Annotated in this window: 42 protein-coding genes (1 of these 42 cut by a window edge); 20 read left to right on the forward strand and 22 right to left on the reverse strand. The window is 33.7% G+C overall.

The window, feature by feature from the left end; translation table 11 throughout:
• Positions 1-5 precede the first annotated feature (5 nt).
• The 3 genes from lipB to ACFELW_RS00915 form a co-directional block, all read right to left on the reverse strand.
• Positions 6-638: a lipoyl(octanoyl) transferase LipB gene (gene lipB / locus ACFELW_RS00905; protein WP_375330152.1), complete on the reverse strand. Its 633-nt coding sequence runs from the start codon at positions 636-638 to the stop codon at positions 6-8.
• A 151-nt stretch (positions 639-789) separates the two neighbouring features.
• Entirely contained in the window at positions 790-1704 is a 915-nt protein-coding gene (gene hemC / locus ACFELW_RS00910; RefSeq protein WP_375330153.1) for a hydroxymethylbilane synthase, read from the reverse strand.
• 13 nt (positions 1705-1717) lie between these two features.
• Entirely contained in the window at positions 1718-4204 is a 2487-nt protein-coding gene (locus ACFELW_RS00915) for a valine--tRNA ligase (protein ID WP_375330154.1), read from the reverse strand.
• 45 nt (positions 4205-4249) lie between these two features.
• Between ACFELW_RS00915 and ubiA the strand changes: the two genes are divergently transcribed.
• The gene (gene ubiA / locus ACFELW_RS00920) at positions 4250-5107 is read left to right on the forward strand and encodes a 4-hydroxybenzoate octaprenyltransferase (protein WP_375330478.1); all 858 of its coding nucleotides are present in this window, start codon (positions 4250-4252) and stop codon (positions 5105-5107) included.
• Positions 5108-5359: 252 nt separating this feature from the next.
• On the opposite strand, the gene ACFELW_RS00925 is transcribed toward ubiA, so the two are convergent.
• Both ACFELW_RS00925 and ykgO read right to left on the reverse strand, forming a co-directional pair.
• Positions 5360-5770: a DUF2660 domain-containing protein gene (locus tag ACFELW_RS00925; protein ID WP_375330155.1), complete on the reverse strand. Its 411-nt coding sequence runs from the start codon at positions 5768-5770 to the stop codon at positions 5360-5362.
• Positions 5771-5835: 65 nt separating this feature from the next.
• Positions 5836-5961, reverse strand: coding sequence for a type B 50S ribosomal protein L36 (ykgO, locus tag ACFELW_RS00930; RefSeq protein WP_094648811.1), 126 nt, complete (start codon positions 5959-5961; stop codon positions 5836-5838).
• 420 nt (positions 5962-6381) lie between these two features.
• Between ykgO and sdhC the strand changes: the two genes are divergently transcribed.
• The 4 genes from sdhC to ACFELW_RS00950 all read left to right on the forward strand — a co-directional run bounded on the left by sdhC (position 6382) and on the right by ACFELW_RS00950 (position 9849).
• Complete coding sequence (gene sdhC / locus ACFELW_RS00935; protein ID WP_375330479.1) at positions 6382-6768, forward strand: succinate dehydrogenase, cytochrome b556 subunit; 387 nt, start codon at positions 6382-6384, stop codon at positions 6766-6768.
• 23 nt (positions 6769-6791) lie between these two features.
• Positions 6792-7172 (forward strand): succinate dehydrogenase, hydrophobic membrane anchor protein, encoded by a 381-nt coding sequence (gene sdhD / locus ACFELW_RS00940; RefSeq protein ID WP_094649480.1) that lies wholly within the window; start codon positions 6792-6794, stop codon positions 7170-7172.
• A gap of 218 nt (positions 7173-7390) precedes the next feature.
• Positions 7391-9184 carry a succinate dehydrogenase flavoprotein subunit gene (gene sdhA, locus ACFELW_RS00945; RefSeq protein ID WP_375330156.1) on the forward strand — a complete coding sequence of 598 codons (1794 nt, stop codon included), beginning with the start codon at positions 7391-7393 and terminating at the stop codon, positions 9182-9184.
• Between the two features lie 11 nt (positions 9185-9195).
• Positions 9196-9849: a histidine phosphotransferase family protein gene (locus ACFELW_RS00950; protein ID WP_375330157.1), complete on the forward strand. Its 654-nt coding sequence runs from the start codon at positions 9196-9198 to the stop codon at positions 9847-9849.
• Here the strand turns inward: ACFELW_RS00950 and ACFELW_RS00955 are convergent.
• From ACFELW_RS00955 to grxC, 6 genes are all read right to left on the reverse strand, one after another.
• Positions 9846-10403, reverse strand: coding sequence for a phosphatidylglycerophosphatase A (locus ACFELW_RS00955; RefSeq protein ID WP_341749176.1), 558 nt, complete (start codon positions 10401-10403; stop codon positions 9846-9848). The two genes, ACFELW_RS00950 and ACFELW_RS00955, sit on opposite strands and share 4 nt — an antisense overlap.
• A gap of 11 nt (positions 10404-10414) precedes the next feature.
• Positions 10415-11641: an aspartate kinase gene (locus ACFELW_RS00960; protein WP_375330158.1), complete on the reverse strand. Its 1227-nt coding sequence runs from the start codon at positions 11639-11641 to the stop codon at positions 10415-10417.
• 42 nt (positions 11642-11683) lie between these two features.
• A complete protein-coding gene (gene rpmA, locus ACFELW_RS00965; RefSeq protein ID WP_341750792.1) occupies positions 11684-11929 on the reverse strand; it encodes a 50S ribosomal protein L27 in 246 nt (81 codons plus the stop codon).
• A gap of 24 nt (positions 11930-11953) precedes the next feature.
• Complete coding sequence (rplU, locus tag ACFELW_RS00970; RefSeq protein ID WP_341759644.1) at positions 11954-12271, reverse strand: 50S ribosomal protein L21; 318 nt, start codon at positions 12269-12271, stop codon at positions 11954-11956.
• 434 nt (positions 12272-12705) lie between these two features.
• Positions 12706-12969: a hypothetical protein gene (locus tag ACFELW_RS00980; RefSeq protein WP_341759645.1), complete on the reverse strand. Its 264-nt coding sequence runs from the start codon at positions 12967-12969 to the stop codon at positions 12706-12708.
• Positions 12970-13238: 269 nt separating this feature from the next.
• A complete protein-coding gene (grxC, locus tag ACFELW_RS00985; RefSeq protein ID WP_094649417.1) occupies positions 13239-13508 on the reverse strand; it encodes a glutaredoxin 3 in 270 nt (89 codons plus the stop codon).
• 75 nt (positions 13509-13583) lie between these two features.
• On the opposite strand from grxC, the gene uvrB reads away from it, so the two are divergent.
• The 9 genes from uvrB to ACFELW_RS01030 all read left to right on the forward strand — a co-directional run bounded on the left by uvrB (position 13584) and on the right by ACFELW_RS01030 (position 27559).
• Complete coding sequence (uvrB, locus tag ACFELW_RS00990) at positions 13584-15572, forward strand: excinuclease ABC subunit UvrB (protein WP_375330481.1); 1989 nt, start codon at positions 13584-13586, stop codon at positions 15570-15572.
• Between the two features lie 385 nt (positions 15573-15957).
• The gene (locus ACFELW_RS00995; RefSeq protein ID WP_094649416.1) at positions 15958-16272 is read left to right on the forward strand and encodes a HigA family addiction module antitoxin; all 315 of its coding nucleotides are present in this window, start codon (positions 15958-15960) and stop codon (positions 16270-16272) included.
• 80 nt (positions 16273-16352) lie between these two features.
• Positions 16353-19946, forward strand: a complete 3594-nt coding sequence (locus tag ACFELW_RS01000) for an acyl-[ACP]--phospholipid O-acyltransferase (protein WP_375330159.1) — start codon at positions 16353-16355, stop codon at positions 19944-19946.
• Positions 19947-19978: 32 nt separating this feature from the next.
• Complete coding sequence (locus tag ACFELW_RS01005; RefSeq protein WP_375330160.1) at positions 19979-20788, forward strand: DsbA family protein; 810 nt, start codon at positions 19979-19981, stop codon at positions 20786-20788.
• 895 nt (positions 20789-21683) lie between these two features.
• Complete coding sequence (rho, locus tag ACFELW_RS01010; RefSeq protein ID WP_375330161.1) at positions 21684-23036, forward strand: transcription termination factor Rho; 1353 nt, start codon at positions 21684-21686, stop codon at positions 23034-23036.
• Between the two features lie 20 nt (positions 23037-23056).
• Positions 23057-24001: a malate dehydrogenase gene (mdh, locus tag ACFELW_RS01015; RefSeq protein WP_375330162.1), complete on the forward strand. Its 945-nt coding sequence runs from the start codon at positions 23057-23059 to the stop codon at positions 23999-24001.
• A 1-nt stretch (position 24002) separates the two neighbouring features.
• Complete coding sequence (locus tag ACFELW_RS01020; RefSeq protein ID WP_341759649.1) at positions 24003-24755, forward strand: YaaA family protein; 753 nt, start codon at positions 24003-24005, stop codon at positions 24753-24755.
• A gap of 129 nt (positions 24756-24884) precedes the next feature.
• Complete coding sequence (locus tag ACFELW_RS01025) at positions 24885-25808, forward strand: hypothetical protein (RefSeq protein WP_375330163.1); 924 nt, start codon at positions 24885-24887, stop codon at positions 25806-25808.
• A 413-nt stretch (positions 25809-26221) separates the two neighbouring features.
• A complete protein-coding gene (locus ACFELW_RS01030) occupies positions 26222-27559 on the forward strand; it encodes an MFS transporter (protein WP_375330164.1) in 1338 nt (445 codons plus the stop codon).
• Between the two features lie 188 nt (positions 27560-27747).
• Here the strand turns inward: ACFELW_RS01030 and ppdK are convergent, their stop codons facing one another.
• The 3 genes from ppdK to rpsU all read right to left on the reverse strand — a co-directional run bounded on the left by ppdK (position 27748) and on the right by rpsU (position 32461).
• On the reverse strand, positions 27748-30417 hold the full coding sequence (gene ppdK, locus ACFELW_RS01035; RefSeq protein WP_375330165.1) for a pyruvate, phosphate dikinase: 2670 nt from the start codon (positions 30415-30417) through the stop codon (positions 27748-27750).
• Positions 30418-30762: 345 nt separating this feature from the next.
• A complete protein-coding gene (locus ACFELW_RS01040) occupies positions 30763-31935 on the reverse strand; it encodes a hypothetical protein (RefSeq protein WP_375330166.1) in 1173 nt (390 codons plus the stop codon).
• Between the two features lie 325 nt (positions 31936-32260).
• Entirely contained in the window at positions 32261-32461 is a 201-nt protein-coding gene (gene rpsU / locus ACFELW_RS01045; protein WP_094649364.1) for a 30S ribosomal protein S21, read from the reverse strand.
• A 107-nt stretch (positions 32462-32568) separates the two neighbouring features.
• On the opposite strand from rpsU, the gene ACFELW_RS01050 reads away from it, so the two are divergent.
• Both ACFELW_RS01050 and ileS read left to right on the forward strand, forming a co-directional pair.
• Positions 32569-33198, forward strand: a complete 630-nt coding sequence (locus tag ACFELW_RS01050) for a COQ9 family protein (RefSeq protein ID WP_375330167.1) — start codon at positions 32569-32571, stop codon at positions 33196-33198.
• A 25-nt stretch (positions 33199-33223) separates the two neighbouring features.
• Positions 33224-36433 (forward strand): isoleucine--tRNA ligase, encoded by a 3210-nt coding sequence (gene ileS / locus ACFELW_RS01055; RefSeq protein WP_375330168.1) that lies wholly within the window; start codon positions 33224-33226, stop codon positions 36431-36433.
• Between the two features lie 472 nt (positions 36434-36905).
• On the opposite strand, the gene ACFELW_RS01065 is transcribed toward ileS, so the two are convergent.
• The 4 genes from ACFELW_RS01065 to ACFELW_RS01080 all read right to left on the reverse strand — a co-directional run bounded on the left by ACFELW_RS01065 (position 36906) and on the right by ACFELW_RS01080 (position 41910).
• Positions 36906-37181, reverse strand: coding sequence for a hypothetical protein (locus ACFELW_RS01065; protein WP_375330169.1), 276 nt, complete (start codon positions 37179-37181; stop codon positions 36906-36908).
• Between the two features lie 193 nt (positions 37182-37374).
• Positions 37375-40419, reverse strand: a complete 3045-nt coding sequence (locus ACFELW_RS01070; RefSeq protein WP_375329695.1) for a Tn3 family transposase — start codon at positions 40417-40419, stop codon at positions 37375-37377.
• Positions 40419-41294, reverse strand: coding sequence for a tyrosine-type recombinase/integrase (locus ACFELW_RS01075; protein WP_375329696.1), 876 nt, complete (start codon positions 41292-41294; stop codon positions 40419-40421). Before ACFELW_RS01075 ends, ACFELW_RS01070 begins: the two co-directional genes overlap by 1 nt.
• Before the next feature lie 226 nt (positions 41295-41520).
• Entirely contained in the window at positions 41521-41910 is a 390-nt protein-coding gene (locus ACFELW_RS01080) for a restriction endonuclease subunit S (protein WP_375330170.1), read from the reverse strand.
• A gap of 225 nt (positions 41911-42135) precedes the next feature.
• On the opposite strand from ACFELW_RS01080, the gene ACFELW_RS01085 reads away from it, so the two are divergent.
• A complete protein-coding gene (locus tag ACFELW_RS01085) occupies positions 42136-42621 on the forward strand; it encodes a helix-turn-helix domain-containing protein (protein ID WP_375329868.1) in 486 nt (161 codons plus the stop codon).
• A 20-nt stretch (positions 42622-42641) separates the two neighbouring features.
• On the forward strand, positions 42642-43139 hold the full coding sequence (locus tag ACFELW_RS01090) for an IS630 family transposase (RefSeq protein ID WP_375329725.1): 498 nt from the start codon (positions 42642-42644) through the stop codon (positions 43137-43139).
• Here the strand turns inward: ACFELW_RS01090 and ACFELW_RS01095 are convergent.
• On the reverse strand, positions 43136-44950 hold the full coding sequence (locus ACFELW_RS01095; protein ID WP_375330171.1) for a class I SAM-dependent DNA methyltransferase: 1815 nt from the start codon (positions 44948-44950) through the stop codon (positions 43136-43138). The two genes, ACFELW_RS01090 and ACFELW_RS01095, sit on opposite strands and share 4 nt — an antisense overlap.
• A 196-nt stretch (positions 44951-45146) precedes the next feature.
• On the opposite strand from ACFELW_RS01095, the gene ACFELW_RS01100 reads away from it, so the two are divergent.
• Entirely contained in the window at positions 45147-47012 is a 1866-nt protein-coding gene (locus ACFELW_RS01100) for an AAA family ATPase (RefSeq protein ID WP_375330172.1), read from the forward strand.
• 505 nt (positions 47013-47517) lie between these two features.
• On the forward strand, positions 47518-48825 hold the full coding sequence (locus ACFELW_RS01105; RefSeq protein WP_375330173.1) for a hypothetical protein: 1308 nt from the start codon (positions 47518-47520) through the stop codon (positions 48823-48825).
• A 325-nt stretch (positions 48826-49150) separates the two neighbouring features.
• On the opposite strand, the gene ACFELW_RS01110 is transcribed toward ACFELW_RS01105, so the two are convergent.
• The 3 genes from ACFELW_RS01110 to ubiB form a co-directional block, all read right to left on the reverse strand.
• Positions 49151-55204, reverse strand: a complete 6054-nt coding sequence (locus tag ACFELW_RS01110; protein WP_375330174.1) for an autotransporter domain-containing protein — start codon at positions 55202-55204, stop codon at positions 49151-49153.
• A 307-nt stretch (positions 55205-55511) separates the two neighbouring features.
• Positions 55512-56303, reverse strand: a complete 792-nt coding sequence (gene xth / locus ACFELW_RS01115) for an exodeoxyribonuclease III (protein ID WP_341750883.1) — start codon at positions 56301-56303, stop codon at positions 55512-55514.
• Between the two features lie 150 nt (positions 56304-56453).
• On the reverse strand, positions 56454-57671 hold the 3' portion of the coding sequence (gene ubiB, locus ACFELW_RS01120; protein WP_375330175.1) for a 2-polyprenylphenol 6-hydroxylase. 165 nt of this gene lie beyond the right edge of the window; 1218 of the gene's 1383 nt are visible here — the last part of the coding sequence; its start codon lies off the right edge, out of view; the stop codon is at positions 56454-56456.

Raw genomic sequence — 57671 nt, forward strand, 5'->3', positions numbered from 1 at the left:
TATTTTCATTTTCTATCTAGAATCTCAAAAAATTTATCCTTAATAACTTCATCAAATTGCTCTAATGTTATATCAACACCAAGTTTCTTTAACGAGGTTACCGGTACATCCCTTAACCCACAAGCAATAATTCCGGAGAACATATCAAGATTTGTTGAAATATTTACAGCAATACCATGATATGCAATCCATTTCCTAATCCTAACGCCTATTGAGGCAATCTTTGCCGGTACATCGTTTTCTTTTACCCATATTCCTACCATACCATTAATAGTAAAAGCTTTGATTCCAAAATATAACAGGCTATTTATAATCCATTCTTCCAATAATTTAATATATAGCTTTAAATCTTTTTGTCTCCATTCTGATGCTAAATCAAGAATAGGATATATAACTCTTTGTCCGCTACCATGGTAGGTAAATTTTCCTCCCCTATTAGTATAAATTACTGGTATATCTCCAGGGTCTAGCAATTCATTTGCCTTAAAACTAGTACCTGCGGTATAGATATCCTTATACTCAACTAAATAAACAACCTCTTTCGAGGATTTATTAATTAAACTAGTAACCTTATCTTCCATTAATTTTACCGTATCTTCATATTCTGAAAGACCTGATAAGGTAACAAATTGTACCATAATTAGTAAGATATTTTATATTTAAGGAATATTATAATACACAAATAGGCTACCACTAAGAAGTAAAATAGAAAAAAATGAAATAATAATGCAGAAGTAAAATTGTGCAAGAGGTCTATTCAATTCTTAAAAGCAAAACAGTGTCTTAGACTCAAGATATCATATTCTTGGAAGCTTTTATGCCAGAATTTTTAGCATCTTTTGAATCGGAAGTTTCGCTATGAAAAACTATTTTACTGCCATCAAAATTGGCAAGCATAAACTCCGTATGAATAACCTTATCACGTATACTCAAATCATTTGAGTATACGTATGTTGAATAAGCAGCTATAGGGGTTTTACAATCTGCATCTAGATATTCTAAAAATGCTCTTCCCGCCTTCATTAGTTCCCATGTTTCAAGATGGTTAATTTTATTACATATCTCCTGCATTTTGTTATCATTTTTCCTTATCTCTACCGCTATAACTCCCTGCCCTACAGATGGCAACATCTCTTTTATATCTATTAAGTGGCAATATTTTTCATCAAATAGCCCCAATCTTTTCAAACCACTATAAGCGAGAATGGTCGCATCAACATCACCTTGCATTAATTTTTTTATTCTTGAATCAACATTTCCTCTAAAAGTAACAATTTGTAAATCAGGTCTTTTTCTTTGTATTAGGATTTTTCTACGTACTGAGGATGTACCAACTATACTGGCAAAAGGCAATTCTTCTATTGATTTATAGTTCAAGCAGACAAATACGTCTCGTGCATCTTCTCTCTCAAGTACAGCACATATCATCAATTCTGACGGTAATTTACAAGGTACATCTTTAAAGGAATGTACAGCTAAATCAATTTCTTCATTTATAAGAGCAGCTTCTATTTCTTTTAAGAATAAAGCCTTCCCACCTATATCATACAGATTTTTATCCTTAATCAAATCGCCAGAGGTAACTATTGGGACTATTTCATAATTTATCTGTGGATAATGAATTTTAATTTGGTCAATTACTAAACCTGTCTGAATCAAAGCCAGAGTACTTCTTCTTGTACCTATTTTTATTACCTTCTTCATCGATGATTTATTGTCAGTATATTATATTAACTACAACTTCATCATTCTTTAAAACTTGATTTGTTGATGAAAATTCCTCAACAAATTCTATTTTATGAGAAGATGTAACATTTTTAAGGTCTATCGTTAAGTCATTAGGAAGTTTTTCTCCTATAATTTCTAGTACCTTAATATTAGCTTTAACTGACAAATTCTTTTCTGCTTTAGCTTTTCTAACCAAATCTAGTATTTTAATAAGCCTATCAGGCTGAATTTGATCTACCGGGAAAGAAAAATTTTTGATTTGAGACCAATTACCTCGACTATGGATAGATTTTGTACTATATAATATTTGCCAAATTTCTTCTGTTATATGCGGTAAGAAAGGAGCTAATAATTTGAGTAAAATTTTTATCGAATAATATAAAGTGATTATAGCACTATACTGCCCTCTATTGTCTGAGCCATCCATGTTATAAGCTCGGGTCTTAGTGATTTCAAGATAATTATCACAAAATACTGACCAAAAAAACTTTTCTATTGACTCCATAGCATCGGTATATTCATAATTGTGCATATCTGATTCAACTTTATCTACTAACTCAACTAGTTTTACTATTAACCATTGGTCAAACTTGTGACAAATTTTGCTTTCTATATCAGGAATCTGGACATTTTTATCTAATGGATCTAATTTGTCAAAATGAATAGCCGCAAATTTGCAAGCATTCCATAATTTATTAACAAGTCTCTTCCCATTTTTCATTACCTCTTCAGAGTAAACAGTATCAGCTCCAAGCCTAGATTTAGAAGTCCAATAACGCATTACATCAGCCCCATATTGCTCAAGTAATTTTTGTGGTACAATAATATTCCCTTTAGATTTTGACATTTTGCTACGATCGAATGCCAGGCACCACCCACTAATCATAATGTTTTTCCAAGGTAGGGTATTTTCATGCAATTGGGTTTTAAGTACTGTGTAAAAAGCCCATGTTCTAATAATTTCATGAGCTTGTGGACGCAAATCAGCTGGAAATAATTTGTGGTGACGCTCAGCATCTACGTTAAACTTTTCAGATATACCGTGACTACTTAATTGCGGTGAGATTGCACTAGTAGCCCAAGTATCCATAACATCATAATCTGGCTCTACCTCTTCTCGCGAATAGCTAATTGGTAAATCTTTGGTTGGGTCTACTGGCAGTTGTGTTATATCTGGAAATATAGCTTTGCCTACTTCTCCAACTCGTTTAGAATACCAAACAGGGAATGGCACGCCAAAATAGCGTTGACGACTTATACACCAATCCCATGATAAACCATTTATCCAGTTCTCAAGCCTAATTTTCATATTTTTGGGGTGCCAATTAATTTCATTCGCTCGTTGCATTAAAACATCTTTATGTTTTATCGTGTGAACAAACCATTGCGGTATGGTAAGTATCTCTAGTGGAGCTCCTGAACGTTCAGCACATTTTACTGTTTGAGTGATTTCTACTTGTTTAACTAATAAATTTTTCTCTTTTAAGATTTCTATAATTTTACTTCTAGCATCTTTTATTTTTAAGCCATTTATCTGATTATAAGAAGAGGAATTTGATAATTCGTCTGATAAATCTATGATACCTTTTTTATCTATAATAATTTTTATAGGTAAATTATGAACTCTCCACCAAGTTATGTCGGTTACGTCACCAAAAGTACAACACATAACAAGCCCGGTTCCTTTATCTATTTGAACTAAATCATCTGCTAAAATAGGTACTTTAACATCAAATAGCGGTGTTATGGCAAATTGACCTTGCAAATGTTTGTATCTATCATCATTTGGGTTATAAAATACCGCAACGCAAGCTGGTAACAATTCTGGTCTAGTAGTAGCAATAATAATCCTCTCGCCCTTACTGGTCTGAAAAATTACATCATTCATCATTGAAGTTTTTTCTTGGTCTTCGATATCAGCTTGTGCTAAAGCCGTTTGATCAACTGGATCCCACAATATTGGTTGATTATTGCGGTAAACTTCTCCTTTATTTACTAAGTCTAAAAATGACATTTGTGATATTTTTTGTGATAATGGATTAATTGTCTGATACTCCAAAGTCCAATCAACCGATAAAGCCATTTGATTAAATAATGAACGAAATTTTTCTTCTTCAGAAATAACAACTTCTTTACATATTTCAACAAATTGCTCTCTTGCCATATTTGTTGCTTTTATCTGCTTTTGCTTTTCAACTAAACGTTCGGTAGGTAAACCATTATCATCAAAACCGATTGGATAAAAAATATTTTTACCTAGCATCCGTTTGAAACGAACCATGAAATCAGCCTGGGTATAACTATAAACATGTCCTATATGCAGTTGCCCTGAGACTGTTGGTGGTGGAGTATCTACTACAAAACTATTTTCCCTTGTTTCATTTTTATCCCAAAGATAAATTTTTTGTTCTTGCCAAAATTTTTGCCATTTTCTTTCGCTTTCACTAAAGCTATAATCTTTTGGAAATTCCGTCATAATAAGACTATTATAATTAAATTAAACCAAGATATATCATAATTAATAGTAATGCCAAATAAATTTTTCCTAAGTCTCAGTTTAATGAGGCTGCAAAATCCTACTGGATATCTGTTAGTATTCTTCTCAGCATGCTTTGGGGTACTTCTTACCAATATTACAATATATAATTTAGTAAAATTATTACTATTATTCTTTATCGGAAGTGTCGTTACCAGAGGAGCTGGTAGCGTTCTTAACGATATTTTTGACAAAGATTTTGATAAATATGTGTTACGAACAAAAAATAGACCTTTGGCTAATGGCTCATTGAAAGTAAGTGACGCGATGATTTTGTTAATTATATTATCAATTATTTCCTTAACCATTTTATTATCATTAAATAAAACAGCCATTTACTTAGGGTTTTTCTCCTGCATCATGATCATTTTATATCCACTAATGAAGAGAATTACTTTTTTCCCACAAATATTTCTAGGGCTAACATTTAATGGAGTCTTGATTGGTAATAGTGCAGTAATCGATAAAATATCACTAGAAGCTGTTATTATGTATATTGCCTGCTGTTTTTGGACTATTGGTTATGACATTATTTATGGCTTTATGGACATAGAGTACGATAAAAAGATTAATCTCAAATCAATGCCATTATTTTTAGAAAAGAAAAACTATAAACTGCATCTATATGTTTATTATACCATTTTCATAATATTATTCATAATTGCTAAAATTATAGCAGCTCATCACCTTAACTATATAGCTATCCTTTGTGCTTATATGATGCTGATTTGGCAGGTAATAACATTAGAAATTTCAGACCCACAAAACTGTCTTACTAGATTTAAAAATAACAATTATGTCGGTTTGATTTTGCTCTTAGGTTCTTTAGACTTAGCTATGTGAGTGTTTACGGTTTTTTTTCTTATGATGAATAAAAAATCTGATAGCCAAGCGTCATTGTGCATAAGCATCAGTTTAAGAAAACAATAATTGAGAAACCGTCATTGCGAGGAGACCGTAAGGTCGACGAAGCAATGACGGTTGTGAGGTTAAATTGCTTCTAGGAGGTTGCCTGCGATAACTAATAGGAATCTTGTACTTTAACTTTTTTCTCTGAACGCTCACAATTAATCTTGCTGTCAAAATTACCGATGCTTATTTACCCAAAGATTTCTGGGACTGAGAATGGGCTTGTTGTTCAATATTTGCAGCTCTTGATGTAACTTGTTGCTTAATACCAAGGTCTACTACATGCTCATACTTCATTCCGTTATTTAACAATGTGTGACCAAGATGATTTACTAATTCTACATCCTCTTTAGAAAATTTATTAACAATTGATTCTGTAATTTCATATAAGAACTTCCACGATAGCTCAACCTTTTCTTTTAGAGTTAGCTTTTTGGTATTATCTGCTTTATTAAATGGTGCATTAAGCTCTTGTGCATTATTAGTATCCTTGATAAGCATACTAGCAGACGCATTTTTGCTCTTCTTATAAACAAAGAATATAATAAATACTACAAGTAGACCTACTGCAATGATTATCAAATTAGTATTTTGCATAAGATCCTCCATCTAAAATTAAATCTTAGAAATTTAATCAACAACGTATGAAATTTCTAAATTATCTAACCTTGCTTAGCTTTAAACCTTTTAATTTTCTTGTTTATTACAAGAATTTTACCTTTTCTTTTTACAACCTGGCAATCTTTATCTCTTTTCTTTAGAGATTTTAACGAACTTACAACTTTCATATAAAATTTATCCTTTGATATTATTTAACAAAAACTTTAAAAAAAACTTTAAAAGTGATAAATCAACTTTTAAAATTTTGCTATCTTAAATTAAAAACAGCAATAGTACTACCTTCCTCAATTTTGTCAACAAAAGTTTTCATGAGGTGGTTATGTTTTAGAATATAAATATACTCAATTAACCTAAAGAGTTGCAGAAGTGGTTAATGCTCTAAAAATTATCATTGCTTCATGGAGATGAAAAATATTTTTTGCTAAATCTATTCCTATTATGTTATATTTCATTTTGGGTTTCCCTATTATTGTTCATTCTATATATAGGATATATCCATGCATGGCATCACAGTTGAAATTGAGATGACATTTTTGTACCATAGACAATTAAGTTTTACTTATAGAATGTAATTTATGACAAAATATATGACAAAAACAAAGCAGGAAATTTATAATAGCAGACCAACTTCTCCTCATTTAACGATATATAAAAAACAGATAAGCTCTGTTTTGTCTATTTTGCATCGTATGACGGGGATAGGATTATTTTTTGCATTATCATTATTGATATGGTGTTTTATTTTATTATCTTTTAGCAAATTTAATCCTGAATATTTACAGTTCTTTAAATGTAGAGTATTTAAAATCCCTCCAATATTTATAAGTTTTGCCTGGTTTTACCATTTATGTAATGGGGTGCGTCACTTAATTTGGGATAGTGGGCGTTGCTTTTCAATAAGAGCTATTAACTTCACAGGCTGGTTTGTTGTAATAGCCTCAATAGTTATGACGTTAGCTTTTTGGTTGTTATAGTCAATTTAATTTATGGTCTCTATATGAATACTAATTTAAGGACAGATTTAGCAAAAGCTAAAGGAGTTGGTTCGGCAAAAAGTGGCTCTAGTCACTGGTTACATCAAAGAATCACTGCTATTATTTTGGCAATTTGCTCTATTTGGCTAATAGTTTTTATTAAATGTAATATTGGCAAGGACTTAACTCATTTTGTTGGTACTTTACAGAAACCTTACAATATTGTGCCTTTGGGCATATTGATTATTACCACCTTCTATCATGCCATGCTTGGTATGCGAGTGGTAATTGAGGATTATATTAGTTGTATCAAGCTTCGTATTGGGTTAATTATATTTTTGCAAATATTTTGTATTATAACGATTGCATTCTTAGTGGTAGCATTATTTTATGCTATACTATAGCTAAATGGATTGCTTCGTCGGCTTTTGCCTCCTCGCAATGACGCTTGGGTTTATAAATCGTCATTGCGAGGAGCCACTTTAGTGGCGACGCGGCAATCCATGAAAGTAATTGCTTAATCGTGTTTCGCTACTCCTTGCTAATAGACTGAATAATATTAGCCGGATTAGCTATAGGTTAAAATTATTTGAGTATTATTTGGAATAAAAGGAATTTATGAATGTCTACTAAATCTTATAATATTGTCCACCATCAATTTGATGTAGTGGTAGTTGGAGCTGGAGGAGCTGGTCTTAGGGCAACTTTTGGTATGGCAAAAGAGGGGTTGAGTACTGCTTGTATTAGCAAGGTTTTTCCCACTAGAAGCCATACTGTAGCGGCACAAGGTGGTATCAGTGCCTCTCTTGGTAATATGGGGCAAGATGATTGGCGTTGGCATATGTATGATACCGTAAAGGGTTCTGATTGGTTAGGTGATCAAGACGCGATTGAGTATATGTGTAAACATGCAGCTGCCGCGGTACTAGAGCTTGAACATTATGGGGTACCTTTTTCACGAACAGAAGAAGGTAAAATTTATCAGCGTCCTTTTGGTGGTATGACGACAAATTATGGCAAGGGGCAAGCTGCCCAAAGAACTTGTGCTGCAGCAGATCGTACGGGTCATGCCATATTACATACTTTATACCAACAGGCTTTAAAAAATAAAGCTCAATTTTTTATTGAATATTTTGCCATTGATTTGTTAATGAATAATGGAGAATGTGTAGGGGTAGTTGCTTGGAATCTTGATGACGGGACAATACATTGTTTTCATTCTCACTTAGTAGTATTAGCTACTGGCGGATATGGTAGGGCTTATTTTTCTGCCACAAGTGCTCATACTTGTACCGGTGATGGAGGGGGAATGGTGGCAAGAAGCTCCATTGCCTTGCAGGATATGGAATTCGTTCAATTCCATCCAACTGGTATATATGGGTCTGGCTGCTTAATTACAGAAGGTGCTAGGGGAGAAGGTGGTTATTTAGTAAATGCCAATGGTGAAAGATTTATGGAACGATATGCTCCAGCCGCTAAAGACCTTGCTTCAAGAGATGTGGTTTCAAGAGCTATTACCATGGAAATCAGAGAAAATAGAGGCGTAGGTGAGCATAAAGATCATGTATTCCTACATTTAGATCATTTGTCGCCGGAAATTCTTCACGAACGTTTACCGGGTATTTCCGAAACGGCAAAGATTTTTGCTGGGGTTAATGTTAACACCCAGCCAATACCGGTATTACCAACAGTACATTATAATATGGGGGGAATACCAACAAATTACCATGGGCAAGTTATTGATAAAGATCAGGATAATCATCATAAAATTATTCCTGGATTAATGTCGATTGGTGAGGCTGCCTGCGTTTCAGTACATGGAGCTAATCGATTAGGATCGAACTCTTTGCTTGATTTAGTGGTATTTGGTAGGGCGGCAGCAAAAAAAGCTGCTGAAATTGTTAAAGTGAGTCAACCACATAAGGTTCTACCTCAATCAATATTGGATAAAATAATTAGCAGATTTGACGGTATACGTCATGCTAAAGGAGAAATACCAGTAGCTGATCTAAGACTCAAAATGCAAAAAATTATGCAAAATCACGCAGCAGTATTCAGAACTCAAGAAGTTCTAGATCAAGGGATAGAGCTGATTGATCAGGCACGAAAGGAATATGCTGATATTCAGATCAATGATAAATCGTTAATATGGAATAGTGATTTAGTGGAAGCACTAGAATTAGCTAATTTATTAGACCAAGCAGTAATTACTATGCATTCTACTGCCAATAGAAAGGAAAGCAGAGGAGCACATTCTAGAGAAGATTATTTAGAACGTAACGACGAGGAGTGGATGAAACATACACTGGCTTGGATTGACGAACAAGGTAATGTCAAACTAGATTATAAACCGGTAACTCTTACAACTTTAACAGATGAAGTAGCGGCAATTCCGCCAGCTAAACGAGTTTATTAAAAATACAGTTTATGTTAAATTCAATAAGCCCAAGTTTAATAAGGCTGAGCCAAGCTTTAAATGAAAAAATATGTCACGATTTTGCAGGGACAATAGGGGTTATAGATAATAGTATTGACTTAATAAAAACTATAGAATATCAAGAAAAAGCTATTAAACTGATTCAGGATAGTACTAATAGGCTGATACGCTATTTACAGTTTTATCGTTATTTATATTCCCTAGCTTCTGAGGATAGCAAGACTTCTATTGTAGAAGTTAATAGATTAGCTACTGATTTTTTAAAATCAAAAAATCATAATATTGAACTAATATTTACAAGGTTATATAGCATAGATATCAATGACCATATAGCCCAGATTATCATCTGTTTAATTGTTGTAGCATCTAATAATCTATCCAAAAATGCTATTATTAAAGTTGAGCTGGAGATACAACATGATAAATTTATTGGTATGAAAATTGTAGTAATAGCCACAAATCTCAAATTTGATCAGAATAAAACAGATATTTTGCTTGGAACAGGAGCCAACTCTTCAGATCATTCCAGTATAACTATAGAAAATGTTCACGAATATTACACTTACTACTTAATTACAGAGTATGGCTATAAGTTATTGGTCACTCCATTAATCGATTCAGTGGAGTATACTCTTATGCTTTAACCAAACCAATCTATTAGACTAAAAGTGATAGCATAATGCATAACTGAAGCAAAAACTGCTGCAGCAATATCATCTACCATAACGCCAATACCACCTTTAATATTGGCATCAAGCCAATTTATTGGCCATGGTTTGATAATATCAAAGAACCTGAACAGAGCAAAAGGTAAAGCCAATAAAAAGATAAAATTTAGTACAGGCAAACTTAAATATTTTGTAATTCCTGAATAATTCATAAAAAAAACGGAAGGAAAGCTTAATATTAATGTTAGCATTTGACCCACTACCTCATCAATCACCACTTCTCTTGGATCCTCTCGCTTACTATAGTGTATGTATATTGAGGAAAAATATGTGCCTAATATAAATAGTAACAGGCAAATCAAAAAAGCGATAATAAAGATACTAATAAGTTCTACTTGCATAGAAAGATATAATATCCAGTAGCACAAAGGGAAAGCAGCCAGAGAGCCAAATGTACCAGGACAATATTTTATTTTACCTATATAGAAAAAAGTTACAATAAATTCTGCAAATTTGTATCTATTAAACATAATAACCCTGCTTAATTTAATTTATCTAGCTCAAATAGTTGATGCAAGCAACGTATAGTTTTTTCAGTATCAAGGTCTTTTATTAGCAGAGAAATTTTAATTTCTGAAATTTGTATCATTTTCACTGATATATTTTGTTTTTCCAGTTCAGTTAATACCATATCAAGAAAATTGTGGTCATTTTTAATGCCGTGACCAATAATCGATACTATAGAAATTTGGCTATCGATAATAAAATTATTTATCTGATTAGCATTCTTTAGATCATCTAGCAAATGCTGTAATTTATTTTTATCGGATAATTGGATAATAAAGCTATATTGTCGATATTCCTCAATATTTTCCATTAATTCTAGGTGAATATTATGGTTAGTGATCAGGTTGCATATCTTAGAAAAATTTAATTGAGTGGAATTTACTACTAATTTTAATAAATTTTTGTTGGAAGTAATGCCGGTAATTTTTTTATTTTCCATAATTTTTTCTCTAGATGCTATTAGTGTACCACTATCTTCATGGTATAATGGTAGTGAGAACGACGATAAAACGCGTATGGGTACGTTATATCTAATAGCCGCTTCTAAGGAGCGTGGATGCAACACTTTCGCTCCACAAGATGCAAATTCCAGCATTTCCTCAAAACTAATCTGTGATAATTTCTTTGCTCCAGGAACAATTCGTGGATCAGCAGTAAAAACCCCTTCTACATCAGTGTATATATCACATCTATCAGCTTGCATAGCAGCTGCAATTAACGAGGCGGTAGTATCTGATCCTCCTCGACCAAGTGTTGCCAACCTATTATTATTACTGATACCCTGAAATCCAGCAACTACCGGGATTATATCTTGTTTAATACATTCTGTTAATAAACTAGTAGAGATTTGCTCAACCAAAGCTTTGCTATAATTATCATTGGTTAAGATTGGTAATTGCCATGCTAGCACAGACCTTGCATCTATGCCTTGTTGTTGTAGCTCAAGGGCAAGTAAGGAGGCTGTTACCATCTCTCCACTACAAAGGGCAGCATCATATTCTGCCAGTTGTGAACTAGTCTTAAGACTAGAAACCTCATTGCATAAAGTAACTAGCTGATTGGTAACACCAGCCATAGCCGAAACTACGATTACTAGTTGATTGCCATGCTGCTTTTCCCACTTAATAATTGGAATGATTTCTTTTATCCTTGCAATATTAGCAACGGAAGTTCCGCCGAATTTCTGAACTATTATTGACATAAAATCTGATTAGTGTCATTCCCGCGAAAGTAGGAATCTATATCATACCACATTAACTATTTTATGGGTTCTCCTAGTAGAGAATTCTACTTTACCTGCAACCAAGGCAAATAACGTATGATCTCTTCCAAGCCCAACATTTTTGCCTGGATAAAATTTAGTACCACGTTGCCTAACAATTATATTACCTGATATGACATATTGCCCATCATATTTTTTAACACCTAATCTACGACCGGCTGAGTCTCTACCATTTCTAGAACTACCACCAGCTTTTTTGGTTGCCATCTATAATACCCTTAATAAATCCCGTTATAATTTAGTAATGTCTAATATTTTCAGTTCAGTTAATTCCTGCCTATGACCATTCTTACGACGATAATTCTGGCGACGTTTTTTCTTAAAAACAATAACCTTATTATCTTTAAATTGGTTAGTAATTTCAGCAGTAACAAGAGCTCCTTGAACCATTGGCGTACCTATAAAAGATGGCTTGAAATCTTCACCAATCATCAACACCTGATCAAGTTGAATTTTTGCACCTCTCTCGCCGTCAATTTTTTCTATTTTGATTACACTGTTTTTGCCGACTTTATACTGCTTTCCGCCTGCTTTGACGATTGCGAACATGAAAAATATCCTAAACTAAAATTTAACAAAACTAAGTCGGCATTATATTACCACAATCTATTTTAGTCAATGGAAATTCGCAAATAATTAATAAATGTGGATTACCACGACCTACTTGCGTGGTCTCACTAATAGACGTATATACAGCCCAGAGGTTATTATAGTCAATTGATGAGAAGTTGGGAACGTTGTCGTTCAATGCTCGCCTATTACTTATAGGCGTCGCTCCATCGTTCCTAGCCCCAAATTCTCTTGAATTGACTATACCAGGAAACGATGGTGAAAAACCTTTAAAGACGGGCTACAAAATTGGATTTTTAGGTGACCAAAATAGAGTCTTCGCCACAAGTTTGTTAAGAAAAAACAGTAAAAAAACCGTGAACACTCACGGTTGAGTGGTACTCACAGAACCTAGGTAAGTCTAAATATATAATTCAATTATTTTCTTTCTTTGTATCTTGAGTATTATTGATAGTTGTTGATTGCTGTTGCTTCATCAATTTGTTCTTTTCTTCTATTGAATTAAGGAAAAAATAAGTAAATGTTAGAAATCCAATTAACATAGGAATAAAAACAAATATAATGGCATTGCGTTTTCTAACAGATTCTTCACGATCTAAACGACTCTCCTGTTCTTCATATGTTTCCCCTAATTCATTACGCCATACATCTTCTTGTTCTGAATTATTTTCTAGCATTTTATACCTTCTATTAAGTATTATTTACAATGGTTTAGATTATTTCAAGGTTTCTAAAGTAACCTAATTCTAGCTATTTTGCTACTAATAAATATAATTTTCTTGAAATATGTAGGATTAAATCTCAACTGTTTCGTATAATTATCACTAAACAGTAATCCCTTCTATCTCAGTCTTTTCTTGTTCATAAATTTCCTTGATCTCATCTAACTCTAACTGCAAATCAACATGATACATTTTATTATCATCAAAAAATTTATTTACTGGTATTACTTCACTAATTCATCTAGTTTACCTGCTTTTTCAAGTTCATAAAGAGCGTCGCACCCACCAATATGCTTACTATTAATGAATATTTGTGGTAATGTACGTTGTCCACTAGCTTTATGCTGTAGTTCTAATCTTTGCCTCTCATTATAATTATCTACGATTATTTCTTCGTAAGATATATTTTTTTGATTAAGTAGCTTTTTGGCCTTAGTGCAATAGGGGCAATGTGTTAATGTATAAATAATGACCGTGACAAATATGTTTTTCATAAAAGTTATCCTATTTAATTGATTGTAAAACTATTATCTACATATAATAACAAACTAGCAAGTTACAAATTAATGATAAATAATTTTTCGATAGTATCTAAATATAGTCCAGCTGGCGATCAGCCAAAAGCAATTAATGAAATCATTAAGGGGCTTGAATCGAGATTGCCTTCACAAATACTTTTTGGCATTACTGGTTCCGGTAAAACCTTTACTATGGCAAATATTATTGAGAGAACCGGTCGACCGTCACTTATTATGGCTCATAATAAAACGTTAGCTGCCCAAATTTATTCAGAAATGAAGGCGATTTTTCCAAATAATGCCGTTGAATATTTTGTATCATATTATGATTATTTCCAACCCGAAGCATATATTGCAAAAACCGATACTTATATAGAAAAAGATTCTTCGATAAATGAACAGATAGATTTATTAAGACATTCTGCTACTAGGTCTCTTTTAGAACGTAGGGATGTAATTGTTGTATCTTCTGTTTCTTGTATTTATGGTCTTGGTTCACCGGGTCTTTATTATCAGATGACTATAAGCCTTAAGTCTGGGGAAATTTATGCTAGAGATAAATTGCTCAGTGACCTAGTAAGCTTACAATATAAGCGTAATGATGTGGGATTTGAGCGTGGTACGTTTAGGGTAAAAGGTGATAATATTGATATATTCCCAGTACATTATAACGATAAAGCTTGGCGATTGTCATTTTTTGATAATAAACTGGAATATATCAGCGAATTTGATCCGCTTACAGGTGAAAAATTAGCTAAATTGGAGCAAGCTGTGATTTATGCTAAATCGCACTTTGTAACACCTAAAGAAGTAGTACAAAACGCCATATCACAAATTGAAGAGGAGTTACAACGACGTTTAGAATTTCTTAATACACATGGTAAGTTAGTAGAAGCTCAAAGGTTAAATCAACGTACCCAATATGATATGGAAATGATGATGGAGACTGGCAGTTGTAAAGGTATTGAAAATTATTCTCGGTTTCTAACTGGTAAAGCAAATGGACAGCCACCACCAACCCTATTTGAATATTTACCTAAAGATGCCTTATTATTTGTTGATGAAAGTCACGTATCTGTTCCACAAATTAGAGCAATGTATAATGGTGATAGGGCTAGAAAAACCGTACTAGTGGAACATGGGTTTCGTCTTCCGTCAGCCTTAGATAATAGACCATTAAAATTTGAGGAATGGCAAGATTTTAGACCTCAAACGGTTTTTGTTTCAGCTACACCGGGATCTTTTGAATTGGACGAAACAGCAGGGGTTATGGTTGAGCAAATCATCAGACCCACAGGGTTACTTGACCCAGAATGTATTATAAAACCAGCAACTAACCAAGTTGAAGATTTGCTAAGCGAAATTCAATCGACAATAAATAAAGGATTTCGTATCTTAGCGATAACATTAACTAAAAAAATGTCAGAAGATTTAACAAATTATCTCCAAGAACTAGGGTATAAAGTATCATATTTGCACTCTAATATTCATACTCTTGAGCGTATTGAAATCATCAAAGATTTACGCCAAGGTACTATAGATATTATTGTTGGTGTTAATCTATTACGAGAAGGTTTAGATATTCCGGAATGTGGACTTGTTGCCATACTCGATGCTGATAAAGAAGGCTTTTTACGCTCGGAAGTTTCGTTAATTCAAACTATTGGTAGAGCTGCAAGGAATAGTCAAGGAAGGGTAATACTCTATGCAGATCGTATTACCAACTCTATTGACAAGGCAGTAAGCGAGACATATAGGAGAAGAAAAATTCAAGAAGAATATAATAGACAGCATTCTATAATACCCCAAACAATTAATAATCATATCCATGCACTAATTAAATTAGAAAAACTGGATAGTAAGTTAGGTAATAAAAAACAAGCTCATATATTATTGGATAATCCAGTAAAATTAAAAGCTCATATCAATAAATTAAAAAAAGAAATGTACTCAAAAGCTAGTAATTTGGAATTTGAACAGGCAGCAAAAATACGAGATCAAATTAATACGCTAGAAGAAGCCGCTTTAGAGCTAACTTAGTTTACTCACCTTATGCATAAACCCCACAACTGTTGAAAGTTAGAAGGTAAAGAGGGTTTTAGATAGGTTTTCTGTCATTGCGAGACCACTACGTGGTCGTGGCAATCCACATTCATTAGATTGCTTCGTCGCTACTAAAGTAGCTTCTCGCAATGACGCCAAGCTATTTTCTATATGACTTTTAAATGTCATGCGTAAGGTGAGTTAGTTTAAAGTACCTCTCTATAATTTGATGAGTTAGGGGATGAAAAAATAAGCAATATTATAAAAATAATGAAAACAGCTATTAGTGGAGCAAAAAAATCTGTTATATTTATAGATATAGCCGAGAATTTGACATAACTTGGTGAGTATTCACGATTATCATAAATAAAAGGTAACTTATATGTATAAAATTAATCCGGTACACCCTGGCGAAATACTTAAGACTGAATTCCTGGAACCTTTTGGTATTTCGGCTTATAGATTAGCTAAAGATATTGAAGTCCCAATTAATAGAATAACAGAGATTGTAAACAAACAAAGAAATATTAGTACTGAAACTGCTCTGTTATTGGCAAAGTATTTCAGCTTATCAGATAGTTTTTGGATTAGGATACAGTCAAGATATGATGAGGCAGTTACTAAGGAAAAAATATTTAACCATCTTGCCTCTATTCATCCTTTAGTTACCATGGGGAAAAGGCATCATATACTCTAATAGGTGGTTTGAATTAGATTATTTGACATAAAGCAAGGAATTGCATACTATACCGCCATTATAATGTCTTTGGAGAAAGCATGTCATCAAATCGGTTATATTTATTTCGAGATACGCGTTTTTTGCCTATCTTCATAGTACAATTTTGTGGTTGTATGAATGATAATATACTAAAGAATGCGTTAATTATATTAATTACCTATAAACTATCTAGTCAATTGGTGGAATCAGCCCAATTACTTGTACTCGCTGCTAATACTATCTTTGTATTACCTTTTGTAATATTTGCAAGTATTGCAGGGCAAGTAGCTGATAGATATGAGCGATCAACTTTAGTTAAAATCATTAAGTTATTTGAACTAATCATAGTGCTTTTTGCTACTTATGGATTTTTTGATAATAGTTTAGTAATACTGTTTTTATCTATATTGTTTATGGGTATACACTCGACATTTTTTGGACCAATCAAATATAGTGTTTTGCCAGATCATTTATACCGAAATGAGTTGTTGGGAGCTAATGGATTCGTTGAGGCGGGAACATTTATTTCCATTTTAGTTGGTACTATTATTGGAGGATACTACACTATAAGTGGCAATTTAATAATCACTATTCTGATAATGATTGCGGTAATTGGCGTTATTGCTAGTTATTTTATGCCAAAATCAAATAATTCTAATTGTGAAATTAAAATAAAATTAAATTTATTTCGCGAAAATATAGAAATGATTAAATATGCCAAATCTAAAAAGCAAGTATATTTAGCAATTCTTGGCATATCTTGGTTTTGGTTTATCAGTGCGGCAATACTTGCCCAAATTCCAGCTCTTGCTAAAAATACTTTTGGAGCAGATGAAAATGTTGCTAATTTGTTTCTTGCGACATTTTCAATTGGAGTAGGGGTTTGTTCTTTTTGGTGTAGTAAGATTTTGGGGAATGAAATTACCACGAAATATGTTTTTGTTTCAGCGATTGGTGTCAGTATATTTGGTATTGATTTATTTTTTGCCAGTCGAATTAGTGCAGTTCATTATGAACCGGAGCAATTAAAGAGTATATTTGTCTTTTTATCTAAAAAGCATAATTGGCGGATTATTATAGATTTATTTTTTATAGCTGCTATTGCGGGGTTATATATTGTTCCGCTTTTTGCAGTATTACAATATCTTAGCTCCTCAGCTCATCGTAGTAGAATAATTGCTATAAATAATTTTGCTAATGCTGTGTTTATGGCTGGGTCTACTGCAATACTTTCGTTGTTATTCTATTGGGAATATTCGATACCATCGGTTATATTATTTATTAGCATACTTAACATAGTGGTAGCTTATTATATTTATCAATTAATTCCTGAAGTAAAAATAGTACCTTTTGCTGTTAACCGAGCTATTTTAAAATTTATTTTTGATTGCATGTACAGAGTGGAAGTAAAAGGTATTGAAAATTTTTATAAAGCTGGCAAAAGATCAGTAGTTATCGCCAATCATATTTCATATCTTGATCCTGCATTACTGGCAACTTATTTACCTGAAGAAATGACTTTTGCCATTAATACAAATATGGCTAAAGTGTGGTGGGTAAAACCATTTTTAACGATGGCAAAAACTCTACCAGTTGACCCCGCTAATGCAATGGCTATAAAGAGTTTGATTAGGGAAGTGCAAAAAGATAAAAAAGTTGCTATCTTTCCCGAAGGAAGAATAAGTATTACTGGTTCCTTAATGAAGATATATGAAGGACCTGGCATGATCGCTGAAAAAGCTGATGCAACAATTTTACCTGTAAGAATAGATGGTACACAATTTACTAATTTTTCCAAACTTAAAAATATACTAAAAACACGGATATTTCCTAAGGTTACTATCACTATTTTACCACCAGTAAAGTCTCCTGCTAATCAGAATATGGATAATAGGGAAAAGCGTAAATATATAGGTCAGGCTCTTTATGATATTATGACTGACATGATATTTGAAAGCTCTGATTACCAGAATACTATATTTCAGTCTCTCCTTGAAACAGCAAAAGCTTATGGTTTTAACAAAACAATAATACAAGATATTGATGATAAGTCTGTTACCTATCGTCAATTAATATTACAATCTTTTACTTTAGCAAATTTAATAAAACAGGATACAGAAGTAGCTGAATATATAGGTATTATGCTACCTAACATGGTTGAAACGATTGTTACTTTTTATGCTATGCAAGCCTGTTCCCGTCGACCGGTCATGATTGATTATATGAGTGATGTTAGCAATGTAGTGACCTCGTGCAAAACAACGTCAGTAAAAACCGTCTATACTTCAAAACAATTTGTTGAAAAAGCTGGGTTGCAAGAAATGTTGGCAAAGATCTTAGAAGTTAATATAAAAGTCATTTATCTTGAAGATTTAACAACAAGAATTACTTTGTATTTAAGAATTAAGGCTATGATAGCTAGCTTTTTCCCACAGAGTTATTATAGTAATATGTGTGCTAGTTATGATGACAATGATCCGTCGGTTGTAGTATTTACTTCAGGCACTTCAGCTTCCCCTAAGGCTGTAGTATTGTCGCATAGAAACCTACAAGCTAATAGATGCCAGGTTCTAGCTAAGTTACATTTTAGTCTAGATGATTTTGCCTTTATGGCTTTACCATTATTTCACTGTTTTGGTTTATCTGGCACAATAATGATGACGCTTAACGGTATACCAGCCTTTCTTTATCCTTCTCCTTTGCATTATCGGAGTGTTCCTGAGGTAATATATGACATCGGAGCAACAATTATATTTGGTACAGATGTATTTTTATACAATTACGCCACCTGTGCTCATCCTTATGATTTTTATTCTATAAGATACGTGTTTGCCAGTAGTGAGAAACTTAAGAAAGAAACAACGCAATTATGGCTTGATAAATTTGGTATAAGAATTTTTGAAGGATATGGGGCATCTGAAACAGCTCCAATAATATCGTGTAATACTCCCATGCATTATCGTGGTGGAAGTGTAGGTCGTTTGATGCCCAAAATAGAATATTATATTAAACCAATTAACGGAATAGAAGAGGGGGGGCAATTATTTATTAAGGGACCAAATATCATGCTTGGCTATATGCACTCTAATAATCCTGGAGTTATTCATCCAACATCATCAGAAAATTTGGGTCTGGGCTGGTATGATACTGGGGATGTTGCAAAAATTGATAAAGATGGTTATCTTACCTTATTAGGTCGTGTTCAACAATTTGTTGCAATAGAAGAAGTAGTCTCGTTGGTATTAATAGAGGAATTGGCTAATATGATTGATGTTGATAGTAAAAATGTAGCTATTTGTTCTGATGATGGTATAGTCAATTCAGGGGAATTGGGTAGCAGGAGCGATGGAGCGACGCCTATAAGTAATAGGCGAGCGACGAGTGACGACGTCACCAACTTCTCATCAATTGACTATAATAAAGACAGACAAATTTTTCTCTTTACCACCAGTCAGATTATTAATAGGGAAAATTTTATAGAAATGATGGCTAAAAATTCGCTATATTCGAGACAAAATACTGAATTAACAAAATATTTGCCAGAGATTATCCATGTTAAAGAAATACCGATTCTACCAATAGGTAAAGTAAATTATTGGCAAATAACTAAAATGCTTGAAAATTATGGAAAAGCAACTAGAATGCTGGAATGAGGTAAGGAACCTATATTTAATAGAAAAGAATTATGCATAATGTTATTAGTAAAATATTATTGATTATCGTCGTTGTCCTAATAGCATTATTTGCTTATAAAACTATGAAAACTCCTAATGCTGTTTCTGCTACGGTTTCGATTAATGCTGCAGATCAGTACTCATTAGATAAAAAAGAAAACATAGAGAAAACTGAAAAAATTGTAAAAGAATATTTACTAAATAATCCTGAAATAATAATTCAGTCAATAGAAGGTCTTCAACGACGTAAAATGCAGGAAATGGAAATAAAAACTGGTGAATATATCAGAGATAATAAATCTGAAATAGAAAATTCTCCTACATCTCCAGTACTTGGTAATTCCAATGGGGATATAATCATTGCTGCTTTTTATGATTATAATTGTGGTTATTGTAAAAAAGGTAGTTATTTTATTAATCAGTTGATTAAATCAGATACGAGCGTTAAAGTCGTTTTGCAACTATATCCACTTCTTGGTGAGGCGTCTAATTATGCAGCAGCTATTGCTTTAGCTGTTTATAAGACCACTCCTGATAAGTTTCAGGATATTCATAACGGTTTAATGGAGCTAAAACCTATCACCAAAGAATCTGTAGAAAAATTGCTTCTCGCAAATGATTTAAATATTGAAGTAATCACAGAAGAAATTAATAAGGGGGAGATACACAAGCTTCTCGAGAAAAATGTTAAATTAGCAAAAGGTTTAAAAATACAGGGAGTTCCTGCCTATATTATTAATGGTAAATTAATTGCAGGAATGATGGATATGGAACAATTGCAAAGAATAATTGCCGATATAAAAAGCCAAAATAAATTATAATGGTATAGTGGTATGATAGTACCCTACATTTTTTTACTATTTTCTTATGATGAATAAAAAATCTGCTCACCAAGCGTCATTGCGAGGAGACCGTAAGGTCGACGAAGCAATCCAAAAATGACCAGGAATGGATTGCTTCTTGACCCACGCCTTCTCGTAATGACGTTTTTATGCTGTTTAATACTTATAGAATAAAAATTGTAGGGTACTGTTATACTCAAGTGATTTGAGTATGTTCAGCTATTGATTGTAACTTTTTAATTATTTTTGGATGGTTGTTTATGTAAATATGTTTGACAAATGTAAAATAATTTGATAAATACTTAATACTAGTATCAATTCCCAAAATTAAGTTAGTTACCCGAAAATATAAATGCTCTCTATGTTCTACTTAAGCCTAGAAGGTTGCCTGCGATAACTAATTAGTTATTTCCGACCGCCTCCTAGCTGGGTTGTTGGAATTTTGTGATACTAATTCCTCAAATTATTAGAGTAGCAGTCTAAACCTTAATCTTTCGTAGGTTTCATGATTTTCCCGGTTTTTAAGCAATAAACCTCTTTTCAAAATAGCCATGAGAGAGGAATTTTTAATAAAAAATTAATCGAAAAATCGTAACTAGTACTTAATAAATGTACACAATGATTCCCTCGATTGATTTTGACAACAAAATGACCTGAAATAATAATTTCTAGGAGGCTGTCTGCTATAACTAATTAATTATATTTTGAGCTATTTTTCGGCGATAATAAATATGATTTTTGGAGGAATAGTGTACCTATTTCAAGAAAATCATGCTTATTTGCAGCCAAAAAGAGCCAAATATAGAATTACTTTAGTTATTGCAGGTAGCCTTCTAGCACAGTCTAATCTTAACTAATCTAAAGAAAATAAAATATGACAAGAAATACAGTGACTGATAGTAAAGAACCATATGATAATCATTACAATAATAGTATCAAGTATGATAGTCCTAATAAAGATGGTATTGTTACCATCAATCTCAAACAATTAAAACGTAAATCACCTGAAGAGTTGCAAGTACAAGCAGAAAATCTTAACATTGAGAACTCTAGTGCTTTGCTAAAGCAAGAGCTAGTCTTTGCTATACTCAAGAAATCTGTTGAACAGGGTGATTTGATTTCAGGAGAAGGTGTACTGGAAATTCTACCTGATGGGTTTGGATTTCTTAGATCCCCAGAGGTAAATTACTCCGCCGGTCCTGATGATATTTACATTTCTCCAAGTCAGATTCGTCGCTTTGGACTACGTACAGGGGACACGGTAGAAGGGCAAATTAGGGCTCCAAAACCAGGAGAACGTTATTTTGCATTACTGAAAGTAAATAAAGTTAACTTTGAAGAGCCTTCTAAGGCATATCATAGAGTACATTTTGATAATTTGACTCCACTTTATCCTGAAAAAAAATTATCATTAGAACTAGAAGATAATAGTAAGGATTTTAGTACCAGAATAATTGAATTGGTGGCTCCTATGGGTAAAGGACAACGTGCATTGATTGTTGCTCCACCAAGAACTGGTAAAACTGTTCTATTGCAAAATATCGCCCATGCTATTACCACCAATAATCCAGAAGTATTTTTAATCGTTCTGTTAATCGACGAACGCCCAGAAGAAGTTACTGATATGCAGCGTTCAGTGCGTGGGGAAGTCGTTAGTTCAACTTTTGACGAACCGGCTATTAGGCACGTTCAGCTTGCAGAAATGGTTATTGAAAAAGCTAAGAGATTGGTAGAGCATAAAAGAGATGTGGTAATATTGGTTGACGCAATAACAAGACTTGCCAGAGCTTATAACACTGTTGTCCCATCTTCTGGTAAAGTTCTCACAGGGGGGGTTGATGCAAATGCATTACAACGACCAAAAAGATTCTTTGGAGCAGCAAGAAATATTGAGAATGGTGGTTCATTAACTATAATAGGAACTGCTTTAATTGATACTGGTTCGCGTATGGATGAGGTGATCTTTGAAGAATTTAAAGGTACTGGTAATTCTGAAATAGTTCTCGATCGCAAAATAGCTGATAAACGTATTTATCCTGCGATTGATATTACTAAATCTGGCACACGTAAAGAGGAGTTATTGGTTGATAAAGCCATTCTAACCAAAATGTGGGTTCTTCGTAGAATCATTAATCCAATGGGGACTATAGATGCAGCAGAGTTTTTAATTGATAAACTTAAAAATACTAAAACTAATACAGAATTCTTTGATTCAATGAATTCATAAAATACTTTTCAGGAGGAAGTATGAGTAAAAAAACAAAAATTGCTTTAATTGGTAGTGGCAATATCGGTGGAACACTTGCCCATTTGATAAGTCTAAGAGAACTTGGTGACGTAGTTATGTTTGATATATCTCAAGGCTTTTCGCAGGGTAAGACTTTAGATATAGCACAAGCTGGAGCTATTACAGGTTCAGATGTAATTAGTACAGGTACTAATGATTATAAAGACATAGCAGGTGCAGATGCAATAATTGTTACAGCTGGAGCACCACGTTTACCCGGAATGAGTCGTGATGATTTAATTAATGTTAATAGCGCTGTTATCAAAACTGTTGCAGAAAATATAAAACAATATGCACCGAACGCTTTTGTTATTGTTGTAACCAATCCACTTGATGCTATGGTTTATGTAATGTTAAAGGAAAGTGGATTACCTAGCAATAGGGTAGTCGGTATGGCCGGGGTACTTGACTCAGCCAGATTTAACCTTTTCTTAGCCCATGAATTTAATGTTTCTGTAGAAAATGTTAGTAGTTTTGTCCTTGGGGGGCATGGTGATTCAATGGTTCCTTTGATTAGATATTCGACAATTAATGGGATACCAGTGTTAGATTTAGTCGAAATGGGATGGTCAACGAAGGAACGTATTAATGAGATAATAGATCGTACCAAAAATGGTGGCGGAGAAATTGTTTCGCTACTTAAAACGGGTTCTGCCTATTACGCCCCGGCAACATCTGCTATCGAAATGTTAGAGAGTTATCTAAAAGATAAGCGCAAAATATTAACTTGTGCTGCTTATCTTCAAGGGGAATATGGAGTAAACAATATGTATGTCGGTGTACCGGTTATTATTGGTAAAAATGGTGTGGAAAAAATAGTAGAAATAAAATTAAACGATGAAGAGCAAGATTTATTTAACAAATCAGTAGATGGAGTTAGAAAGTTGCTTGAGTCAGTAAAATAGTATGCTCAGTATAATCTCACCAGCTAAAACTCAAGATTTTACTTCTCAAATAGTGGGGTTGCCATCGATGCAACCCCATTTTTTTACTAAAACACAAGCTCTTTTACAAATATGTAAAAATTTGTCACAAAATCAGATTAAGCAGTTAATGGGGGTTAGTGATAAACTGGCTGAGCTTAATTATCATAGATTTCAAGATTTCGATAACCAACCTCAGAAGCAAGCGATATTTGCCTATGATGGGGATGTTTACAATAACATTGATAGGAAGAATTTTACCGCGGAGCAGTGGGATTTCTTGCAAGGACACACGTTAATTATATCAGGTTTATACGGTGCACTAAGAGTTTTTGAAAAAATAAAACCTTATCGACTAGAAATGTCAACAAAATTGCCAAATTTTGAAAAATTATCAAATTTCTGGCAAGACGATATTACCAATTATATAAATCAAATATTAGCAACTCACCAAAATAAATATCTCATCAACCTAGCATCCAATGAATATTCCTGCGTCATTAATCAGAATGATCTTAAATACCCAATAATTAATATATATTTTAAAGAAAGAAGAAATAATAAATTGCAAATAATAGCAATAAATTCCAAAAAGGCTAGGGGCAGCATGTTTAATTTTATTGCAGAAAATCTTATAGACCTACCGGAAAAATTAAAACACTTTTCTAAACAAAATTATCAATATAGCGAAACCGAGTCTTCCAATAACGATTGGATATTTGTTAAAAATGCATAAGTTGCAACATTGTCATTACATTTAAATTTAAAGCTAATAACTTGTAATTATATCTGCTAATTATATTTAAACTTTTTGCTATTTTGATTATTATTTTATTAATGACTTATAAAATTAGTGGAATTATTTATGGAATTTAATCGTAACAAAGCAATTATTGGTTTTCTTAGAGCCAATGAGGAACAAAAATTTACTCCTATTCAAATAGCTGAATGGCTAGTAAAAACTTATCCTGAGGAAGTCAAAAAGAAAGCAGAAAGAAGTAAAAACGAAACACTGAATAATATAACTGATTCATCGGGAAAGGACAAAATGATGTTAGGAATTCTTAGTGGAGAAATGCATAAAAATTGGTTTAAAAGCATACAGAATCAGGAACCTAATATTAAAAAAGAAGACTATCCACTTAGATATTATTACACTAAAGAAACTGAGCAGGTAGAGAGAGAATATACTGAAAAAGAACCAAACATAAAAGAAAAAGAGATATACCCAAAGCTTTCAGACTTTCTTTTACAAGAGTTGGGTGTTCATAGCAAAATTATTAATGACAAATGTTCTTCAAACTATAAAGGTACTAACGGTAATAAATGGTTACATCCTGATCTAGTAGGAATGGAGGATCTTACTAAAGATTGGGCATTAGCAATCAAGGATTGTGTGCAACAATTTGCCGATAAAAAAGCTAAGCTTTGGTCTTTTGAGGTAAAGGTCGTAATTGATAGTGCTAATGTGCGACAATCTTTTTTTCAAGCCCTATCAAATTCCTCATGGGCTAATTATGGATATTTAGTAGCTTCTTCTTTAGTAGAAGGCAAGGGCGGAAGTACTTTACGGGAGCTAGAAATTCTTGCTGCTAGACATGGTATAGGATTTATTTTATTAAATATAAAAGATCAAGTTGAGAAAGGTCGAATACTAATCCCTGCAAAAGAAAGGTTAGAAATTGATTGGGATATGGCTAATAGATTAGTTAAAGAGAATAAGGGATTTGAATCTTTTATAGGAGAGGTTAGAGATTTTTGTATGACAGGGAAAACTAGACTCTCCTAATCGAAAAACAATAATTAGTACTTTGTGTGTTTTTAAACCTTAAGCCGAAGAGCTGTAATTATAGTGTCCTACAATTTTTATTCTATAAGTATACTCGAATGGTTTGGAGAATTGGTTCCTGCAAATACTTGCGGGGTCTTCATGTACTCGCATAGCTCATGTACACTGCCGTAGGTTCGCCCCTCATTTTCAAATCCAATTCTCCAAATCATTTGAGTATAAAACTCTCATGCTATATTAAGACCGTGATATTGTTACAACCAAAAATTTATTATTTTAACTTTTCTATACTATTTTTCATTGCTATCATTAGTCAAATCATCAACTATTATATAATAAGTATATTAAACAGCAAATAAAAGTAACATGGGAAATATACACTATAGGAAGTCAACAATAACATTAAGTCAGTTATGAGTGAACTTGTTCAAGAAAATACCAGGATTATTCCTGATCGGCAGACTAGCCTTACCAGAGAACAAAAAGAAGTTGTGGGGCTGCTTTCAATAGGAACATTTTTAGAATATTTTGATTTGATGCTTTATGTGCATTTAGCAGTATTATTAAACGAGTTGTTTTTCCCTAAATATGAGCCTTTTGCCGCATCTATGTTAACGGCTTTTGTATTTTGTTCTACTTTTATTTTTCGTCCAATTGGTGCATTAATTTTTGGCTATATTGGAGATAGAGCAGGGAGGAAAGCAACGGTTATTATTACTACCATTATGATGGCAATTTCATGTGTCATAATGGCAAATGTTCCAACTTATGCTCAAATTGGTATTACCGCTTCTATAATAATTACGGTCTGTCGTATACTACAAGGTATGTCATCAGTAGGCGAAATAGTAGGAGCAGAACTTTATTTAACAGAAACTATAAAACCTCCTATACAATATCCAACAGTAGCTTTTGTTGCCGTTGCTTCTGTTATCGGAACAACAGCTGCACTCGGAATCGCTTCTCTCGTTACATCATATGGCTTGAATTGGCGTCTTGCTTTTTGGATAGGAGCAATAATTGCTTTAGTTGGTGGGGTTTCCAGAACGACTCTCAGAGAAACACCTGATTTTGTTGATGCAAAACTTAGACTAAAAAAGAAATGTGAGAAAGCTAATATTGATATCAAGGAACTTGCTAATGCTCCCATTGTTAATAAAAAAGTTAATAAAAAATTAGTGTTATACTTATTTATAGTAAATTGCGTTTGGCCAGTATGTTTTTATTTCGCTTATGTACATTGTGGTAGTCTTCTAAAAAGTTCTTTTGGTTATAGTGCAGAACAAGTAATACATCAAAATTTTATTGTCTCAATAATACAGTTAGTTGGTATGTCATTTATAAGCTATTTAAGTTACAGGATATATCCACTGAAAATTTTAAAAGTGAAGTTAGTGATATTCTCTATTTTTATTGTATGTTCTCCTTATATTTTAAATAACATAACTGAACCATTTTTTCTATTCTTACTTCAAGCCTTTCTTGTGCTATTTGATTTTGGTCGCGTACCAGCTGTTCCAATATTTTTCAAATATTTCCCAGTTTTTAAACGTTATACTTATAATAGTATGATATATGCTGTATCACGGGCTTTGATGTATGTTATTACTTCTTTTGGAATTTTATTTTTAACAAAATATTTTGGTCATTGGGGGTTGTTAATTATTATGATTCCAATAAGTGTAGGATTTGCTTTTGGTTTACGTCATTTTCAAAAATTAGAGAAGGAAGCTGGTATTTATGTTGAATAATTGTTGTAGGTTCTAACGGAGATTCAGTACCTAACAAATGTTTGTAACATAAATTAGTTAATGTATTTTCTAGCTGTTTTGTTCCACAATACATACTAATGCTTATAAAATTTTTACAAGTCTCTTCTACAATTTTCTTAATCTTCTCAGGCGATTTTATACCAATAGTTTGCATATTAGCTATATATTCATGATTGATAACCATCAGCTTTTATTGTTGCCTGAGCTGCGGCAATCCTTGCTATAGGGATGCGGTATGGTGAACATGATACATAATGCAAACCAACTCTATGAAAGAACTCTATAGAATGAGGATTACCAGCATGCTCTCCGCATACGCCAAGTTTTAATGTAGGGTTGCTCTTTAAACCACGTTTTATAGCAATTTTTATTAACTCCCCTACCCCTTCCTCATCTAATTTACTAAAAGGATCAAATGCAAAGATTTTTTTCTCCAAATAATCTGGGAAAAATGAGGCTACATCATCTCGAGAAATACCGTAAGTTGTTTGGGTCAAATCATTAGTACCAAAACTAAAATAATCTAGCTCTTCAGCAATCTCTCCAGCTTTTAAAGCTGCTCTTGGTAGCTCAATCATCGTACCAAGAGTAAAATCAAACTTGCATTTGTTAATATCTTCCATGTTAGTAATAACATCTTGTATGTGTATTTTTAAGATTTTCAGTTCATTAACATCACTAATTAAAGGAATCATTAACTCCAGAATAGTATTGATATTTTCTTCAACTTGTAACTCTCTGATAGCAGTAAAAATTGCCCTTATTTGCATTTGATAAATCTCAGGATAAGAAATACCGAGGCGACATCCTCTATGTCCAAGCATAGGGTTTACTTCATATAATGCATGCAAACGTTGCTCCACAACAGCTAACGGTAGATTCATCACCTTTGCTAAGTTTCTTTTATCATCCTCTGTTGTTGGTAAAAATTCATGTAGAGGCGGGTCAAGCAATCTGATATTTATCGGTTTACCCTGTATAATTTTAAATAATGCCTTAAAATCTTGAATTTGTAAGGGCAATAATTTACTAATCGCATGTTTCCTTCTCTCTAGATCAGGAGCAATGATCATTTCTCGTACTAATGGTATTTTATCATGGTCAAAAAACATATGTTCTGTTCTGCATAAGCCAATTCCGCTTGCCCCAAATTTTAGGGAAACCCCTGCATCTAAAATAGTTTCGGCATTGGCTCTAACTTTTAAAGTAGCAAATTCATCTGCCCAATCTAGAATTGTTTGAAATTCCTTAGTAAAAGTAGGCTGAGTCAATGGCACCTCCCCTAAGAAAATTTTCCCAGTTCCGCCATCTATAGTTATTAAGTCACCATAGTTGATGATAGTATTACCTATTTTAAATATCTGTTTTTTCTCATCTATTACCAAATCATTTGCCCCGCAAACACATGGTTTTCCTAACCCTCTAGCAACTACCGCAGCATGAGAGGTCATCCCACCTCTGGCTGTTAGAATACCGGCTGAAACATACATACCGTTTATATCTTCAGGGCTAGTATCATGACGTACCAAAATCACTTTATGGTGATGCGACATTTTCTCAGCATCATAAGGAGAAAAAACTACTATACCAGTAGCAGCCCCTGGAGAAGCTGGTAGCCCTTTAGAGATATGGTCTAGAGTATTGCTATAATCAATAGCCGTATGTAAAAGCTGCGTTAACGATTCCGACTCTATACGCATTATTGCTTGTTGTTTAGAAATCAGCCCTTCTTGCACCATATCCGTAGCAATTTTAATGCTGGCTAAAGCTGTTCTTTTGGCAGTACGTGTTTGCAAAATATACAAAACTCCGTTTTGTACGGTGAATTCAATATCTTGTACGTCCAAGTAACGTAACTCTAACTTCTTACAAATCTCTTGTAATTGTTCAAATATTTGTGGCATAACTATTTGCATTGAACAATCTACATCATGCTCGTTGGTAATAGGGCTTGGGGTTCTTGTCCCTGATACCACATCCTCACCTTGAGCATTTATTAAATATTCACCAAAAAGCTTATTTTCACCGGTTGCAGGACAACGCGAGAATACTACGCCTGTAGCAGAATTACTTCCTTGATTACCAAAAACCATTGACTGGACATTAATCGCCGTACCCCAGTTATTGGGTATATTATGTAACTTTCTATAAGTTACCGCCCTATCCCCTGCCCAGGATTTTAATACGGCTTTTATTGATTGTTCTAATTGTTTATATGGGTCAAAAAGTGATTCTTTACCATGATATTCTTCCCCATGATTAAAAATTATTTTTTTAAACTCTTCAACTATTATTCTTAAAAAATCTCCTGTAATTTCTTTATCTTGATAGATATTACATTTAACCTTATGAATCTCAAATGCATTTTTAAATAAACCATTTGAAATTGATAGCACCATTGATCCATACATTTCTAAGAATCGTCGATAGCTATCAAGAGCAAAAATCTCATTTCCAGTAATATTTGATAGTGCATCGCAAACTTGATCATTATACCCAAGATTAAGTATAGTATCCATCATACCAGGCATCGAAGCTCTTGAACCTGAGCGAACGGATAATAATAATGGATTATTATGATCACCAAAAACCTTGCCAGTAGAGTTTTCTAAATTTTTAATAGCTATCACTAAATCATTATTAAAATTCTCAGGCAAACTGTAATTATTTTTATAGAAATAATTACAGAGTTCTGTAGTAATAGTAAAACCATCAGGAATAGGTAAACTTAAGTTAGACATCTCGGCAAGACCAGCTCCTTTACTGCCAAGTACGTCTTTCATTTGGGCATTACCATCCCCACCTTTAGTACCAAAATAATATATCCATTTGTTCATAAATACCAAAACAATTTACTTTTTATGTCACCCCTGCCCAACTTTGTGTTACCCCTGCGTAAGCAGGTATCCAGATTCCCGCCTACGCGGGAATGACAAAGGGGACAGTGTCACCCCACAACTGTTGCAAGTTAGAAGAGGAAGCGGTTTTAGACCGGATAGTTTAAAGTCGTATGTGATCAACGTCATTGCAATAAGGTGTAGTCAACGAATCAATCGACAAGTTAGTATAGACTTAGATTGCCGCATCACTGCAAAGCGACTCCTCGCTAATAGACGCTTGGCGAACAGATTCTTATTCATCATTTTCAAATCCCATTCTTTAAATCATTTGAGCAGACAGGTCTATTTAATAACCTTTGGGATAGCAACTGTACGAGTATGCCATAAAGTATATATACCCTTAGCTATATTCTCGCTAGCAGAATAATACTTAGCTCGTGTATTATTAGGTAAATGAAGATGCATATTCTCATCAATAATTGATACTCTTCCTTCATTAAACTCGTTTTTTATGTGTCTTTTATGGGTTTCATTCATTGTAGAGTTATAATACACTGTAACAGTTTTAGCAGGTAACATATCTACGGTTTCTGAGACCATAGAAGTAGACAAGCTATGCTTGTTGTATAAAACAGCTCCAAGAATAGCCTTATACATACTTGGTTGCCCTTTCTTGAAGTCAAATAATTTAAATGGCACACGATTTTTCTGTAGAATTTCTTGGAAACTTGACGTTACCACATCCATTATACTATCTTTTTCATGTACACTAAGTTCTTTATTATGTTGACAATCATATTTTCCTGTACGTGGTCCATTAGATACTAATACAAAATAATTGTTTTTTAGTGCAAGATTACTAACATATTCAGCTAACTTCTTTGCTTCTTTACCTGTATAGCAATGATATGTACCATTTTCCGGTACATCCCCTGCTAAAATCACTGCTAAAAATTTATCAGAGGGCTTATCGAAGGAAGAGAACATAGATTTAAATGCAGCATATTCTGATTCAATATCAGATAGTTGCATATTGTGTGCTACCCCATTAGTAGTAAGAAGTATAGTGTTCACACCAGTAAGCTTAGTATTTTGCTTGTCTAATGCATGGCTAGGTAAGGCTATTATGTCTGCACCAAAGAAATCATCACGTTTTTCTTGGACAAGTTGCTTGTGTGATAAAGTACCATTATCTAATAGTTGGTGAGAAAGATGTACTGCGATAATCTTCTTTGCCAGTTCAGGATATGACTTTAATTTAGTTATTAATTCTATGCCGTAATAACCAACTGAAACTATAATGGTAAGATTTTTGTTATTGCTAATTTGATCCTTAACGGTTTCTAATTGCGATTTATCGTACTCCTCAACATTTAGGGTAATAGACCTACTTTTAAAGTACTTCTCACTTTCTCTTGCTACTCCTAGTAATTGACTACGATCCCCAACAAAAGCTTTATCACTTATGATATACAAATTAGCTTTCTTTGTTTCAGCTGCGTGGGTGTGGAGCATAAAAGATGATATTATTAAACCTATAAAAAAAATGTAGCAAGAATATGTTCTAATAATCATAATATCTCAAATATTAACCTTAGATTTGCTTATAAGAAAGAAAAATGTCATTCATGCTTCAGTACGGGATATAGATTCCACACTGAAGCATATAAGCTTCATTGCAAGGAGACCAGACCTTAGGTCGACGAAGCAATCCAGATTTATCTAATGTTTGGATTGCCACGACCACTTTGTGGTCTTGCAATGACGTGACGTTGAGAGATAAAAACAGTCATTGCGAGGAGGCGTAGCTAACGAAGCAACCCAAGAACATTAAGCTCGCTTAACCTTCCATCATTTGTTTACGAGCAACTTTTCTCTTCCTTCTTTCTGTTTCTTGATCCTTACGGACACGCTTTACTGAAGGAGGTTCATAGAAACGAGACATTTTCATTGAACGAAAAACAAGCTCTCTTTGCATTTTTCTTTTCAAATTTTTAATTGCTTGCTCACCATTCCCAGCATGAACATTTACTAGTATCACTTTTAATTACCCCCTTTTCGTGCAAATTAGATTGTTGAATGATATGAACATTATCTATATACTAAATGTATATGTCAAGATATATGTCAATATTAAAAGATGCATTTATGACTATTGAAGAGAAATATCATAGTTTAAAAGTACAATTTGTACAGACTTTAGCAAAACTGCTAGTTTTTAACGAGTGGAATGATAAATTATTAGCAGATACGGAAACAGAATGTGGTTTTGTTAAAGGATATTGCCATATAATTTTTCCTGAGGGGATAAGGGAAATAGTTGATTTTTTTGAAAGCTGGCAAGACCAGAAAATGCTGGAGTTATTATCTCAGCAGGAAACTCCGATTAAAATAAGGGATAGAATTGATTTAGCCTTAAAAATCAGAATAAAAGATGGTATAGCTAAACTTGTACATTTGAGGAATCGTAGTTATTTTGCCGTACCATCAAACAGCATATTTGCAACAAAAACAGCCTTTCGTACTTGTGACTTAATTTGGCGTTATGCAGGCGATAAGTCTATAGATTATAATTATTATACTAAGAGAGGTCTGTTACTCAGTGTTTATATAACTTCAATACTCTATTACATTCAAGATGAGTCAGAAGATAATATAGATACTGATAAATATATTACTAAATCTTTATCCAATATCATAACTATATCCTCTAAATGTAAGAATATGTTAAAGTTACCAAACCCTGTCGATATACCAATTATTCGACTATTTTTATAATATACTTTCTGTAATCGAGACTATAATGACTAAAAAACACTACCCAGATATTCAATCTAATGTTGATTTTCCAACAATTGAGAGAAAGATTTTAGCTTATTGGCAAAAGCATAATATTTTTCAAAAAACTATAGATGCTAGACCATCAGTAAAAAATGATAAGAATAACGAATTTATATTTTATGATGGTCCCCCTTTTGCCAATGGACTCCCACATTATGGACATTTGCTAACTGGGTTCATCAAGGATGTTTATGCACGTTATCAAACCAGTAGAGGCAAAAGAGTTGAGCGACGCTTTGGTTGGGATTGTCATGGACTACCTGCCGAGATGCAAGCAGAAAAGGAGTTGGGTATTTCTGGTAGAACTGCCATTATCAATTTTGGTATTGATAAATTTAACGAGCATTGTCAATCATCGGTGATGAAATATGCTGATCAGTGGCAGAAATATGTTAATAGGCAAGCAAGATGGGTGGATTTTGACAATTCCTATAAAACTATGGATAAAGCCTTTATGGAATCTGTTTTGTGGGCTTTTAAAGAGTTATATAATAAAGGGCTTCTTTATGAATCAATGAGGGTAATGCCTTATTCTTGGGCATGTGAAACGCCTTTATCCAATTTTGAAACTAGGCTAGACAACTCATATAGAGAGAGAACTGATAAGGCGGTTACGGTAAGTTTTGTACTTAATGAGAAATTGCCAGGTTCTGTGCAGTATAATGAGTATAGAATGCTGGCATGGACTACGACGCCATGGACTTTGCCGGCTAATTTGGCATTAGCCATTGGAGCAAATATTGAATATGCTTTAGTGCCAAATGGTCAGGTTTGTTATATTTTGGCAAAATTTGCTTTAGAAAAATATTACAAAGAATTAGGGCTTAGTGCTGACACAAATTATGATATAATTGAAGGTAAGTGCTTATTAAACATGAATCTTACTTACCAACCATTATTCGATTATTTTTCCAATCATCCAGGTAGTTTCAAAGTACTTTCTGGAGATTTTGTCGTCGAAGGAGACGGTACCGGTATCGTACATATGGCTCCCGGTTTTGGTGAGGAAGATCAAATTCTTTGTCAATCGCAAGGAATAGAACTCGTTTGTCCTGTAGATAATGCTGGGAAATTTACCAAAGAAATTTATGATTTTGTCGGTTTGCAAATATTTGATGCTAATGATCAAATTATTATTAAACTAAAAAATCAGGGAAATTGGTTTAAAACTGAGCAATATATTCATAATTATCCGCATTGCTGGCGTACTGATACCCCTCTTATATACAAAGCAGTTCCTTCTTGGTATGTGAAAGTTACCGAATTTAAAGACAGAATGGTTGAATTAAATCAGCAAATTAACTGGATACCCTTGCATATTAGGGATAATCTATTTGGAAAATGGTTAGAAAATTCTAGAGATTGGTCAATTAGCCGTAATAGATTTTGGGGGACGCCTCTCCCAGTCTGGAAGTCGGATGATCCGGCTTATCCTAGAATTGATGTGTATGGTTCAATAGAAGAGCTAGAGAAAGATTTTGGGGTAACAATCGTTGATTTGCATCGACCTTTTATTGATCAGCTAACTAGAAAAAATCCAGACGATCCAACCGGTAAGTCAATGATGCGTCGAATAGAAGATGTATTTGATTGTTGGTTTGAAAGCGGCTCTATGCCTTATGGACAAGTACATTATCCATTTGAAAATAAAGATTGGTTTGAAAAGCATTTTCCTGCTGATTTTATAGTGGAATATTCAGCACAAACACGTGGTTGGTTCTATACTTTAATGGTATTGTCAACTGCCTTATTTGACCAACCACCTTTTTTAAATTGTATTTGCCATGGAGTTATATTAGATAGTACCGGACAAAAATTATCAAAGCGTCTTAATAATTATGCTGATCCATTAGAATTATTTGATAAATATGGTTCTGATGCTCTAAGAGTCACTATGCTTTCTACAAACATAGTTAAAGGTCAGGAATTATTGATCGATAAAGACGGAAAAATGGTTTTTGAGAGCTTACGTTTATTTATTAAGCCTATTTGGAATGCCTACCATTTCTTTACTATGTATGCTAATGCTGACCAAATCAAAGCTGAACTAGACTTTAATTCTCAAAATGTGCTAGATCGTTATATTTTATCAAAACTAAAAATATCAGTACAAAAAATTCAGCATGGGTTAGATAATTTTGACAGTCAAATAGCCTATAGTAACATTGCCGATTTTTTTGAAGTATTAAATAATTGGTATATTAGAAGAAGTAGAAATCGTTTTTGGAAAAGTGAGAAAGATCAAGATAAGAAAAATGCTTATAATACCTTATATAGTTGTATTAAAATAATGTCGTCTGCTCAATCTAGTTTATTGCCATTAATTTCTGAGGAGATTTATTTGGGACTCACCGGGATAGAACCGAAAGGTGAGAGTAGACTTCCTGCAAAAGAGTTTTATGGGAAGTCTAGTGTTCATTTGACAGATTTTCCTACACTAGATAAGATAGAAGTGGATGATGATTTGGTTAGCACCATGGATCAAATATTAGATATTTGTAGTAATGCTTTATTCATTAGAAGTAGTGAGAATATTCGGACTAGACAACCATTGAGCAGCTTAACAATCATTAGCAGCAATAATGAGCTATTAATAAAATTTGAAGAATTGATTAAAGATGAAATCAATGTTAAAAAGGTAATTTATAAAGATGATGTAGAAAATTATGCCGATCATAAATTATCGATTAACTTTCCTAATTTAGGTAAGCGTCTACCTCATAAGGTCAAAGATATCATAGTAGCTTCTAAAAAGAATCAGTGGCAACTTACTCCTGAGCATCTAATAATAGCCGGAGAGAAGCTGAATAATGATGAATTCTCTCTAGCCTTACAACCTAAAAATGCTAAAGGTACAAAATCTTTAGCTAATAATCAGGGGCTAATATTGCTAGATTTGGAAATAACACAGGAATTATACGAAGAAGGTATAGCGAGAGATTTAATACGCTTTATTCAACAAGCGAGAAAAGATGCCAATTTTGCTATAAATGACAGAATTTTCCTAGAGATTATTGGTAAGCCAGATTTTATGCTAATAGTCCAGCAACATAGTAAATTCATTCTCGAACAAACCTTAAGTGAATTTGCTAGCAATTTTACGCCAGACTATATGACCGATATTGAATTAGATTCAAATACGATAAGCATAAGAGTGTCTAAGCAGTTTTAGATTGCTTTTCTGTTATAGTCAACTGACATTTTTACAGTAGTTTTGTCTGACAAATGTGCTAATAATTTTACCCCGCAACTGTCGAAAGTTAGAAGAGGATTTAGGTTCTAGGTAAGACACTTTAAAAGTATAGTCAATTGATGAAAAGTTGGTGACGTCGTCACTCGTCGCTCGCCTATTACTTATAGGCGTCGCTCCATCGTTCTTAGTGCCAAATTCCCCTGAATTGACTATGGTATATGGTCAACATCATTGCGAGTAAGACCGTAGGTAGACTAGGTAATCCACAAAAGTAACCAAAAATCTCTTCGTCGACTCACGTCTCCTCACAATGACACCGGTTATTTTTTGCAACTTTTAAACTGCCATGATGACCTTTAAAACCTTTTCCTTTTCTAACTTTCAACAGTTGTGGAGGCTTATCCCCGACAGTCTCCTAGCCTTAACGAATTGATAAGGGCGGAGATTAAGATTATAAACCAATATCAACTTTTATAGTTTCTATTTTTTCAAGTTCTCTTTTTATATTAGTCTTTATTTCTTCGATTTTACGATATTTTTTTGCTATCTCCTGTTGTTTTGGTAAATCAAATTCACCTGTCGTAGTAATTGGAATTTTGACTTCAATATTTCTTGTTCTTTCTATGGTTGGCTTATATTCCCAATTAAAGTTATTTTTATCTAATGCTTTTTGTAATTCAAACGATAGATATAAACAATCAAGATTATCACATTTTGGAATATACAATCTTGCATCTCCATTTATGGGTTAAATTACAGAAACGGGGCAAAAGCGAACTGAAAGCATAAATTTTGCTCAAAACATCTTCTTTCTATAAAAATATCGCATCATAAACCATAACAAGTCATCTGTGCATTCCCTAAGAGATATTATACCTTAGCAGCAAATAAGGCTAAGAAATCTGATCGTATAATAAGCATTATGCCGCTTTAAAATTAACCACCTCATTAAAAGAATAATCTTGATCATTTGTTGCTAATAAATTGCTAAAATCGTAAATTCCATGCAGGTTGACGTGTCTCCAGCTTAATATTGAAGCATTGGGAATATTCTCTAATAAGATTTGTCTAGTGGTGCTATCTGATCGCATAATTATTTTTGTAAGCGCTATATAATTCCATAAAATAATTATATTCTGAATAATAGTTTTACACATAGCCGATATTTCCTGATCTTCTCGATAGGCTGCAGTGATTTCTTCGCCTGCAAATGAAACAGCAGTAGCAAATTTGTTAGCTAACTCGCCTTTGTTTAGTTGTTTCTCAATGGTTTGTCGCCAAGTAATATCATCGATATATTTTAGTACAAAGATAGATTTAATAATTCTACCAAATTCTTTTAGTGCTTCTTGGAGAGGATGTTGGTTAGCATAGTTACTTAATCTTTTTAATATTACTGACGCTCGGTGTTTTCTAAGCATAATGGTTGCAACCAGTCGTAATATATCGTCCCAGTTTCTTATTATTTTATCTTCCTTGACATAATATGCAGGTCTAACAGGATAATTGTCATTAGCCAATTTAGATTTAATCTTATCAAAACTTACTAAATTTAGTGAAGTAACATCTTTTATGCGAGGTGCAAATGTTACACTGATTAGATGTGATACGGCAAAAATCATCTCGGTATAGCCGTGAGTATCTGTCGAGTGTAGGTCACTCTTAATGATTTCATTGTGCAGCAAACCGTCAATCACATAAGCCGCATCTCTTTCAGAACTGCTAAATACATCGGTGTAAAACAGGATTCCCCGTTCATCAATAAATCGATAGACATTAACACCTTTGCTATTACCGTGATATTTATATGAGTAATTGGCATTCAATGATTCTACTGATACGCATTGTTTTTGACCGTCGCTTGATGTATGTAATAGACTTTTCTCACGTTTAAATTTGCTTGGTAACCACAATTTTGTCATTATGTCTATTAAGGTTTGGTTTACCATATATAAATTTTCCAATGAGAAATACCAATTAACGGCATTGGACAAAGTGTTGTAATTAACTCCTATTGCAGTGCTTGCAAGCTTATGTAAGCCTATGTTACTACCTAAAGCAAATATTCCGGCAAAAAATATTTCATTGTTTGGTTTTGCTTTTGCCCCCTTTATTTTATGGTGTTTAAAATTGGCGGTAAAATTAGACAAGTCATTCATTTCAGCCATCATTTGTAAAATGGGTATATATTTTTCTTTACCGATAATCGTTGAAATGGAGTCATAGTCCAGTTTGTCGATAGCCGGTGTGTGTATAGAGTATGTTCCGTCCTTTTTAACAGAGACATGTTTATTTTCTTTATTGATAATTCGTTGATTAACATCGATATATTGTTTATCTAAAGAGCCACGAAGTGTTGTTAGTAAACGATCAATATTCTCGGGTAAATCAAGATTTGGTATAATAGTATGTTTATTTTTTGTCCAATAATTTTCATCAATTAAATATTCATCGATTGATAAATAGCGATAAGAGTACAAAAGACTAATTTGACCTGCCTTGATTGCGTTGGCTACCTTACAAAAAAGAATAGCTTTATATAGCGACACATTAAATTCACCATTTCTGTAAACTGCTTTATACTCATGATCTTCTAGGAATTTATCAGGAGCAGCGGTGGTAATATTCTTCTCCGACTGATAATAAATTAAGGCTGAATAAAGCACATTATTATCCTTACAAACTTCAAACTGCAGATGTTTTATAATATCAGCAACACGATTTTGTAACTTTCTAGAAAGAGTAGACAAAATATCCAATTTATCACTTTGTGCCTTCTCATTATTAAGCTGGTCCTCTAGTTTCTTAGCATCTGATATAGCATGTTTTAAGTCTGTATTAGTATTCTCCAAAGGCACAACTTGACATAGTTTCTCGACTTTTTGATCATTAGTAAGAGCATTATCGTGTAGTATTTTTCTTACCAAATCAACCGTTGATTTGGTATTATCAAAGCCTAACAAAACAGAGTAGGTCAATTTATTTTTATCGGGAATTTTTTCTTTTACTACATTGTTTAGTTTCCTGTCGGCATTATTTAACTGCTGTTGCACATTTCTTAGTAACATATCAACAAGCGTATCTTGCCAAATTTTGTAATAATGGTCAATAAATGCAACAAGATACAAATACCTCTTATTTGGCTCTACAATATCGGTGATTTGTGTTACTTTTGCTTTAACTATCCACCCAGCATAATATTTGGTCGCATCTACTGATAAATCTAGTTTTTTTATCACTGACTGCAATTCCTGAAATAATTTCTTAATTATAAGAAAATTGTGTATCCCATGTCTAATTTGCCCAGGTCTTAATGACTGATTAATGCTTTTGAGTCGAGTAAGTAATGGTCGTTGATAATATTCTCCTGTAGTACAAACAAGTTGAACAAGTGCTTCACGCTGTGTTGGTGTGATTATATCTATTATTGCTTGCAAAACTGATTTTTCAAAAACACCAAATTTTTCTGTGACAATTCTGGTAACCTTATCGTAACTTGGTATTTCAATTCGTTTGTTACGCAATTCTTCTATCAGCAAGTAGAATAATTTGCGTGGATGCATTTGTTGTGCAACTAAATTTTCTACCCTTTGTGAAAATAACGTTTCAGCACCGGTAAATTCTATATAACCACAAGTTTCAAGAATTAATAATCTGTGTTTTTGACGTGTTCTATCGATGTATCGTTTACTAAAATCTTTGGTGACACTAACACCGATAACTTTCTCAACAAATTTAATATCACCGGATTTAAATAGGCTTTGCGTGTAAAATTTACCGCTAGCTTTAAAATATCCATACTGCAATAACAAGCCAACTTTGTTATGATTTTCCTTAATGCCTTTTAACAAGCTCATTACCGTCTCATCTACTTTGAAATAGTATTTCTGATCGTCTATTGATAATATTGGTGGATTATCAAATAATCTAATCTCGTAAGACGGCAGTATCTCTATCAAACGCATCAGTCAAATTCCCCTATTCGTTCCACAGCATCACTAAGATCCGTAAAAGATGGATGACAATATAACTTGGTGCTATCTAATCGTTCGTGTCCTGCAAGTACTGCAACCTTTTCCAAATTAACTCCTGCATCCACCAAATTCTTACAAAAAGTGTGTCTGAGTTGATGCGGTGATATTATCGCAAGTTCACCTGGAAGATTCAAGCTTTTTAACATAAGCTGAATGCCGCGAGGAGACAAAGTTCCACGTTGACCAATAAATATGAAAGAATCATTACCAGCATAATCTTTATATCCCAGATCAAAAAAAGACTGCCTTGCATCTTTATTTAATGGGACTTCACGATATTTAGAACCTTTTCCGGCATTTACCAATAACTTGCCCTTACGATCACTCATTACAACATGTATCCATTTGAGATTACATAATTCACTAACTCGCAATCCTGTGTTCATTAAAACCCTCACGATAGCAATATCCCTAACTTTACCGCAACGCTCTACACAACGTAATAGCTGATTTTGCTCAATTCTACTCAACCACTTGGGTATCGGCTGTGATTGCTTAACAGTCGGTGGTAATGGAAAACGATATTTGATCTTTTTACTATCCCACCCCCATTCTAAAAAATATTTTAATGACAATAATCGACGATTTATCGTTTGCGGTCTAAAATTGGAATCAATCAAATATTGTTTATACTGACGAACATCAGTTGGAGTAATATGAAGCAAATCCATATCCGTATTATTAGCCTTTTCAAACCAAGCAGCAAACTGAATCAGATCGCTATGATAACTTACCAATGTTGCAGGTGATTTATCTGTCGATTTTTGATAAGCAATATATTGCTTAATTTGAGTAATTTTAGTCATAAATAATTATGCGATTAGATTTTGATAGGATAACCTATTACAAATAATGCTATTATACGATGACTTAAGGTTGTTTGCAACGTATAATGCTTATTATACGATTAGATTTCTTAGCCTTATTTGCTGCTAAGGTATAATATCTCTTAAGGAATGTACAGATGACTTGTTATGGTTTATGATATGATATTTTTATAAAAAGAAGTTATTTCGGGCAAATTTCATGCTACTAGTTCGCTTTTGCCCCGTTTCTGTAATTTAACCCATTTATGCTAAATTTATGTTTTGACCTATAAAAAACTGTGCCAGCATATCCATTAGTAGTAATCTGGATAGATTCCACCTCATGATCAAAATGATTTATATAACCTAAAACACCATCTTGTTTGGTGTTTGCTGAGTAGACAGGATACGAACCTTCATGTTCTTTAATATAAGTCTTAGTGTATTTTGCTATTCCCTTTTTTATATTAAAAATATCCTCTATTTTGATACTTTGGCAACGTCCGATTTCATTATCAAATTTATAAAGAACGCTATCTTGCAATGATTTACTAAATTCATTACAGATCATTCCTAAATCCCTAATTATATCGCTAAATTCACTAATTGAAACCATTTGGTCTGTTTCTCCAATAGCTAACTCAATTTTTTCTTCTTTACTCTACCATCTTTCTACAGACCAATTTTTACCACTGTCAAATTCATTTATCAAAACTATCTTACATCTCTTATCATGATTAAGATTTGCAAAATACTTCTTATACCAATTCCCAAATTTAATTTAGTATAAAGATGAGAAAAATAGGTTATAATGTAAAAGATAGATAAAATTAGGAATGTAATGGGTACTCATCAAAAATTAATAACAGAAGATTTATACAAACAGGCTATAGCTCAACTTGCAAGTACGAACAAAGAGAATAGGATCGCTATTAGGTTAAGAGCTATAGTAGCTGCAAAAGAACATGGTATTGGTATGGTGTCTAAAATATTTGATATCACAACTAATACGCTAAGAAACTGGATAAAAAGCTTTGCCCAAGGCGATGATAAAAATCTTGAATATAAAAAAGGTAGGGGAAGGAAAAGCGATTTAACGGAAAGCTGCTATGAAGCAATAAACAAATGGATACAAGAAGATTGTAACATAACAATAAAAAGTATCGTCATAAAACTTAAAGAAAATTTGGGAATTAATGTAAGTAAATCGGCTGTACACAGGGCATTGCACAAGCTTAAGTTTGCGTACATTACTCCAAGAGCAGTGCATTACAAACAGAATAAAGAAACTCATGAACAGTTTAAAAAAAAATTCAAGAAAAAATAACAAGCAATCCAAGAAGTTTTTTGTATTTCTTTGATGAATCGCGTTTTGGAACTCATTCTAAATTAGGTCATGGTTGGTTTCGCAAAGGTATCAGAACTCAAGTTAAAATCAAAATAGGTTTTCAGAATTTTTATGTTTACAGTGCTGTTAACCCAATAACAGGAGATGATTTTAGCTTAATGATGCCAAATGTTAATACTATGTCTTTGAACATGTTTCTTGCGGAAATGTCTAAACATATAGGCGATCAAAAAGCCATTGTTGTTATGGATTGTGCTGGATGGCATAAGGCTAAGGACTTAGTGGTTCCTGCTAATATAGAAATTCTTTATTTGCCACCATATTCTCCTGAATTAAATCCTGCGGAGCGATTATGGGAACATTTAAAGTCTGAGACTATAAAGAATAAAGTATACAATACAATTGAACAATTAGAAATAGTAGTATCTTCCTCTATTAAAAATTTAAATACCTTGCTAATTCAATCTATTTGTTGCATGAATCATTTACTAAATTAAATTCGGGAATTGGTATTATTACCCTTAAAAGCGTTATACAAATTAACAGCTTCTTTTAAGTCATCTTGCTCAATATCAAATCTATTTACATCTCTGCTTTCACCAATTTCACTAACTAAATAGGTGAATACTGGATCAGTCTGAATATCAGAAATATCGAATTTTTTTGTAATCGCTAAAATATAAGTCTTTTTGGTCGTTGTAAAAAATGTCTTTAATGGCAAAGAAATAATTGCATCAATATAGCAACTATCTAAAATATATTGCCTCAAATTTTTATCGTTCTGTCTATTAAAAATTCCATCAGGAATAACTATAAAAGCCTTACCACCTTTTTTTAGAGCTTTTATAATCCATTCCATGAAAAGCCCCTCAATACCCATGGCATTTATCTTATAATAATTTTTTAACGTAGTATTTTTAGCTATCTCTTCTTTTAAATTACTACTACCACTTGTTACATAAGGTGGGTTTGTTAAAATTAAGTCATATTTCTCTTCTTCTGCTTCTGAAAGCGTACCAAGTATCGAGTTTGTTTTTAAAATAAAACTCTCATTAAATATTTTGGCAAATTCCTTAGTTAATCCAATATTATCTTTTATCAGTTCACAAAAATAAATAAGCATATTGGCTTTTGCTAAAATGATGGTTTTTTGCTCATCTTTATCAAAACCCTTATCAAAACCAACTATTTTAACTTTTTGTATTATTTTATTGTTTTCAACTTTAAAGAGCTTATCAAGATCGTTCTTTATAAATTCTAATGGAAATTTCCCCACTCCACAGGCTGGATCACAAATAGTCATTCCTTCTTTTAGCTCACCTTCTGCCATTTCATTGATAGCACGGACAACTTTAATCGGAGTAAAGAACTGCCCCCAATTCTTTTTACTGATACTTTCTTTTAAAAAACTCTCGAATAACTTACTTTTAAAATCATGGTCAATATGTTCAAGTTTTCCATAATTTTTAAATTTTTGTAGAACTTTTTTAAAGACTATTCCGTAACCATCAACAGCTTTTTGTTCTTTGCTGATAAATATGCTACCATTTATTATGGTGGTCTTGTCTAGAGCATTTTCAGGAAACAGCTCTTTTATTTGTGGTCTGATAATATTTGCATAATGTTGTAAAACTGTATTAGTTTCATTGCCTTCTTCATACATCCCAAGTAAAGTGTAAAAATTATAAGTACCTTGCAATATTTTTAAATCACTTAAATATTTGAATATAAATAATTCAACAAATGTGTATAAGCAATTATCAGGGGTTGCACCGCTAACACTCCAAACATCTTGCCATATTTGTTTTGCTAAATCTGTTGGATTGACTAGTTCTTTTGGTAAAATTCTATCATTTTTCTCATTTATTGATTGTATTATTTCATTGATAACTTTTGGTAAGTTTATATCTTTAGAATCAAAAGGATATTTAAAATCATTACCTTCTTCGGTTTTCACGGTATTACCAGTAGCAACATTAAACCATACCGTCTCTTTGGTATCAGTTGCAATAATTAATTTTGTTTTTAGTTTTTTGGCAACCTCAATTTCTTGCAGAATGGCATTATTTTTTTTATCCTTGGTATTAAAATGTTCAGGTGATTTAAATTCCACAATAGCAATAACTTCTTTTTGTTTGGTGATAATGGCATCAACTCTCTTGTTTGATACATTCCCATAATCTATACTTCTTATTATATCAGATTTTTTTAAAGCACTAATAGTTGTTGAACCAATATTATAAAAATTCCAAGTCCCTATTTTTTCAGGATTCTTGATTAAATCTCGTTGCAGAAGTTCTTCGCTCATAATTAAATCACCCAATTATTCAATAACAATTTAAAAGCCGCGTTATTGTTCCTTTAATTATATCCAAAACAAAACCCATCAACAATAGATACTTAAGATATTTGTCAAAAAGATAATTGCTGGTGCTGTTAGCTTATTTATGCTACACTTTCTTAAAGCAAATATTTATAGTAATTCTCAAATATAATATAATAATATGACCTTTAAACTTTCTGATCTTAATACAACAGTTAAAGATATTAGTACCATTCAAGGTAAAAATAAGCCGCCAAGAATGCTAGTAGGTACGGATGAGTTCTATGACTTGGTTGTTAATAGTGATGTATTTGTTGATAAAAGTCTAATGATTCAAGAATTACTAGAGGACAATGGTAAGGTTATCCTAATCACCAGACCAAGACGTTGGGGTAAGAGCTTGAATATGAACATGCTCCAGAAATTTTTTGAGATAGAGGTGGATCAAAATGGTGTTCCTTTCCCTACAGAAGATAGAGTAAATAACAAGCTATTTATCGGGGGTGAAGTAGATTTAGGACTAGCAACAGGTAGAAAAAAGTTACTTAAGAAGTTGAAAATAGCTCAGTACCCAGATGTAATATCTGAGTACCAAGGTCAATTTCCGGTGATTTTGCTCAATCTTAAAGATGTAAAAGGTAGTAGTTATCAAGAAATAGAACTAGGTATAAAGGATCAAATTATAGAATTATTTGCAAGTCATCATTACTTAAATCATCATGTAACAGAAGATACAGGACTATTAAATAATGCCCAAAAAGAAAAACTAAGGAGATATTTTGATGGGAAACTTGAGAGAAATGACTTAAAAGATAGTTTACGGGTTTTGAGTGAAGTACTGTACAAACATTTTGGTCAAAAAGTTTACATATTAATCGATGAATACGACACGCCGATCAATAGTTCATACATTAAGTTTGGTAACAAGCCAGAAGAATTTGAACAGGTACTTGAAATGTTTCGCGGGATGTTTGGCAGTAGTTTAAAAACTAATCCTTATTTAGAAAAAGGGGTAATAACCGGCATATTAAGGGTTGCTAAAGCTAATTTATTTTCGGATTTGAATAATGTTAGTGAATATAGCTTGCTTGATGAAAAATATTCTAAGTTCTATGGTTTTACTCAAGCAGAAGTTGATGAGTTATTAACCAAAGTACCAACAGCAACTAATCCTGAACAAATTAAAGCTTGGTATAATGGTTATAATTTTGGCGGAGAAATCATCTATAATCCATGGTCGATTATGCAATGTTTAGCTCATAAAGGCAAGCTTGACCATTATTGGCTTGATAGTGGGGGAACTGGTCTTGTTGATAAAGCATTATTGTCAGATGGAATGCAGGAAGATTTACAGAGCTTAGCTGCCGGAAAGGCTATTATCTCACCGATTGTCAAACAAATTAGTTTTGCTGATATCAACAAGCCAGTAGGATTATTTAGCTTGTTGTTATTTAGCGGTTATTTAAACCCTGTTGCTAAAAAACCAGAAGAAGATATTTACGAATTGTCGGTACCAAATAAAGAGGTACGATATATATATAATGCCAGAATGCTCCAATGGGTAACTGATCAGTTACAAATTGATCATTTTCGATATTATTCTTTTGCTACTTTGTTGCCGGCAGATAAAATAGAACAGTTTAAAGAAAGGTTGCAAGAATTATTGCTCAATGCTACTAGTTTTTATCAAACAGGCGAGAAAAAAGCCGAGCTATTTTATAGTGGCTTTATGCTAGGTTTGATTAATACCTTAGCTTCCGACTACATAATAGACAGTGAAAGAGAAACCGGTAGCGGTAGGGCGGATATTGTGCTACTACCCAAGATAGGTAAAAGTGACAATGCTATTATTATTGAATATAAAATATGTAAATCTCCTGATACTCTAGAATCTGTTGCCAAAGAAGGGTTAGATCAAATCGTGAAAAAAAAATATGAGGCTAAAATAAAAGAACACTCTCATGTTCAGAAAATTATCAAAATTGCTATGGCTTTTTGCGGCAAGGAAGTGGCACTAGAATATCAGATTGATGTGGTGAATCTTTAAACTATTTAATATATAAATACAAGAATCCTAAATAATAACAATTAACTTAATATTTCTTTAGGTTTTTGTAATATATATGGTGATATTAAATCTTCCAGGAGGAGTCAATAAGGTTTTCTAAGCAAAATTCCTATATATTACAAAAATCTGAGGAAATAAGTTATACTTTATTGTACTAAAATTGTTGTGATTATTTTGTTATTTTATTAAAAAATTAACAATTTTCTTAACTTTTTTATTTGCACAAGTTATAACTTTCATTCATCGTATTAAAAATAGCTGTCAAAATGGTTTGTCATTTATTGATTTAATATTTTGGTCTGTTTCCTATATCTTTAGCCTTACATATAAGGTTTATTTATAAAGATTATAGGTTTTTACTTTACAAGTTTATAAAATATCGCTATGCAGTTAGCAATTATATCCAGAGTAAGAAAATTGGATTAAACTACTAGAAATTATTTAGAATAATTTAATATTAATTAAATTATTGAGGTAAATGATTATGGCTACACTTAAAGAAATTATCAAAGCCCTGCAAGTAGGCGATGATCTTAAAGAAATAGATTTGAGATTCAGCCAGATAGGAGATGAGGAGGCGAAGGCATTAGCCCAAGCCTTACAAAATAATAAAACTGTGACAACAATAGATTTGGGTGCCAACCAGATAGGTGATGAGGGGGGGAAGGCACTAGCACAAGCCTTACAAAATAATAACACTGTGACGACAATAAATTTGGATAACAACCAGATAGGCAATGAGGGGGCGAAAGAACTAGCACAAGCCTTAAATCATAATAAAACTGTGACAACAATAAGGTTGGGTGCCAACCAGATAGACGATGAGGGCGCGAAGGCACTAGTCCTCGCCTTAGAGAAAAATGATACTGTAATGCAACTAAGTTTAAATAACAACAATATAAGCGATAATTTAGTTAACCAAATATATGATATTATAGGTGTAAACAAAAATACAAGTAATCTTAACCCTTCAGTGACAAGCATAGAATTTAAGCACAACAAGAATCAGATAGGATATAAGGAAGCAAATGCAATAGCCAAAGTCTTAGATAACAATAAAACTGTGACGACAATATATTTGGAAAATCAGATAGGCGATGCGGGGGCGAAGACGATAGCACAAGCCTTACAAAACAATAGCACTGTGACGATACTAGCGTTACGATGCTGCCAGGTAGGCGATGAGGGGGCGATAGCACTAGCACAAGCCTTACAACAAAATAATAAAACTTTGGAAACGCTAGATTTGTGGGGAAACAATATAGGCGATAAGGGGGCGAAGGCATTAGTCCAAGCCTTACAAAATAATAAAACTTTGAAAAAGCTAGATTTGAGGTGGAACCGGGTAAGCGATGAGTTATTAGAGGATATAAATAAACTATTAGAGAGAAACAAATTACAAGCAGAAGAATTATCTAAGAAGATCGAGCAAGGAGTAGATTCTGTACAAGAAAAATTGGTTTCTGAAGATAATATAAAAGCAGAAGAGAAACAAAAAAACCTCGAAATAATACAACAATCAAAGTGTGAGACACTAGAGCTTGTTATGGTACTAAAATTACAGAAAATGCAAAAATTAGATGAGGCTATAGAGAAAATAAAACTGCTTAAGGAACAGTACTCAATTCAAGAAATACCAACAAAACATAGCTTAGGAACAGAAACAAGTTACCATAAATTTAAGCTGTTCTTATCTGACGCCAGTAACTTTAATTCCGATAATTTGTATAAAGACTTCGAGAAGTTATTAACTGGAGATATTGCCCATTTACCAGAAGACTCAGGGATTTAATAAAATTTCTATATATTACAAAAACCTAAAGAAATATTAAACTGATTGTTATTATTTAGGTTTTTGTATTTATTAGAGATTAGTGTTAAACCATAGACAATTTGCCCAATTTTTTGTTGTGGATATCTAGTACTACAGTTGTAGATTGAATGTGAGTGTTCACGGAAAAAAGGTTAAAGTATAAGATGTCATTGCGAGGAGGTTGCCAGACCGACGAAGCAATCCAGGAAAGTGATTAAAAATGGATTGCTTCGTCTGCTATGCCTTCTCGCAATGACGTTTAAGACACATATACGCCGACGCTTGGCAATCCAATTTTTACTCTCTAGAAGTTCACTTTAACCTTCAAACTACCTTGATGACCAATATATTTATCAGCAATGTGGGCATTATAGGTAACACCATATTCCATCATATTGGATTTCACAGTTAGACCAGTACCAACAGTAAAGGAAACCTTAGCAGGTTTAACTGATTTTGTAGGTAATGGTTCATTCACCCCACCTAACCTTGCATCAATTTTTGGTGATTTTCCTTTGAAATCATAATTAACGTAACCATGCAATTCTGGTATTAGCAGTAATTGGTCAAGTTGGATGTTTGCTGCAGTCCTTAGACCCAAAATACCTTCAAATTTATTGTACGACGTCTTCTTAACAGTTAAGTTTTGCCATGCTGTACCACTTTGCACATGACCGTCATCCATAAATTGTGAGTATCTTAGCCCAATGGTTGGCGTAATAGTTAACTTTTCAGAAGGTTGGTAATTATACCCGGTAAGTAGTTGCCCACTATAAGAAGTAGATTTATATTTAGCAACAGCTGTGCCTGTAGTAACTTTCTTATTATCATCAAGAACTAAACGTCCTTCTGCGTTTTTAATATCGGTTATGCCATATGATGCTACCGCTTCAGCAAAGAAATTGCTTGGGAATTTATATGAACCATATAAAGAGAAGAGATGAGTAATACCGTTAGTTTTATCGCCAAATTTCATATCTTTATGAGACATTTTTGTATCAATTTTGCTATAAGCTACACCAACTAGCAAGTCATCATTTATTAAACCATCAAAGCCAAATATACCACCAACCGATTTTGATCTATAACCACTAATTCCTTTTCGCATTTCTTGGTGACCAACGGCATAAAATGGACTACCCCATACTCCATACGTTACCTTATCATCATCACCCGATGCTACAGGCATAATATTCACAGACCTTGAAGCAATTTGGGAAGCAACTTGAGAAATTGCTTCACTTACCATAAATGCTAATTCCATTGAAATTGGATTTGTATTACCAGGTAATAGTTTATCCATTGCCAAAGCACGATTATCTTTATCCATTAGACCAATTTCGCCCAAGTACTTAAAAGCATCACTATCTTTATCAGTTACATTATTCAACTGCTTAAGAAGAGCCGCTCTGTCAGATAAACGGCTAGCAGCATCAGGGTCTTGTGTTTTTGCTGATTCTTTATCTAATTCTATTACGTCTTTTTCTATAACTTGCTTATGAATGTCCTTTGCATGCAGGGTTAGATTGCTAGGATCAATAGTCCAGCTGACAAAGCTGCTTTGTTCATTGATTTCCAAGTCAACTTTACTTGGATCCAAACTAATACCATTAGCATCAACTGACGAAATCAGAACATATTCAGTCTCATCAGGTATTTCACTAATATCCGTCTGTCCCGCTATTGTTACAACCAATTTGTCTAGTTGTGATAGATCTAATTTACCATTACTCTGAATTTTTATATTACCACCAGCTAATTTTGATGAGTCATAGAAACTGCGTAATTTTAGCTCTCCTGTCAATTTGGCAGTATTACCATATTCAACTTGGCTAGTTCCAAGGTCCATGGTTAAATCTTTAGCGGTTAAATCACCAGTAATAGTTTGTTTTTCACCTAACATAATTATCTTGGCTTGATTGGCTGCAATGCTAGCAAACTTAACGTCTTTTTCCAATATTGCATACTTATCTGCAGCAAAGGTTACAGGAGCTGCTGACGTTACTTTTTCTTTAAACCAGACATTATCTGCTAATATTACCTCTCCACCATTAATTGGAGCCTCAACCAAGGCTCCACTTTTAAACTGTATCTTGGATGAGCCTTCAGCATTTATTTCTTCCGAACCAATTTTCGTGCTATAGGCAAAATCTTTCAATAACCTTGGTACTCCTGGCACATCTATAGTTCTTTTCTCAGTACCAGCAAAAGTTGCTGTTTTCTTATCTTTAATGGTTATTTTCTTGGAGTAAACATCACCTCCCGCCGTAGAATCACTATCAAAAGTTACATCAGACAATCTAAACTCATTTGTTCCGAGATTGCCATGAGCAACACTATCATCCGAGTTAAACATTACTATACCGCTATCCTTATTTGCGGTAGATATATTGGAATATAAACTATTACCAATAATGCTGATTGTATGATTACCTAGTAATTTAATCTCTTTTAATCTGTTACTCTCTGATCCAACATTACCGGCTTTAATGGTAAGATTGGCATTTAATGCTAGACTATGTATGCCATTGCCAGTTGTTTCAATATTACTTATAATGCTTTCCTCTTTTAAGGTTAAAATTGCCTCTTTAGAATTAGAGAATAAAACATTACCCGTTGAAATCTTCTTAGTAGCTTGTATATTATCTCCGGCGATTTCTATAGTACCGATCTCTATTGGAGTATTAAGGATCAGCTCTTGTAGGTTATTAAATCTAACCGTACCTTCTCCTTTAATAGATTTGACAGTGAAATTTTTAGAAATCACAGTAGTTGCACCTTTTGCTATCTCGATCCTTTCTTTAGAATTGATTGAATCGCCAAATGCGACAGTACCAGCTTTAATTTGGATATTACCGACAGGATACTTGTCTGACCCAACAACACCACCAATTATGCTACTTCCCTCGAATATTAAATTAACTGCCGCTCCGCCAGTTTTGTTAATAGCTCCTGTTGAATTAAACTTATCAGCAAAAGTTAAGGTCTGCGTTCCATTCCCTTGGATTTCTTCAATGGTATGCTTACCAGCACCTAATGTCACATTACCATTACCAGCTTTTAATAGTTTTAATTTCTCAATTACATTGGTTACTGCTCCATCCCTTGCAAACTCTACAGTTGCCTTCTCACCATTTTTGATAGTACCACCGATTGTCTTCTGATGTGCCACCGTAACGGTACCTGTCTGATTATTAAAATCTACCTCACCTGCGACACCCTTATTGGCAGTTAATTGACCATTACCAGTAAAAGCTACGCTACCAATCGAACCACCAACGGTACTATTGCCCCCATTAACAGTTACAATTCCTGTAACGTTACCACTCACAATACCATTAGCATCAAAACCCACATGACCATTAACATTACCAGTTAACTGACCAGCAGCAGCAAAAGCCACACCACCAGTAACGTCACCTTTTAACTGACCACCATCAATATAGAAAACCACAAGACCATTAACGTTACCATCTAACTTAGCACCCCCAACATTAAAAAGCACATTACCAATAACGTTACCAGTTAACTGACCATTAGCATTGAGAGTTACATTACCACAAAGATCGTTTGTTGTTACCGTACCAGTTGCATTTGATGTTATAGTATGAGCATATATGATGGGTTCGATAGTAATATCCCCAGCACCAGAAAACTCTACTTCTTTTAACTTATTAAGGTTGGTACCTAATGACTGAACTCCCGCTTTGGTAATCTTTAATAGACCACCAGCGACAGAGTTTAATTCAACTATACCATTACCATTTGCTACTAGACCTGGATCTAGAGTATTTGCTAAATTTATAGTCTTGAGAACACCAGTATTATCACTATTCCGTAAGATTAATCTAGCATTTGGATCCGAGAAATTAATGTTATTACCAGCTAAATTAAAATCACCATGTATTGCATCTAGTACGTAAGTTGCTTTACCGGGAGCTTGAAGGTCAGCAGTGGCAGCAGTAGCATCTCCGAAGCCAATATTAATTATAGGAATCGCAGCTGAGGTAGCACCATTATCGGTAAATACCGCTCCCTTAATAACGTTTAATTCAGGAACATGCTGTAGATCAAGCCCATTAGCAGCACGACCTGCGATAGTCACCTGACCACGTACATCCAATCTAGTCAGTGTACGACCAGCTACTCCAAGAGTTTTTGCACCATTAGAATCTACAGTTAAAAGTCCGCCTGTACCCTCCAACGACAGAACCCCGCCACCACCAACAAATCCTACTAAGTTATCATAAAAGGTTATGGTTTTACCCGCAGCATCTGTATTAAGTAGTCGCAACTCCGAAGCTGCATCTAAGAAATTAATTGCTACCCCTGGTCCTGCAGCTGCAACATCATCATTAAGAAGAGCAACATTACCAGCGGAAGCGTCTATTGTCAGGTAACCAGCAGCAGGAGTAGCAGTACCAATATTTATGGTTTTAATATTACCAATATCTGCATGGGTAGCTTTGAGTCTACCCTGAACATTTAAAGTACCATTAGCACCATGAGCTATTGTTGCATTAAATGTCTTAAGGTCACCCACTCCTCGTCCACCATTAAATGTTAGCGTTCCTCCTGCTGCATCGAAATCAACTTCACCTGCAGCTCCAGCAGCTCCACCAACTTTAGCACCACCTCCAAAATTACCAGCAATTTCTACCTGATTATTAGTAACAAAGTTAAGTTTTTTAGTATAAACATCTCCCTTTAATTGAACCACTGCAGGACCAGCATTAGCGGGGTCAGTTATATTAATCTCGGCTAAAGCCAACACATCCGCACCAATATTGCCAGTTACTGTACCAGCTCCTAGGAAGGTTAATGTTCCCTCACCATCATCACCAGTAGTGATGTTACCAGTGATTGTTTTACCAACTGCCAACTTAAGTACAGACCCTGCGATAAGATTAGTATTAGCAGCAAAAACATTACCACCTAAAGTAACTTCTCCACCTCCTATATTTACCGCTAATAAAGAAGCAGCATTAGTACCTATATTGCCAGTTACCCCACCACCAGCAGCTCCTAGGAAGGTTAATGTGCCATTACCAGCAGTAGCAGTGATGTCACCAGTGATTGTTTTACCAACTGCCAACTTAAGTACAGACCCTGCGATAAGATTAGTATTAGCAGCAAAAACATTACCACCTAAAGTAACTTCTCCACCTCCTATATTTACCGCTAATAAAGAAGCAGCATTAGTACCTATATTGCCAGTTACCCCACCACCAGCAGCTCCTAGGAAGGTTAATGTGCCATTACCAGCAGTAGCAGTGATGTCACCAGTGATTGTTTTACCAGCTGCCAACTTAAGTACAGACCCTGCGATAAGATTAGTATTAGCAGCAAAAACATTACCACCTAAAGTAACTTCTCCACCTCCTATATTTACCGCTAATAAAGAAGCAGCATTAGTACCTATATTGCCAGTTACCCCACCACCAGCAGCTCCTAGGAAGGTTAATGTGCCATTACCAGCAGTAGCAGTGATGTCACCAGTGATTGTTTTACCAGCTGCCAACTTAAGTACAGACCCTGCGATAAGATTAGTATTAGTAGCAAAAACATTACCACCTAAAGTAACTTCTCCACCTCCTATATTTACCGCTAATAAAGAAGCAACATTAGTACCTATATTGCCAGTTACCCCACCACCAGCAGCTCCTAGGAAGGTTAATGTGCCATTACCAGCAGTAGCAGTGATGTCACCAGTGATTGTCTTACCAGCTGCCAACTTAAGTACAGACCCTGCGATAAGATTAGTATTAGCAGCAAAAACATTATGGTTTACATTAACGTCTCCAGCACCTATAGCTACTGTCGCTAAACTATTACCAACACCACCAATTTCTGCATTTACCGTACTACCAATTCCTAGGTTTAATATCCCCTGACCATCAGCAGCACCTTTTATGGTATTATGGACGGTGGCAGCATCCACTAGGGTAAGTGTAGCATCCGCACCATTAAGCGTTACAGCCCCTAACCCCTCATGGTCTCTAGCAGATATTGTTAATGTCTTATTGTTATTAATGGTAGCAGTCGCACTATTTGGACCAACTACTCTGCCTGTTATAGCCATACTCTCTGCTATTATGATATTACCAGCTTCTGTTGTAATTATATCAGCTATATCCTGAGCTACATTAACTGTAAGGGTAACACCAGCATAATCAAAATTTAGCTCACGATCACCAGGACCACCAGCAGCAAATCCAGCAACAGCATCAAGATAAACATTAGGACCAGCACCAATATTAAGAGCAAAAGCCCCGCTGCTTCCGCCTATGCTTGCGACAATGGAGGCAACTGACACGCTGGTCAGCAAATTTTTTAATAATTTTTGTTTTTTAGCCATATATTTTTACCATATTCCTATTAAAAATTGTCATTGCGAGACCACGTTAGTGGTCGTGGCAATCCATAAAATGTTTAGAAATGGATTGCTTCGTTGTGCGGTTTCCGCACTCCTCGCAATGACGTATGCGTTTAAAAATCGTCTTAAGTAACACTCTTATACGATACAGATACACCAAATTTAGTACAACATTCTTTAATTGTACAATATGCTATCATATACACTAGGTCATGTCAATAACATTGCCTCAATAAATTTAAACGCAGGTGTAATTGGTAGGTGTAATTGCGAGAAGGTGCGACAATTTTTAAACATAGGCGTCTAATGTTAAAAAATAAGGCACATGATCAGAAGGTTGAAGCCATCCCCTAGCTTCTGATAAGGAGCTGACCGATAACATCTTATCTTGTAAGTTACAACTAGTCCAAATATGATCTAGTCTACGTCCCCGGTTAGATTTTTGCCAGTCTATGTTTCTATAACTCCACCAAGTATAAAATTTTTGATCATACGGCACGAAATGACGGCTACTATCGATAAAACCTAGGGAAGATTGTAACTCCAACAAGGTTGAACGCTCTATATCTGTGTGGCTAACAACATTCCGCAATTGACGACTCGACCATACGTCATGCTCATATGGTGCGATATTTAAGTCTCCGGTTATGATCATCTTACTATTTTTACTACGATTATTAGTCAACCATTGTTGTACTAATTCTAAATATGCCAATTTATGTTTAAATTTCTCATTGATCTTTACATCAGCTATATCTCCACCAGCTGGTACATAAAAATTATGGATTTCTATACCCAGAACTTCAACTGCTACATGCCTTTTATCACTATTATATAATTCAAGAGAGAATCTATTAGTAATAGGAATTTTCGATAAAATTGCTACTCCATTATAAGATTTTTGCCCTGAATAATATATATGATTATAACCCATATCATTAATAGCTTGATGAGGAAATAACTCATTAACTGTTTTGGTCTCTTGGAGAGATATAATATCAGGCTGATGTTGATCAATTAGCTTCTTAAGCAAATCAAGTCGCAAACGTAGAGAGTTAATATTCCAAGTTACTATTTTCATTATACCTCTTGCCTAACCTAATCTAATTGGTAATTTTGTTGTCAAAACTCGTCTCCGTTCCTCACGTACGTCTAAGTACGCTACGGTACTCGACTTCGTTTTTCCTAAAAATTCCTCAATTATCTTTAGGTTATACAAGAGGTCTATTTATTAAATCTTTCCTGATATTTCTATTATTAAATGCTTTAAAAGCCTAATCACCTTTGCCTCTGGGCTAAGATTTTTAGCTGCCCATTTCTTGATCCATGGTTCTATAAGCTGCCACATATTAATTTCTGGATCGAGCTGTTGTCCCACCCCTTCAACTACTACTATAGTTTTCTGTAATAATAGCAATTGTGGTTGCACCTCCATACCAAAATCTTCAGTAATTTTAAATAATTGGGCAAGTAACTTACCTATAGAAATATTTTTGACAGCATATCCTATAATCGGTTCGCTCACTGCTCTACAGGCTTGAGCAAAAAGATCAAGATCGGTATTTTTATCTATATAACCAACTCGAAGATGGACAAGTGCTACTAGCTTATAGTTTTTACTTAAAAAACCAAATAGGCTCTCAGCAATTGCCATTCTATCTTTATCAGGTAATCTACCCATAATACCAAAATCTAGTAACACTATGCTACCATCTGACCTAACTAGAATATTGCCAGGGTGCAAATCTGCATGAAAGAAACCATCTCTATATACTTGATTAAAAAACATTATAGCAAATTTTTGAGCTATTTTAGCTGGATCTAAGCCCTGTTCTATCAGCTTATCTCGAGCATAAATTGATGTTCCATCTACCCATTCTGTGGTTATTATATATTCATGCGTCAGTTGCCAATAAATTTTAGGAATATATATATCAACATCATTTTGGAAATTGTCAAACAATTCTGAGGCGGCAGCTGCCTCTAAACGTAGATCAAGCTCAAACTTCATAGTAGCATTAAATACATCCATTACTGCCACTAATCGTAATCTTTTTAATTTTGTCGATATTCTTGCTACTAGCCTAGCCAGAATATATAAAAGTTTAATATCCTTATTATATGTGTGATGAATTTCAGGGCGTAATATTTTTACCGCAACCAACTCACCTGATTTCAGCCTAGCTTTGTGTACTTGAGAAATCGAAGCCGCCGCAACTGGTATATCCTCAAAGGCGGAAAATAACTCATCGGCACTTTGTCCAAAAGACTCCTCAATAATCTGTCGTGCGATATCGCTACTAAAAGGCGGCAACTTATCTTGTAGAGATTGCAAATAATTGGTAATCTTAACTCCTATTAAATCTGGTCTGGTGGAAAGAGTTTGCCCAAATTTTATATAAACAGGTCCTAATTTTTTAAAACAATCAGTTAACCTCATACCAAAATC

Origin of the sequence: Candidatus Tisiphia endosymbiont of Nemotelus uliginosus, from assembly GCF_964264755.1 — a bacterium.
Taxonomy (GTDB): Bacteria; Pseudomonadota; Alphaproteobacteria; order Rickettsiales; family Rickettsiaceae; genus Tisiphia.

Bases quoted from the DNA above. Each gene is read 5' to 3' on its own strand.
- lipB (WP_375330152.1), bottom strand. From the start codon at position 638: ATGGTACAATTTGTTACCTTATCAGGTCTTTCAGAATATGAAGATACG.
- hemC (WP_375330153.1), bottom strand. From the start codon at position 1,704: ATGAAGAAGGTAATAAAAATAGGTACAAGAAGAAGTACTCTGGCTTTG.
- ACFELW_RS00915 (WP_375330154.1), bottom strand. From the start codon at position 4,204: ATGACGGAATTTCCAAAAGATTATAGCTTTAGTGAAAGCGAAAGAAAA.
- ACFELW_RS00925 (WP_375330155.1), bottom strand. From the start codon at position 5,770: ATGCAAAATACTAATTTGATAATCATTGCAGTAGGTCTACTTGTAGTA.
- ykgO (WP_094648811.1), bottom strand. From the start codon at position 5,961: ATGAAAGTTGTAAGTTCGTTAAAATCTCTAAAGAAAAGAGATAAAGAT.
- sdhC (WP_375330479.1), top strand. From the start codon at position 6,382: ATGACAAAAACAAAGCAGGAAATTTATAATAGCAGACCAACTTCTCCT.
- sdhD (WP_094649480.1), top strand. From the start codon at position 6,792: ATGAATACTAATTTAAGGACAGATTTAGCAAAAGCTAAAGGAGTTGGT.
- sdhA (WP_375330156.1), top strand. From the start codon at position 7,391: ATGTCTACTAAATCTTATAATATTGTCCACCATCAATTTGATGTAGTG.
- ACFELW_RS00950 (WP_375330157.1), top strand. From the start codon at position 9,196: ATGTTAAATTCAATAAGCCCAAGTTTAATAAGGCTGAGCCAAGCTTTA.
- ACFELW_RS00955 (WP_341749176.1), bottom strand. From the start codon at position 10,403: ATGTTTAATAGATACAAATTTGCAGAATTTATTGTAACTTTTTTCTAT.
- ACFELW_RS00960 (WP_375330158.1), bottom strand. From the start codon at position 11,641: ATGTCAATAATAGTTCAGAAATTCGGCGGAACTTCCGTTGCTAATATT.
- rpmA (WP_341750792.1), bottom strand. From the start codon at position 11,929: ATGGCAACCAAAAAAGCTGGTGGTAGTTCTAGAAATGGTAGAGACTCA.
- rplU (WP_341759644.1), bottom strand. From the start codon at position 12,271: ATGTTCGCAATCGTCAAAGCAGGCGGAAAGCAGTATAAAGTCGGCAAA.
- ACFELW_RS00980 (WP_341759645.1), bottom strand. From the start codon at position 12,969: ATGCTAGAAAATAATTCAGAACAAGAAGATGTATGGCGTAATGAATTA.
- grxC (WP_094649417.1), bottom strand. From the start codon at position 13,508: ATGAAAAACATATTTGTCACGGTCATTATTTATACATTAACACATTGC.
- ACFELW_RS00995 (WP_094649416.1), top strand. From the start codon at position 15,958: ATGTATAAAATTAATCCGGTACACCCTGGCGAAATACTTAAGACTGAA.
- ACFELW_RS01000 (WP_375330159.1), top strand. From the start codon at position 16,353: ATGTCATCAAATCGGTTATATTTATTTCGAGATACGCGTTTTTTGCCT.
- ACFELW_RS01005 (WP_375330160.1), top strand. From the start codon at position 19,979: ATGCATAATGTTATTAGTAAAATATTATTGATTATCGTCGTTGTCCTA.
- rho (WP_375330161.1), top strand. From the start codon at position 21,684: ATGACAAGAAATACAGTGACTGATAGTAAAGAACCATATGATAATCAT.
- mdh (WP_375330162.1), top strand. From the start codon at position 23,057: ATGAGTAAAAAAACAAAAATTGCTTTAATTGGTAGTGGCAATATCGGT.
- ACFELW_RS01020 (WP_341759649.1), top strand. From the start codon at position 24,003: ATGCTCAGTATAATCTCACCAGCTAAAACTCAAGATTTTACTTCTCAA.
- ACFELW_RS01025 (WP_375330163.1), top strand. From the start codon at position 24,885: ATGGAATTTAATCGTAACAAAGCAATTATTGGTTTTCTTAGAGCCAAT.
- ACFELW_RS01030 (WP_375330164.1), top strand. From the start codon at position 26,222: ATGAGTGAACTTGTTCAAGAAAATACCAGGATTATTCCTGATCGGCAG.
- ppdK (WP_375330165.1), bottom strand. From the start codon at position 30,417: ATGAACAAATGGATATATTATTTTGGTACTAAAGGTGGGGATGGTAAT.
- ACFELW_RS01040 (WP_375330166.1), bottom strand. From the start codon at position 31,935: ATGCTCCACACCCACGCAGCTGAAACAAAGAAAGCTAATTTGTATATC.
- ACFELW_RS01050 (WP_375330167.1), top strand. From the start codon at position 32,569: ATGACTATTGAAGAGAAATATCATAGTTTAAAAGTACAATTTGTACAG.
- ileS (WP_375330168.1), top strand. From the start codon at position 33,224: ATGACTAAAAAACACTACCCAGATATTCAATCTAATGTTGATTTTCCA.
- ACFELW_RS01070 (WP_375329695.1), bottom strand. From the start codon at position 40,419: ATGCGTTTGATAGAGATACTGCCGTCTTACGAGATTAGATTATTTGAT.
- ACFELW_RS01075 (WP_375329696.1), bottom strand. From the start codon at position 41,294: ATGACTAAAATTACTCAAATTAAGCAATATATTGCTTATCAAAAATCG.
- ACFELW_RS01080 (WP_375330170.1), bottom strand. From the start codon at position 41,910: ATGGTTTCAATTAGTGAATTTAGCGATATAATTAGGGATTTAGGAATG.
- ACFELW_RS01085 (WP_375329868.1), top strand. From the start codon at position 42,136: ATGGGTACTCATCAAAAATTAATAACAGAAGATTTATACAAACAGGCT.
- ACFELW_RS01095 (WP_375330171.1), bottom strand. From the start codon at position 44,950: ATGAGCGAAGAACTTCTGCAACGAGATTTAATCAAGAATCCTGAAAAA.
- ACFELW_RS01100 (WP_375330172.1), top strand. From the start codon at position 45,147: ATGACCTTTAAACTTTCTGATCTTAATACAACAGTTAAAGATATTAGT.
- ACFELW_RS01105 (WP_375330173.1), top strand. From the start codon at position 47,518: ATGGCTACACTTAAAGAAATTATCAAAGCCCTGCAAGTAGGCGATGAT.
- ACFELW_RS01110 (WP_375330174.1), bottom strand. From the start codon at position 55,204: ATGGCTAAAAAACAAAAATTATTAAAAAATTTGCTGACCAGCGTGTCA.
- xth (WP_341750883.1), bottom strand. From the start codon at position 56,303: ATGAAAATAGTAACTTGGAATATTAACTCTCTACGTTTGCGACTTGAT.